Source organism: Clostridium fessum (assembly GCF_003024715.1).
Taxonomy (GTDB): Bacteria; Bacillota; Clostridia; order Lachnospirales; family Lachnospiraceae; genus Otoolea; species Otoolea fessa.
Genome location: NZ_PYLO01000003.1, coordinates 288,357 through 343,947, shown reverse-complemented (window position 1 = coordinate 343,947; position 55,591 = coordinate 288,357). Strand labels below are relative to the sequence as shown.

The following is a 55,591-nucleotide window of genomic DNA, read 5'->3' as shown; positions in this document are numbered from 1 at the left end:
GCAAATGGAACGGCGGTTTCGCTCCATATGGATACAAACTGGAAAATGGAAACCTTGTCATTGCAGAGGATGAAGTGGAAGTAATTCGTGTCATTTATGACCGCTACATTCACACTAATGAGGGTGTTGCAGGAGTTGCAAAATATCTGAACCGCAATGGTTATACTAAGAAACTAAGACAGAATAATACCATTCCGGGATTTTCAAGAGATTTTGTGAAAAATGTATTGTACAATCCTGTTTATATGGGAAAGATTGCTTACGGCAGACGAAGAACAGAAAAGAAACAGGGTACAAGAAACGAGATGCACGTGGTTGAGCAGTCGGAGTTCCCGGTTTATGAAGGACAACACGAAGCTATCATTTCCGAAGAGGATTGGTATCTGGCACAGGAAAAGCGCAAGATCAATTCTTTTAAGCGGGAAAAGGTTAACAATCCAGACCACGCACACATCCTGTCCGGTATCTTGAAATGCCCATGCTGCGGAAAGAGTATGTACGGCAATATCGCCAAGGCGCACAGCAAGGACAAGAAAACACGGTATTATTACTACTGCAAAAATACGGTAACACCTACCGGGCATGAGTGCAGTTTCCGTCTGAATATCGAGCAGACGGAAATCAACAAATTTGTGGCGAAGGTTATCTCCGCTATGGTCAACAATCCACGGTTTGTAGAAGCGATTCAGGCGAAAATCGGAACAGCAGTTGATACAGAAGATATGGAACGGCAGATTGCTGTCCTACAAGGGCGGCTAAAGCAAGCCTTTGGAACGAAAAGCCGCTTGGAGCGTCAGATGGATACCTTGGACATCAATGATGCCCACTATGACAGAAAGATTTTGGACTTGCAGCGCCGCTATGATGAGCAGTATGACACCATAGAGGAAATCGAAGTTCAGATTGGCGAATTGCAAAGTCAGATCCGCAGCATCCAGCAGGAGAAGATTTCCGGAGACAATATCTATCGCTTGTTGCTGGCATTTGATGAAGTCTACCATTCCGCAATGGAAGCGGAGCAGAAGGAGTTTATGAAGGCCTTTATCGAGCGAATTGAGATGTTCCCGGAGAAAAGGAAAGACGGAAGCTGGATAAAGAAGATCGTATTCAATTTTCCTGTGCCTGTTGATGGTGAGGAAGTGAAAGAACTTCCCTTGGAAACTGAAACAACTGTCGAGACGGTAGTATTGATGTCAAGGAAATAAAATCAAGTGCCAGAAAGCGGCGTATTTCCGGGCTTTTTCGGAAGTTTGGATTTGAAGCCAGACTTTTGAAAAAGCTCGGTTTTCTTATATGGAAACATATCCACTGCAAAATGTGTGTCAGGTTGTGACCTCGGATTAGATGTCACGATTTGAGGCAGTGGATTAGATGTCAGGCATTTTGGGCTGATTTTTGGAAAACGGAAAGGGCTGACAACCAATCCGGCAACTCGACCATTTGGGGTGGTTGCAAGCAGTGGAATAGATGTGAAGGAAAAATTCGGTAAATCGGTATTTGACATACTAAGTTAATCGTGCCATATGGCTTGATTATAAATACAAAGATAAAAACGCAATGTACATTCAGCAATGTACTAGAGCTGGTAGGTAGCCCAGCCGTCCTATGTAATAGGGTAAGTAACCTGCCCCTCCGGGTTGTCCATTCTTTGTTCAACAATTATTTTAGGAGGGATTCTTATGGACAAAGTAAGTGGAAAACTGACGGTGTATTTTGAAGAACCATTCTGGGTAGGCGTATTTGAGCGTTTCGAGGATGGTAAGTTATCTGTAACAAAGGTGACTTTTGGTGCAGAACCAAAAGATTATGAGGTGCAGGAATATATTCAAAAATATTATGCTAGTTTGAAATTCAGTCCAGCTGTTGATACTGTTGTAAAGGATATAAAAAGAAATCCAAAAAGGATGCAGCGTGAAGCAAAAAGGCAAATGCAGGAAACCGGTATTGGAACAAAATCGCAGCAGGCATTGAAATTACAACAGGAACAAAACAAACAGGAACGCAAGATCAGAAGCAGAGAGAAAAAAGAAGCAGAAGAACTGCGATTGTTTGAAATGAAACAGCAAAAGAAAAGAGAAAAGCATAAGGGGCATTAGCCCCTTGCTGGACTCGTTTAAATCAGGATTTTGGAGGTTATTATGGCTTTTGATTTTAAGAAAGAATTTAAAGAATTTTATATGCCTAAGAATAAACCAGTGATTGTAAATGTACCTAAGGCAAATTATATTGCAGTTAGGGGAAAAGGCAATCCAAATGAAGAAGGTGGGGCATATCAACACGCAATCAGTATTCTATATGCTGTTGCATACACATTAAAAATGAGTTACAAGACCGATTATAAAATTGCAGGGTTTTTTGAATATGTTGTTCCGCCATTGGAAGGTTTTTGGTGGCAGGATGATGTAGAGAGTGTAGATTATACAAATAAATCTGCTTTCAACTGGATTTCTGTTATCCGTTTGCCTGATTTCATTTCTAAAGCTGATTTTGACTGGGCGGTAGAAACAGCAACGAAAAAGAAGAAAATTGATTGTTCGTCAGCAGAGTATCTTACGATTGATGAGGGATTATGTGTTCAAATTATGCATATAGGTTCTTTTGATAATGAGCCAGCAACCGTTGCTCTTATGGATGCTTATTTAGAACAAAATGGGTATGTTAATGATATTAACAAAGATAGATTGCACCACGAGATTTATATGTCTGATGCAAGAAAGGTTGCCCCAGAGAAATGGAAAACTGTAATCAGACATCCGATTAAGAAAGCGTAAAATCCCAGTTTGATGAAATAAAGAAATGATTGGAGGCTAAATATGGTTGGAAGAATTTATCACGTTGGATTAACCGTTTCTGATTTGGATTGCTCGATTGCTTTCTACAGAGATATTCTTGGGCTTGCATTTCAGGGGGAAATCTTTATGGAAGGCGAAGAGACAGATAAAATGTTCCGTAAGGAAAATTGTAAAGCAAGGGTTGCATATTTGAATGGTTCGAAGGCTCTTGAAGCACCACCGGTTGAATTGATTCAGTTTGTAGACAGCAAAATCCATAAAGAACAATCAGATTTGTTTACGACATCTATCTCAGAAGTATGCTTTTACACGGATGACATTGATTCTGTCTACAAAACTCTTATCGAAAATCATGTGGAGTGCCTGTCTGAACCGCAGTATTTCGATTTCAGGGCAGATGGATTTGGGGAAAGCAGAGCGTTTTATTTCAGAGACCCGGATGGAATCATTCTTGAGATGATGCAACCTTTGTAAAATAACAAAAACACCCTCCCGGTCATCATGGTCGAGAGGGTTTCGTGCGTCTACGGGATTATCCTTTAATATCAATTTTCAGTCTGGACTTAAGCTTCACAGTGAAGTGGTCCTCCCAAACGATGATTCGCTCGAGCCAGTGCTTTACCAGGGCCTCATCGAAGGCTTCCAGGTGTGCGGGCTGCTGCTTGATGAAATCCTGCAGTTCATTGATGCGGGCAATCTGTGCGTCCCTGGCAGCAGTGTCAAACGTGCATTTTTCTCGCTGTTCCCGGAACTTGAAGATCTCGTCGGCAACCTCATCATAGGCTTCTTTGTTATTGGCTTTTTTGAGAAGCTCTTTCTGAAGCTCCTGCAGTTTTTCGTCAATGCCATCAGCGGTATTTTGCTGAGCGCTTCGGATCACCTTTGCAATGTTCTGTTGAAGCTGCGCCTGGTAGGTGGACTTATCGCCAAGGAGCGTGTTGATGGCCTGAACTACCACATTCTCCAATACCGGCTCATTGACGGTTCTTGCATGGCATTCCTGCCCGGTCGGCTCCAGCCTACTGATGCAGCGCCAGACGATGGACTTGCAGCCACGATTGTTCCAGTGGATTCTGCGGAACATTTCGCCACATTCGCCGCAAATGACAATCTGCGCAAAGCAGTGGTTGCAGCTGTAGGAACGTTTTTTGCCATTGGCGCTTGTCTTGACCACTCGTCTGCGTACTAGCTCCTCCTGCACCCGTAAAAAAATGTCCTTTGGAATAATTGCTTCATGGTTGCCTTCTACATAGTATTGTGGAACAATGCCATTGTTCTTCACTCTGGTCTTGTTCAGGAAGTCTGTGGTATAAGTTTTCTGAAGCAGGGCATCGCCGATGTATTTCTCGTTTCGGAGGATTTTGTTGATGGTGCTGGTCCACCATTTTGTTTTGCCAGCGCCGGTGAGGATGCCGTCTGCTTCCAGACCTTTTGCAATCCGGTCCATCGAGTAGCCCTCCAGGTATTCCCGATAGATGCGTTTTACCACCTCTGCCTGTTCCGGATCAATGATGAGATTTCCATCTGCATCCTTGGTGTAGCCGAGGAAGTGATTGTGATTTACCTGTACCTGGCCATTCTGGTATCGAAACTGGAGTCCCAGCTTTACATTCTGGCTGAGTGATTGTGATTCCTGCTGAGCCAGGGAAGCCATAATCGTAATTAGGACCTCACCCTTGGCATCCATTGTGTTGATGGATTCCTTTTCGAAGAAGACGGGAATGTTCTTATCCTTCAGCTGGCGGATGTATTTCAGGCAGTCCAGCGTGTTTCTGGCAAATCGGCTGATGGACTTGGTGATAATCATGTCGATGTTTCCGGCCTCGCAGTCGTCAATCATACGGTTAAAGTCCTCACGTTTTTTGGTGTTGGTGCCGGAAATACCATCATCGGCGTAGATACCGGCAAATTCCCATTCCGGGTTTTTTTGTATAAATTCTGTGTAATGCTCGACCTGAGCATCGTAGCTTGTAGCCTGCTCATCGCTGTCAGTACTGACTCTGCAATACGCTGCGACTCTAAGCTTTGGCTTTGCATTCTGTTGTCTGGCAGTGTTTCCGACCTGCCGTTTTGCAGGGATGACCATAACATTTCCCATTATTTGACCTCGCTTTCTATCAGGCTGTATAGGTATTCTGCCTGCCTGACCGGATTTTCATAATTCTCTGTAATGTCACCAAGTCGAAAGGCTGTCGGTGGCCTTTTTATGATTGGTGCAATACAGCGGTCATTCCGTCCGAGCTTTGTGGAGCGTTTGGTAAGCTCCGCACTGACGGCGTCGAAGGATGCCGGATCAATGATGGCCGGGTAGAAGTCATCTCCGAGGTAATGCCTGTTTAGCATCATGCGCTTGGCACCTGCATGGAGAAGGGCAAGCCCGGCTTCCTTCGCGGCATTGGTAAGGGATAGACCGCGTAAATAATTCTTGTAAAGGTTTCGAACCTGAGAGGCAGCAGCTTCGTCTATCACTGCTTTGCCATTCTCGATCCGATAACCGAAGGGTGTGTGTCCCATCAAATCATCTCCTTCAAAATAAGACCACAATGAAGTGCAAAGCCGATTTTCTGGCGGCTGTAAACCTCAATGTGATCCACGAATAGTTCAAATAATTCTTCACGGTATTCCAGCTGCATTTCCCCACGTTCGCAGAAGTGTAGCAGGCGCTCCGTCTCGTATACCTTTGTGGCATCCAGTGATTGGGAGCGATTTAGGAGCTCAATTTGGTTCCTATATTCGCCAGCCTGGGAGAGAAGGGCATTATTTTCCTGGGTATAAAGAATCTGGTCAATGTAGCCTTGTCCCATCAGCTTATGCAGGGTTTCTCGCTGTTCGGTGTTCTGCTCCAGCAGTATTTCTAATTGTTGGATACTCAGAAGCGATGCATCGCCGGTGTTTTCCTGTAACGCTTTCAAATAAGGCTTCAGGACCAGCTTGTGGCAGTAGATCAGCTTATTGATCATCGTGGTAAATGCCAGCTTCAAATCATCATCACGGATATAAAGCATAGAGCACCTGCTGTTGTCCTCCAGGTGAGTGTTGCACACCCATGCTGCGTATTTCCCGTAGGTGCTGGAATGGATTCTCCTACGGAAGGTATTCCCGCATTCGCCGCAGATAATCTTGCTGGAAAAGGCATAGCGCTGTTGATACTTAGCATTTCCCTTCTTGATGCCTTTCTCGCTTGCCCGCTGTTCAATCAAGGCTGCTGCAGCTTCAAAATCCTCATGGCTGATAATTGCTTCATGGTGATCTGGCACATAGTACTGATCGAGGTGACCGTCATTCTTGTGACGATTAAAATTGCTGTCGGTATAGGTCTTCTGGAAAATGCAGTCACCGGTGTATTTTTCATTCCTGATGATATCGCGAATACTGGTAGAGGTCCAGCGACCGCCCTTCTTGGTTGGAACCTGTTCCTGGTTCAGCTCCTTGGCAATGGCCTCCGTGCCTTTCCCGGAAAGAAGCTCTCGAAAGATGCGTTTTACAATTTCAGCCTGCGCAGGATCTACCAGGATTTCTCCATCCTTCCAGCGGTAGCCATAAGGCACATAGCCAAGCTTATAGCTTCCATCCAGGAAGCGTTTCTTAATGCTCCACTTGTTATTTTCGGAAATCGAAGCGGATTCGCCTTCGGCCATAGAGCTTAGGATGGAAAGAAAAAGCTCACTTTCCATCGAGCCGGTGTTGATATTTTCCTTTTCAAAATAGATCGGAATATCCAGTGACAGAAGCGTTCTTACTATATCCAAGCAGTCTGTAGTATTTCGGGAGAGGCGGCTGATGGACTTGGTGATTACAAAGTCGATTTTCTTTGCTTTACAATCTTCGATTAGTCGCAGGAGCATTGGCCTTTTATCAGCCTTGGTGCCGGTGATACCTTCGTCAAAGTAGAGCCCTGCAAAGGTCCAGTCATCACGGGAGGTGATGTAGTTTTTATAGTGCTCTTTCTGTGCATCCAGACTTTCGAGCTGTGCATCAGAATCCGTGGAAACGCGGCAGTAAGCAGCCACACGGAGCTTCTTTTTCGAAGTCTGTGAAGGTTGGATTTTATCAATTTTGGTTACCTTCTTCATGGTGATTCACCTCCTTTGTCAGTGTATATACATCACTCTAAAGGCCACATATATCAAGTGATTCTGGGCATAATCTCGACGAACATCGGAGAGAATGTATCGCGGTTTAGCTGCGTCAATTTGTTGAATTCCACCAAGGAAATAAGTCCAGAGGAGAGCAGCGCTTTGCTGGCTCTTTGGGCCATGAAGTAGTCGTAATCCTGTTGAATTTCGATTGATAATATCGGTACGGCCTTTAGATGAGAAGCGATATCCGTTGCCTGTAATACTGCTTTTGTTTCTTTCTGCATGAAAAGTACCTCCAGTTTCAGTTCTTCACTTTCCACTGGAGATTCGTGGTGGATTTGAGCGGATAAAAATGACAAGGTACATCAAGGTCTATGTATAAACTTCTTTATAGGCTATAAAAATAGGTCTATAGAAAAGTTAGGAAAGCACCATTGATACACCTTGCAGACAAAAAGAAAAAGGGCCTATATGGACGCAAATCCACATAGACCCTGATGGTTATCCCAGTAATTCATTTACTTTTGCCTGTACAGACGCATAATCATATCCGGCAGAAGTAAGGCGATTTCTTCTGTCAGCGCCATTACCCCAGTCACCACGGATGACCTCACGCGCGATTTCATCAATGGATTTGAGCGTTGAAACAGAGGCATCTGATTCTGTTGTGATGAAGGCATCAAAACCGGCAGCCTTGAGCTTTGCCATCATGTTGTCAGCATTGGATTTTTCACGGTAAGCACCAACCTGAATCTTATAGAGCCCTCCGATCTGTACCATATAGGTATCAAAGCCAGCGGCCTTTACGTGGGCAAGCTGTGCATCAGCATTGGCCTTGCTCTTATAAGCTCCGACTTGTACACGATAAAGGGTACCCTCAGTAGAAGAAGTGCTTCCACCAAGATTTGCAGTAACCTTTGCGGCCAGATCACCGAGACGGGCATAGAGCCAGTTGCCAGGGCAGGATTTGTTGGCAAACCATCTGTGGACAGTGATCACCATCTCATCGGACTTTGGTGCATAATTCAAGGCCTTGTTCTTATCCCCAAACCATAAAAGCTTCTTCTTGCCATTACGCTTGCAGATGTCGGTGCAGAGCGAGATAAGGGAAGCGTAGACCTTATCATTCATCGCATAAGGCTCCGACTTGTCAGAGGCACATTCGATGGTGATGGCTCTCTGGTCATTGGCATTAGAAGAGGAGCACCAGCTACGATTTTTCTCTTCAACACATAAGGAAATGCGTCCGTCAGTGCCGATGCCATAGTTGCAGGAAGCCTGACGAGAAGGACTGGTAAAGCATCCACAGATACTCTCACAGGAAAGCTGACCTACCACGCAGTGCGGCGTAATGCGGTCAATGCTATGGGTGCGCTGTCCAGAGTGATTCGGGCTGAGTTTGGTGTAAGACACCAGAGAGCTGTTTGTATAAGCCATTTTATTTTTCCTCACTTTCTGCTCTGTCATGGAGCTGTTCTAATACGATTTTGATTTTCTCCGGCACAGGCAGTCCGAGATGAGCTGCGTTCTCCAGAAGGCTCACACCTTCATTGGAAATGTAGAAGAAAATCACAGCGGTTCTCAGCACACTGCCGGTGCCAATGACCTGCACATCAAGGACGTTTGCAATTCCGACCAGCAGGAAGATGAGCACCTTTCGGCAGATGCCCCTGAAGCCGACCTCGCTGGAGAGGTTCTTGTCTGCAATGGCGCACATCACCCCGGTGATGTAGTCGATTACCACAAAGGCAAGCAGTGCGTAAAGCAGACCGTCACAGCCGCCGAGGAAGTAGCCAAGCCATCCGCCGATACCTGCAAATACAAATTGAATCGTGTTCCAGAATTCTTTCATGATGTTGTTCCTCCTTTGAATTTTGAGTATGAAAAAAGCATCTCATGATGAGATGCTTGATTCCGAAATGATACAGAGTTATTCCTCTGTTATGGTGTATGTGATTTTCATAGTCTTATCTGCGGTCTTGATGACCGGAGTGCCCAGGTTATTGATGGTGGCAAGGTAGGGAGTAATCAAGAACAGCTCCCGGTACAGATTGTAGACATTCGATTGAAATATCCATTCACGAAGCGCGTAGGTCTTATATCGAGTCATCTGGTTTCGTCCCCAGGATGCATAGCTCGCATCCGGTGTATCTCGTACATAGAGCTTTGGCTCGCCGTTCAGAAAATACCAGCCGTTGATTACGATGTCATCATCCACAATATAGGTCCACACGGTTGACGAAACATAGGTGATATTCGGCACCAGCTCAATGTTTGCCACATTGGTGGTATCAATGCGATACACCTGATTGCCGGTATAGCACATGAGCCATTTTCCGCTCATACCCAAGCTGTAGAATTCACTGATGTCGCTTGGCGCTACGATTTTTTGTGTAGTGCATTTATTGCCGTCAATACAGTCCATATACCACTCGTAATTCTGGTGAGTGTAGTAGTCCTTGTTGCCGCTGGTATAATTGTACTTTCGGTTTGCTCGTCGAACTAATCCATACCATTTTCCGTCAGCACCATGATACAGATAATTCCAGATTCCAGAATTATCGTTATATGGTTCCTCCGTTCCATCCTTCTGTCCTCCAATATAGTGGTAGTAGGAAGGGTAATGGTTCAGCTCGATTGTGGTTTCCTCATCTGCCTCCGTGGTCATTCTTGTCAGCGGTCGATCAACGAGCGCTGCATGAAGATAATCATCATGAATCTTTCGAAGCGTGGCCTGCGTAGAGTTATTGTAAGTGGTCATTTCCAGGCGATAACCTTCACCGATATAAACGCGCTTGTTCCCACGCATGCAGTAAGGCTTATATTTATCCTGAACATTTGCTGACCAGGTACCAATTCTGACCATGTAGTTACCGGCATATTGCGTTCCTTTTCCGGCCAGAGTGTTGGATAGGCAGATAGCAGAAATCGTTCCATTTGCCTGAGAAGTTGCAAAATCCCAGACAAAACGGTAACCGCCATCCACTTCCTTGCTCTCGGTGAGGTTCCGACTGCCTCGCCGGATATCCTCTGTGTTATTGGCATCATCCGAGGCATAGCCGATCAGCGGATTATTCAGTGGAGCATAGATATTGTCTGCACGCTCCTCAAGTGCATTCTGATATAAAAGGATGCCGCCCATGATATTTTTCTTAAGCGGCAGCATCCAATCATCTCCAGTGGAGCCATTAAATGTGGTGCTGTTATAAAGCATTCCTTTAATGTTGCAGTTCAGAACATCCATCGCGGCTTCCGTCACCAGGTTTGTGTCTTCGTAGTGCTCCTTTTTGCCGGTATGGACATCTGTAAGTTCAATTACTGTTTTTCCTTTCAGCATCATTATTCCTCCGTATTCAGATAGTCGGTTGTGATGGACTTTAGATATCCGTCTGCGCCGCTGACGATAAATCGATATTTTAGCTGTCCGGTAGTTGCTTTCTCCGCCCAGGAATCCACACTGATGGCTTCGAGAGCAGCCTTCGACATTCCGGATTTCTCCTCGGACAGCTTTGCCCACACTGCATTGATGCAGCTCCACCAGCTTGCTCCGTCATCAAATGAGACAGCAAACAGCACCTCGTCCGAGCAGTCAGCAGTTACCTTTTCAATGCCAAGAATTGTGGAATCTGACATATCGATGCTTTCGGAATAAAGCACCTGTGGAATTGGCACTCCTGTGTAGCTTACCTTCATGTCTGGGAATAGATTCTCGGAATCATGCCAATAAAGGATGGTCGGATCATGCAGCGTGATGAGAAGCTTTCCATCCGGGATATCCTGTACACCACGTGCTTCAAAAAGCGCTGCTGTAAGTTCTATTTCCTTAAGTTTCACAAGCGCATTCTCTTCCACGGTATACAGAGTGCTATCTGCATCTGAGATGAGATATCTTCGGTTATATGGATCAAGAAAAACAGGCGCATGATCCACATATTCAAAGCCATTCCCGGATTCGTCCTTTGGTTTAAAAGAGATGATCTTTCCAGTAAGGGCTGTAAAGGAAATCGTGCCATTCCCGGCAACCAGACTGGAATCTGCCAGGTAACTACTATTGGTTGGAATCGCGTCAAAGGAGACGCAGATTTCTCCGGTATCGAATAGAATTGCATCCCATACCATCTGAGTTGCTTCGTTTCGATTGCCGTGCACAGAGTAGCCTTCCCAGCGGATACGAAGGAACTTGTAGGTTCCCCAGATCGTGCCTTCCTCTCTTCGAAGTGTCATAAGATCGGTATCCCTGCGGACGATTTTCAGCTGCTCGGTATTCTCACCAAAGCCAATCCAGGATGTGCCATAATTCATGGTGACGAGTTCAGTTGCCTTGAATAACAGATGAACAGGGACACGATCAACTGGATTCGGATAAAACGAAAACAGGAGGTCGCTATGGAGAAATTGAAAAAGCATATCCATGATGACAGTAACGGTCTGGACTATGTTCTGGTCGGAGACTACTATATTCCAGACTTACAGCTGCCGGAGGAAAGCCGCCCAATCGGACGGTGGGGACGGATGCACAGGGAATATCTGCAAGAGTATTGTCCCGACCGGTACAATGAATTGCTTCTGTCTGGAAAGCTGTGGACATATCTTGCCGATCTGGATGAGCAGGCACAGAACCGTCTGGATTGTATCATTGCCCAGATAAAAGAAACAGAGGGAGTCACGGAGGAATTGAAAGCAAAAGACCAGCTTGCATGGGTCGGTCACATGAACAGCATACGCCACCGGGCAGAGGAAGTCATTCGGTCTGAGATGATTTTCGTCTGAGAAGGTGGAAAAACTGAGGCCATTCACTTTTATAGTGGATGGCCTTTTTGCTACCTGCGCTTTTTCTTTTTTGGCATATAATACGGCTGTGACTTGGCTTTTCCCCGCATATTGTTTGGGTTTTTAAGCAGTTTGGACAGGCTCAGTATCCGCAGAAAAGCCGAAAAGTCCTCGGATGAAATGTTTTCAAAAGGAATCTGCATTTTATCACAGAACTCATGGATCATAGCTTCTGTGTCGGTTCCCATCTGTATGGCCTGTTCAAAATTCTCTTTGACCTCATCCAGTGTTGGCTGTGGGTCGGCTGTGGTCTTGTCTTTCAAATGGGCTTCCCGTATATCCCGGACAATGCTGTCCAGATCATCATGAAGGATATGGCTGTAAAAATCGTTCTCCTGTACCTGACCCAATTCCAGCGTCCGCATATACAGATCATTTTCTCCCGGTGCGTGTTCTTTCAGAATGGTCTGCCGGGTAGCTTCCAGAATCAGATTCATCTGGTTCACTCGCATATCAGCGATCTGGTCAATAAAGATTTCCATATCAACCATCAGCCGCAAAAAATTTGGATGAGTCGCCAGTTCACAAAGCAGGCGGTTGTTGATCTTTCCGCTGCTCAAAAGTTCCACCATAGCGTCACTCAGATGCAGAGCTTGAAGCTCCGTGTTTGGGTGATTTTTATTTTCTGACACACCCATCAGATAATCAGTGGACACACCGTAAAACTTTGCCAGTGTCGCAATCGCAAATGGGCTGATGTCTTTGTAGTCATCGCTCTCATATTTTCCCAGTGCCGACTTAGACAGGCCGGTCTGTTCTGCCAGCTGTTCCAGCGTCAGGTGCTTATCCACCACCCGCAGGTCTTTGAGCCGTTCCGGGATCGACAGTTTTGTGTACATCAAAGCACCTCCTTGCCAACGGTTTTGTTTTCCATTATAGCACATTTCCGAGAGCGTGGAAATATGCGGTTTTCGTGTGATTTTCCTGCGTCTTGGACATACGGGAGAAGCCCTCTTTTTTCGGTAAACTGGTTCTTGTCAGGAGACATAGAACCTTGAAAAATGAATGACCGACTGCAAGGGGGATGACCTCCGGGGAAGTGACGCCACGATAAGAGCGCACCAAAGAGGACAATACGCTGGGAGAGAATCCGGGCAGGAATATTTTGCAGACAGACCGGCAGACAGAAAAATAAACGATGCGGGACATACCGCATCAAATGAATGGAGGTAGATCATTATGAAACTGAATATGAAGGAAAAGAAAATACTTTACGCTTACGCCTGCCCCAGCCATCACAACACAGTGACAAGGCTGAAATGGCTGACAGCATTGACTGTTGACCCGGAGGCGAAAAGCCAGATGCTTCATCTTGCTCGTAAAATTGAGACAGAGACAGAGGAAAGGTGGTACGAAGCCTTTTACCATCATCTGCGTATGGAGATGGACGAATACCGCCGGATTAGACGCAGTCTGCGTGCGCTGAAAGCAAACACTGATTATGAGGAGGAACTGTATGAGGAAGCTGTCTAAATATGAAAAAGAAACCATCATCAACTGGAATGAGGGCGAGACGATTGCCAGTATCTACACCTTCAATGCCAGCTTGAAACGCAGACTGGAGGATTTCAGCCGGAAGTACCCTCTGCTGTGCCGCTTGGAACGCAGTACGCCGGAAGGTAGCGTGACCTATGTACTGGACAAGTCCCGACTTTCGATCCGGCTGGTGCCGCCGTACAGCGAAGAACGGCTGGCAGCTGCAAGGGAGTACGCAAAAGAGCATGGCTTTCAGGTCATACAGACAGAAGAAAAAATCGCTTAAAATGAGGGCGATTTACGAAAAAATATCGGGTCTGCACCCGCTGTTTTGATTGGCAATTTCCGCAGGCGTATTCTGTATCCACTTCTCGCCTATGGGCGTAAATGTACGGATACGGAGCCGGTGAAACTGGCAAAAACCGCTTCTGCGGTGAAGGCCAGCTTCGCCGGTGCGGGAGTACAGAGGGCAGCCAGCCCTTTGTGCCGGGGTGCAGGGGCGGCAGCGCACTGCTGGGGTCAAGGGGCAACGCCCATTGGCGGGTTGAGGGCAGCCAGCCTCATCGGGTCAAGGGTGAAACGCCTTGCCCAGGGAAAGTTGATGCCTGCGTCAACTTGTACTGGGTATTACCTGACGCAAAACTTCGCAGGTCTGGCGGCTTTGCCGCCCTCCCCAGCCCAGAACATCTTTGCAGGAAGGAGGAAAAATGTTTGAAATTAACAAGACACAATGGACGATCTGGGAAGCATGGCACTTACAATCCCCGGCACAATGACCGTCGGTTCGATGTAGAAAATAGCGAACACATTGACGCTGAGCGTGCCAGACAAAATGTGTACTGGGACTGTTACCGGGGCTTTACCACCCACGACTTTCGGGAAAACCCAGAGCAGCCGGATTTCAGCTTTGAGGAAATTGAACGGATGTATTACTACGAGCATTATGCCGACCATGTCAATGCTCAGAACGCCCGGAACGAGAAAACCCGGCACATTGAGCGCAATCGCACTGTGGATGATCTTTTGAAAAATAACAAGACCTGTCCAGAAGAAAGCATCTACCAGATCGGCACTATGGAAGAATCCGTTCCGCCGGAGACTTTAGCGCTCATTGTCAGTGAATTTTATGAGGAATTTGAAAACCGTTTCGGTTCTCATATCCACATTTTAGACTGGGCGCTCCATCTGGATGAAGGGACTCCGCACATCCATGAGCGCCATGTATTTGACTGTGAAAATCGGTATGGAGAGCTGTGCCCCCAGCAGGAAAAGGCGTTGGAGGAACTGGGTATCCCTCTCCCTAAACCGGAACAGCCAAAAGGAAAGCACAATAACCGGAAACAGACTTTTGATGCAGTCTGTCGGACAATCTTATTTGACATTGCCAAACGGCATGGGCTGCATCTGGAACAGGAGCCGTCTTATGGTGGGCGTGACTATTTGGAAAAGCAGGATTATATCCTGATGAAGCAGAAGGAGCAGCTGGCGACACAGGAGCAAAAGCTGGAGGAACTGACGCTAAAAATTGAGGATGTAGAAACCTTACTGGAAGATGTTTCCGGTGCAGCCTATGACAAGGCGGTGGAGGTTGTGACCGACAAGGTTCGGGAACAAACCCAGCTTGAAGATATGGAAGTAATTGAGAAATATCGAAAGAGCGTGGTATCGCCCAATGCCAAAAATTCGCCAGAAGTTGTGAAGATAGCGAACACTCTGCTGAGTAGGGTGCGAGAAAAATTACAGCAGTCTGCTGAAAAAGTTCTCAAAAAGGTACAGGCGGTGCTGTTAAAACCGGAGGTCAAACAGGCTGGCAAAGAGCAGATCAAAAATAAAGCCAGAAAATCCATTAAGGAGAAGCTGGCACAAGGCAAACTGGACGCTGATCGGGAGAACCGGGAGCGCTGGGAGCGTGAAGGACGGATTGCTCCAACAAGAAAACAGGATATGGAATTGTGAGGCATCTGATTTTCTATGGAAACCGGATGCCTTTTGCATTGTTTGGAGGTGGAAGAAACGAATGTATTTGAAGCAGTAAAACAGTCTGTTACCACAAGGCAGGCTGCTTTGGTTTATGGAATTTCAGTAGGACGCAACGGGATGGCTTGTTGCCCGTTTCACGATGACAGGCATCCCAGCATGAAGGTGGACAGACGGTTCCATTGTTTTGCCTGTCAGGCAGATGGAGATGTGATTGATTTCACTTCCCGTCTTTTTGGACTAAGCAGTAAAGAAGCTGCCTTAAAGCTGGCAGAGGACTTCTCAATCAGCTTTGACCGCAAAGGCCACGATCCGCCACAAAAGAGAGTAATCAAAAGAAAAATCAGCGAGGAAATGCGATACCGGCAGGCAGAGCAGAAATGCTTTCGGGTGCTGTGCGACTACCTGCGTTTGCTGGAACGATGGAAAGAAGAATATGCGCCCAAACAACCGGAGGATGACTGGAATCCTTTGTTTGTGGAGGCTCTGCACAGGCAGCCATATATCGAATATCTGTTGGATCTTCTTCTGTCTGACAGCATAGAAGAACGAGCTTTTGTAGTTGCTGAGTATGGAAAAGAGGTGAGGAAAATTGAACAGCGAATATCAGAGTTTATCGCCAGCCACCCAGCAGGCTGTGATGAGCGCAGCCGAAGCCATAGCGCCGGAACCGAGCGTTGATGAGGTGCGGCAGAGCCTTTCTGTTACCGACAAGGGAAAAACAGCCAACACCATTGACAACTGCCGGATTGTGTTCTGCTGCGATCCACTCCTACGGGATGCCATCCGGCTTAATCTCCTGACTGACCGGGTAGACATTGTACAGGACTTGGGGTGGCGCAGGAATACCAGCGCTCTGACGGATACTGATGTGAAATATCTTCTCCTCTATTTTGAGAGAAACTATGAGCTGACCAGTGAGAAAAAGATCACGGCTGCCCTTTCTATCGTAGCAAACGAAAATTGTTACCATCCAATTCAGGATGTGCTGAACAGTCTTGTCTGGGACGGTACACCACGCATCCGATCCTGTCTGCACCATTTTCTTGGTGCTGATGAAAGTGACTATGTGGAAGAAATGCTGAAACATTTCCTGCTGGGTGCTATACGCCGGGTATTCCGTCCCGGTTCCAAATATGAGGAAATGCTTTGTTTGGTGGGCGGTCAGGGTGCCGGGAAGTCCACATTCTTCCGACTGCTGGCGATCCGGGACGAATGGTTCTCTGATGACCTGAAGAAGTTGGATGACGACCGGGTATTCCAAAAGCTACAAGGTCACTGGATCATTGAGATGTCAGAGATGCTTGCCACCAGCAGCGCAAAGAGCATTGAAGAAATCCGTTCCTTTATTAGCCGACAGAAGGAAACCTACCGGACACCTTATGAATCTCAGCCTAAAGACCGGCTTCGGCAGTGCGTGTTCGGTGGTTCCTCGAATACCCTGGACTTTCTGCCGCTGGATCGAGCCGGGAACCGGCGCTTTCTCCCAATCATGATTTACCCGGAGAAGGCAGAGGTTCACATTTTGGAGGACGAGGACGCTTCCAGAGCGTATCTGTTGCAGGTATGGGCAGAAGCTATGAGCATTTACCACAGCGGCAAGTATTCCATGAAATTCAGCAAGTCCATCCAGCGTCAACTGGTGGAGGTGCAGAAAGACTTCATGCCGGAGGACACCGAAGCTGGACAGATACAGGGATTTCTGGAACACTACACCGGAAACATGGTCTGCTCAAAACAGCTGTTCAAGGAGGCGCTGGGACATACCTTTGATGAGCCGAAGCGGTGGCAGCTCCACAATATCAATGAGATCATGAACACGGTCGTGACCGGTTGGAAGCCTTTTTCCAATCCCCGGATGTTTGCCGGATATGGCAGACAAAAGGGCTGGGAACGGGACACTTCCGGCAACGAACTACCCAGCAACGAAGGTGGATTTGTAGAACTGAGTGAAGAAGAATGCCGTCAGCTGGAACTTCCGCAGGAGTGGATCGCCTGACAAGGACGGTCTGTTGCCGGGATAGTTGCCAGTTGGTTGCCGGGTTCGTTGCTGATAAATTTATGGTTTTGATATGGAAAAAGCCCGTAAATAAAGGATTTTTATTATCTATCTATGTTTCCGGCAACGAAAGCAACGAGATTTTACAAGAAAATTTGAAAAGTAAGAAATCAGGGTCAGACGATAGTTTACAGGTTTTTTGATGTCCGTTGCCGAACTTCGTTGCCACAGCTACCGTCTGATCCCCTATTCTATGGAGGTAGCCTATGGAGAAAAACAAGAAGCAGAATAAAAAAGTCCAGTTTGTAGTGGTTCGTGAGTTTTCTGGGGACAAAACCATGCGGGAAGCCTTTGAGCAGCTGATCGAGCGTCAGACCTGCGAACACTTCGAGGAATGGTTAGAGCATCAGGAAATGGCACGAAAAGCGGCGTAAAGCAGTTGAATCATGGACAGGGGCATGGTATTATAATGGTATCGTGTCCCTGTTCATAGAAGGAGAACACTATGAGCAGGAAAAAACAAGTGAATCAGAAAATCACAGCCCTTTATTGCCGTATCTCTCTGGAGGATGGCGGCGATAATGAGAGCATGAGCATCAGCAACCAGAAACTTATGCTCCGGGACTTTGCCGAAAAAAACGGAATGTTCCAGTATGAGTATTATGTGGATGACGGTTATACAGGCCGCAATTTCAACCGCCCTTCTTTTCAGCGCATGATTGCCGATATTGAGGCGGGAAAGATCGGCTGCGTTATCACCAAAGACCTGTCCAGACTGGGCAGGAATTATATCGAAGCTGGCAGCTATATCGAAATCTTTTTCCCAAAACACAATGTACGCTATATCGCCATTACAGACGGAGTGGACAGCCTGACCCGTCAGGAAATGGACATTACGCCGTTTAAGAATATCCTGAACGATTGTACAGCCGGGATATTTCCAAAAAGGTGCTGGCAGGGCGTATGACCCGTTCCCGGCAGGGGAAGTTTTGTGGTGGGCAGCCGCCCCTCGGTTTGATGCGTGACCCGGAGGATAAGGGGCATTTGATCCGTGACCCTGAGACAGCACCGGTAATCCGAAAAATCTATGATATGGCGCTGGATGGCTGGGGATGCATGCGGATTGCAAAGCAGCTCATGGATGATAAAGTCCCGATCACCAGAGTAAAAAGCAACACAGAATGTGATGTAAATTACTATTCATGGGGAAGTGCAAGAATCAGCCATATTCTGCGGAATCCCTTTTATAAGGGCGCACATCTGGTCTGCCGGACACATCAGAAAGGGATTCGCTCCAACACCTATGACATTATCCCTCGTGAGGACTGGGAAATTATCGAGGATTGCCATGAAGCAATCATCTCCCCGGAAGAATGGGAGCAGGTACAGGAAATCATTGACCGCAGACCAACCATTATGAAGGGCAACTCCTGCCCCTTTTATAACCTGTTCCACGGTATCATTTATTGTGCGACTTGCGGAAAGTCCATGCAGGTGCGGTATGAAAAGGTTGGCAGAACCGGAAAGAACCGTTTTACCGGCGAACAGCGGGAACCGATTGATAAGGCGTATTATATCTGCCAGACCTATAACAGGCTGGGCAAGAACGCCTGTACCAGCCACAAGATCGAAGCCAGAGATTTATACAATCTTGTACTGAAAGATATTCAGGAGCTGGCAAAGACTGCGCTCAAAGATGCCGATGCTTTTTATCAGCGGCTGAGCAGCCGGATGGAGCGCCGGTATCTTCTGGACGCTTCCCAGACACAGAAGGAATGTCAACGACTGGAAAGCAGGAATTGTGAAATTGATGAGATGTTTCTGAGCCTATATACCGATAAGGCAAAAGGAATCTTGACTGAGCAGCGTTTTATGAAGCTGACAGCAACACTGGAGCAGGAGCAGGAAGCTAACCAGAAGCGCCTGCGAGACCTGCTGTTGATGATGCGCCACTCTGACGAACAGGAAAATGAAGTCCGCACCTTTATCAAAGAAATCCGGCGTTATGCAGCCATTGAAGAACTGGATGAAGCGGTGCTGAACCGGCTCATCAGCAAAATTTTGGTGGGCGAAGTCAAGAAGATTGACGGACAGAAGGTGCAGGAAGTCAGAATCGTCTATAACTTTGTCGGAGAAATCCCGGAGATTACAGCATAATCATTTCGCCTCATCTCTCAATCAGCGAGGGATGAGGCTTTTCTTTTTGTAAAATTGCGATAGATATATTCACAATTTTTTTACCATTAAATTCTTAGTCAGACAGTAGAAAAATGATGACGACTCCCCCTACAGATGCTATAATGTTCGCATATAGATATGGCAATTTGACAATTACTTTTTCTTATTGGTATCTGTCTTTTTCTTATTAACGGAGGTACTGAAATGACATTTTATGAACAGATGGTTCCTGCACTTTCCATATTGCTGGAAATAGGCGAGACCTTAAAAGCACCGATTTACGGCACACTATTGCAAAAAAAACGAAATTACACATTTGGATATTTAGGATTGAGCGAAAGTGCGCTATTGGTATCCCTACTTCAAGGTGATTCGAAAAAATTAAAGGGAAGCAGCCGTATCCCTTTCAGCAATATCCAGAAAACAAAAGTGCGAAAAAGTCTGTTTCCGCTTCAATATATTCTCAAAATCTATTTAACAGATGGAGATATGATAAAGTTCCGAATATCTAAAAAAGTCTATGGATTTACTACACAGGAAGAAAATCTGGACATCTTCCTGAACAAAATGAAAACTTATATATAACCAGAAACATTAACAGCAGAAATGCTGATTAAAATCTTAACCCCTTACTTGAAGGAGATTACCTATGTATCAAGAAAACGAACTTAAAAAATTGTATGAGCGTCTAAAAGCGCAATATCCTCAGTATCAGTTGGAACTTTCAGGAGACAGTCTGACTCTGAATCGGCTCTACTGCAAGATTGAGGTAAACCGATCTGGCGTAAAGCTGTATGTAAATGAAAAACTGTACGACCAATTTACTAGTGAAGATGTAAACGATACGGACGATCTGTATGAACTGATTGAGGCATTTTTACTGGATATTCAGCACGCAGGTATGAAGCAGGGAAACGAAACCTACATTTTTGCAACAAGGCAGGCCGCCAAGATGGGAAGCCGCTTTCTGATGGGAATGGCTATATGCTTTACTATTTTGATGATTGGTCTAATCACTGCGAACAGCCCTTGGCTATTCCTGCTGATTTTCCTTCTTCCGGCAGCGTCGCTCCTGATACTAAAACAAATGCAAAAAAAGATCTTCCAACGCTGCTGGTTCTGCCCTGCCTGCGGTCAGTCCTTGCCAATGGGCGGGAAAGGTCATAGTTGTGAGATGGAGTATGTATCCCAATGTCCTCACTGCGCCCATGTGCTGGAACAACCGCCGGAGTTAGAGGTCGTTCAGAGGGAATATGCTACTCAAAAGCCTCTGGAACCGCCCCATGACCTGCCTGTGCAGGGCAGTAAGCTGCCTTGCATTATTTGTGGTAGCTTTACGATTGCTTTTTCTCTGATTCTGCTGCCGCTGATTTTTGTTTCGGACGGGAATGAGCCTCTGGACATGGTGGGCGTGTGGACTGGTGTGGGGATGCTTCTGTACCTGCTTGGATTCGGTTTGGCGCTGCTGCTGTGCCGCCACGCTGAACGGGAAGAAACCCAGCAGCCGGTGGTAATCGTGCGAGAGCGGATGGTAGTCACGGTTCTTGGCGTAATTGTCTGGGTGCTTGGATTTGTTCTGACCATCATGGGTGTCATCGTGGCTGGGACGCCACCCTTTGCACCAGATGTCACCGCCTTTGTAGCCATTCCCGGTGTGTTACTCTTCCTGCTGGGCATATGGATGCTTTTGGCTGGACGCAACCGGTCTTTGTTTGTGTTCCAGGATAACTCTATTTTGTATATTAGCAGTTGGGGCAGGAAACGAAAATTTGCACCGGGACAGGTGGCTTCGGTACGGCTGACGGCCAACCGCTCCATCCATTTACTGAACAGTGAGGGAAAAAAATTAGCCTCTATCGAAACCAATATGTTGGGAATTCCACGGTTTGCAGAGTGGCTCGAAAGTACCAATCTTGCTGCGACATTGACTCCTACGATGGAAAAACAAACCAGACAAGAGGAACAGCAAGAGAACACCGTCCAATGGCGGGAGGAGTACCACACCCACTGGCATGACCATATCAAAAGTATCCGGATTGGATTGTGGGTTGTTATTGTATTGTTTGCCGTTGGCGTTCTTATTCCTATTCCACTATATCTTTTCGCTGACGCAAAGTTTACTACTGTTATGAAAATTGGTGCATTTGCTCCTATTCCATTTCTTTTATTTTGTTTGGTGTTTGCTCCAGTACTCTCCTTTGGAGACAAGCCTCAGAACGCCACCCCAGAGTGGAGAGCCATGCACATCCATGTCCCGCTGATTATTTGTTTGTTAATAGGATATACTTATTTCTGGCAAGTTAGTGACATTTGGGGCGATTTGGTGCTTCGGGAGGAAGATGGCAACTGGGGATGGCTAATTCGGATACTTTCCATCACCATAGTGTTGATTGTGCTGCAAGTTCTTCGTTCACCGAAGCGGAATCGGGTAGCCGCAGGGTTGTACATGGGAGTGGTTGGACTGTCCATTGCTTGTGGACTTCATTACTGTGTAAATGCAGCTCTTATTGGACCAGCCCAACATTATCCAGCTATTATTGTGGATAGCCATGCAGAAGATCCAGATGTAGATGATGATGATTACAAATTGACTATTGTGATGGATAACGGGGAAGAAACAGACCTTGTAGTTACTGAAAAAGTATATGAGATGGCTATGAATGGTGAACCACTGGAAATTTGTCATAGAGAAAGTCCTTTTGGCGTGGTTTTTCTGGGTATTCATATGCCGTCAACAGAATAAGGTAGTCCAGAATAATTGAATTTCATAAAAGATAGAATTATTTAAGGATGTATGACAAGCGTTCTAAATTAAAAGAACTTCACAGTTTTACTAAGCGGGAAATCTGAAAAGGTTTCCTGCTTTTTTTTGTCCCAAATTAAAGGTAATACCGTAAATAATATCAAAACAAAACAAGAAGGCAAGCGATATAAAAGATGGATTTCTTTTATGCCGCTTGCCTTTTGGGAATTCACCACTTGACTTTGTGGCAAAGAGTTGCCACTGACATAAAGGGTAGAGGCTATTTTTCCTTTGTACTGAAACCAGTCAACGCCTTTCACGGTATCGGTGCCATCATCCTGCAGAGAATTATTTCGAAGGATCTCCATGTGCTCTGTGCTCTTTAAAAGATCCTCGATAGTTCCATAATCAAACATTGCTTACCTCCAGTTCTGTTATTTCGGTCATGTTCTGAAGCCCAAGTGAAAATGCGGCAAGCCGTCCCCGGTCGATCTCCTGGTCCTGACCAGAAATACGTGTGCTGAAAGATTTCTTCAGCTTTACGGCACCATCGGTAAGCTCAGTAAAGCTATTCAGCGGGAGGTCAGCAGCAAACAAAATCTTCATATTGATAAAGGGAAGCGTATCAAAAGGTAGAATTGCAAGGTCAGTCAGACTATCAAAGTTTCCAGTCGGAATCACAAGCTTCAGCATCCGACCACGATCAAGGCGAACATTGCTATTTCCAGAGAGGACGTAGTCCTTACGCAGCTTGAATACCTCATCATCAAGGACATATTCTTTCTGGTAATGCATCTTCTTTTTATCCGCGGTTTCTACCACATCATGTACAATCGGTGCAAAGAGTCGAAGCGAATCCTTCACGGACCGCATCGGCATTCCGGTTAAGGAGATAGATGTCACGTGGTCATTTAATCCTGTCTTTTTCGGAGCAAGGAAATGTACCGTAACAGCGTCACGCAGCGTATGCGTTGGCATAGCGGAAAGAAGAATCTTCTTCAGGGTATCGTCTGCCGTGATCCGGCCGTCCCAGCGCTCCTGCACACCAAGTCCCTGGCCGGCGATGGTCGCCATGATATTTTGTGCCTCGATATGCCCGGTTCCATTTTTCATGGAGATCAGCACCTCGAAGGTATGGAGCTGATTTGCCGTAAGGCCGATGATCGGGTAATAGAGCGTCAGGATATGCTTGCCGCTGAGCCACGATTCCTTCGGGTGGAATTCCTCAACCTCATGACCATCCAGCACATAGAAAACGGAGAGTGCAGTTTTCCCGTCCTCGTTCCAGGAGAGTGGAAAGGAAATCACTTTCTTGTTTTCAACTTCGTTCCCCTCGTCATCTGTGGTTGTTCCAAGGTCAATGGTCGTTTCTGCAGTAAGTGTTCTCGTATCAGGATTGCTTTCCACTTCCATGATCGCCTGGGCATGAAATTCAGCATTAGTCTCGTCACCAGATGCAAACTCCATGTTGATGATGGACAGCTTTTCTTCTCCGGCATCCAGTGCCAAGGCATTGGTGAAGGTGTAGATGCTGAGCTTTGTTTCACCAATGGAGCTGATCAGGCCACTGATGTTTTTGTCGTTCTTACTTTTTGCTGCAGCAAGCCTTGGATTTTTGCCGACGCATTTCACAGTTTGCTTTCCATTGATTTTTGTGTAGATAGAAGTGATTGCAGACTGTTTGGTTTCATCTGCATGGCCGCCGGTAAAGCGGAGCACATCTCCTAGGTCCAGTGCAGGATTGCCGATGGTTTCTGAATCAAAGGGTACATACTCTACCGAAGAAACCACATCCAGTATGGCATTTATAATCCGCTTTCTGGTTTCTTCCAAGCCAAACTGCAGAAGCGGATTTACACCAAGATTCATAGTCAGCCCATCATCCGGATCCTTCGCATAGTATTCTGCCGTTTCCGTCTTTTTGTTGGTGGAGCTGACCGCTGTGTAGCGAGTAACAAAATCGGAAAAGCTGCTGCTGAACCGATGACGAATATCAATGGCCATGACTGGCGTGCTCCCGTAAGAGGTCAGACAGAGCTTTCCATAACGATCAATGATTGCAAAGCAGCTAAGCGTCTGGGCAAGGTAATAGAGAAAATCACGCCACGATTCGATGTCATTATCCTGATAGATACCAAGCAGCTCCGTGCCATTTGGCAAAGCCTCGATTTCTTCCTTTGTCTGCGCAAGCTCCACATGACAGGCCTTCGATAACAGAGAAAGAAATTCATAGGGAGCTGCACTGGAAAGGCCCTTGTTGAAAGATTTATCCAGGTTCAGCATTCCATCATAGGCTTTCAGCTCCAGTGTTTTGATACGGCGATTGGCTTCGGCCACATAGAACACACCCATCGGAATGCTCTCTGTACTGCCATCGTCAAGCAGCAGATGGAACCAGAGCTTGATTTCTGCGCCGTCCAGGGTGTATCGGTCGATATCACAGAACAGGCTGATGCCAAGCTCTGCGGCATACACTGAGCCAAGCTCAATTTCAGAGTTTCCGCAGCACTGCCTCGAAATATATCCGCTGCCTTTTACGATATCCTCATTTTCAAATTCATAGGTTTTCTTATCACTGGTGGTGATCGTGCCGGTCCAGTAATATTTTCTTGTGTTACTTTTGATTGCCTGCATAAAGGCATTCGATACTGGATACACAGCACCACCTCCATTAAAATTCGTTCAGGGTAAAGCTCACTGTCCACAGTCCCTTATAGGAGGTGTCTTTTTTGAGCTTCGCCTTAAACCCGCTGATATACATTTCTGCTTCTTTCTGTGATAAATCTTCGGTATCAAAATACTGAACCGTCAGCTTTGGCTGCTTGGAATAGGCTGTCAGCTGTTTCAGCCATTTCGGGGATACAGAGAAAGAGACGGATATCTTTACGACACCCGACCTTACGACATCCCGCTGCGTAGTACCTGCTTCAGTTTCACCACTGGAATCCGCCTCTACATCAGAAAGATCGAGGTCATAGGAATCCGGAAGTGGGAGGGCAGTACCATTGAAATTCAAATATTGTATAAATGCCATCGTTACCGACCTCCGCTTCTGAGATTTGCCCCCTGCTGGGCATTGACAATGACTTCATCTAACATCGTGCCGCCAAGGTATACCGGAATTACGATGTCTCCTGACTGACCAGTTACACCAGCGAGACCTTCACGGATTGCAGCAGTGATACCAGTGAGGGTATCAGCTGTTCCGGCAGATGTAGTGGCTGTGGCAGTTTCCATTTTTCCAATCTGCGGGTTGATCACCATGCTGGTTGCAACACCATTCATGGCCTTTGCCACAAGACTCTTGCTCTGCTCGATGCCTTTTGCAAGGCCAGCCATGAAGTCTGGCATCCAGGATTCATAATCCGTGAGTGGTCCTTCGTCCGGTACGGAGAAGTGCAGTACGGAACGAATCTTGTTTGCTACACCATTTACCGCATCGGTAACTGCGCCAACAGCCGACTTGATACCATTCACGATACCCATGATGAGGTCGCGTCCCCAGCTGAATGCCTGAGAAGCAAGACCTTTAACGTAGCTGACGGCACGTTCAAATCCAGAATGGATCACGTTATAAATCTGACCAATGATGCTGCCGACAGCCGACTTTACGCTATTCCAGATGGAAGAAACCGTGTTCTTAATGGTATTCATCACACCAGAGATATAGCCGCTGATGCTGTTCCAGATACTTGTCACCACACCCTTGATGGCATTTAGCACAGACGTTACTACCGATTTGATGGCATTCCAGACCGTCGTAAAGATGGACTGGATCGTGGTCAACACCGTAGTTACCACAGTCTGAATGGCCGTCCAGATTGTCTGGAAAAAGCTCTGCAATGCAGTGAGAAGCGGAGTCAGGAAGGCAACGATGGCATTCCAAATCTCCTGGATTTTTGTGCTGATTGCATCCATCGCCATGCCGATCAAGATTTGAATAGCCTGAAAGATGGTTTCAAACAGATACCGGAAGGCTTCTAGCAGCGGGCCGAAAACCGACACAAATCCGTTCCAGATATTCGTGATTGTATCGACAATGTTCTGTACAATACCACCGACGGTCGTGCTGATTGCAGCCCAGATGGAAGAAGCGGTTGTAGCAATGCTTGTCCAAATACCGGAAAGAAACGTTGCAATTCCTGAGACGATGATTCCAATCGTATCAGAGATTGCCTGCCACACCATACCAGCAAGTGTTTTGATGTTCTCCCACAGGCCAGAAAGGAAGGTTCCGATTTCCGTCCAGTGTTCTTTGATCACAATGACAAGATTTGCCACTGCAAAGACAATCGCGGCCACCACGCCTGCAACCAGTGCCGGAGCACCAAGAATAACCGCTCCAACAGCAGCAAGGGCAATGCCAACGCCCATCAGGATATCCTTTACTACGGAGAATCCGTTCTGGAACATATCGATGAAGTTTTTCACAGCGGTGATAGCACCACCGATCACAAGACCAATGCCGGAGAATACCTTCAGCACAGCGCTAATTCCGGATGTCGCTGCACCGATGCCCTTGATGGCTCCTGTGACCGTATTCACGGCACCTGCAATCTTCGGTGCCATCGTCATGATAGAGCCGACTGCACTCATGATTTTTCCAACAAAGATAAGTACAGGACCAAGAGCAGCGACCAGAAGTGCTACCACGAGGATAATCTGCTTTACTGGCTCCGGCAGTTTATTCAGGAAGTCCACCAAGCCCTGCAAAGCCGATACCAGAGAACGGATTGCAGGCATCATGAGATCTGCAAAGGAAATGGCGAGCTCCTGAAGCTGCGATTTTAGAATCGTAAGCTGACCACTTAAGTTGTCCTGCATGGTTTCTGCCATCTTCTCAGATGTGCCATCACAGTTCTTGATTGCACCTTCGAGCTTTGAAATATCTCCAGGTGCGGAGTTCATAAGAGCAAGGAAGCCGGACATGGCATTCTTACCGACGAGTGCCTCTGCATTCGATGCTTTCTCAGAATCCGAAAGCTGCCCGAAGGCGGACCGGCAGTCTGCAAGGATTGCCGTGAGACTTCGCATCGATCCATCGGCATTGGTGGTTGCAATCGTCACATCCCCGATGGATTTGCCGGAGAGCTTCACCTCGCCAGTAAGATTATTCATGATGGTGCGAAGAGCGGTACCGGCCTGTGAAGATTTGATGCCAGCATTCGCCATAAGGCCGATGGCTTCTGCGGTATCCTCTGCGGAAAAGCCAAGTGCACCTGCAATCGGTGCACAGTATTTGAAGGTTTCACCCATCATACTGACATTCGTATTTGCGTTAGAGCTTGCCGCTGCAAGGATGTCCGCGAAATGCCCAGAGTCCTTGGCGGTGAGCCCAAATGCAGTCAGTGCATCGGTTACGATATCTGATGTGGTGGCAAGGTCCTCACCAGATGCCGCAGCAAGGTTCATGATGCCTTCGATACCATCCAGCATGTCGGAGGTTTTCCATCCGGCCATCGCCATATAGTTCATGGCATCCGCAGCTTCAGATGCTGAGAACTTGGTTTTCGCACCCATCTCACGAGCCTTTGCGCGGAGCTTGTCGAAGTCCTCTCCGGTTGCACCAGACACGGCGGCTACCTGGCTCATAGAAGAATCGAAGTCGGAGGCTGTTTTTACAGCAGCAACGCCAAGAGCTGTAACTGCTGCAGAGGCAGGAAGGAGCTTTTCACCGGCGGAGGAAACCTTATCGCCTGCAGACTTCAGGCTTTCACCAGCAGTAGCAATCTTCTGCACAGCAGTGGCAGACTGATTTGCCTGAGCTTCCAGCTTTTTGAGATCTTCTTCCGTTTCGATGATCTCCCTCTGAAGAGCATCATACTGTTCTTTAGAAATGTCACCATTCGCAAGCGCCTGATTTGCCTGCTCTGCAGCAGTCTTGAGAGTAGCGAGCTTTTCCTTTGTTTCACTGACAGCGCTGGAAAGGAGCTTCTGCTTCTGGGCAAGCAGCTCGGTGTTGCCTGGATCCAGTTTCAGGAGCTTTTCGACATCCTTGAGCTGACTCTGTGTATTCTTGATTTCTGAATTGACACCCTTTAAGGCTGTCTGAAGTTTTGTGGTATCCCCGCCGATTTCAACAGTGATACCCTTGATTCTACTTCCCGCCATAGGCTCCTCCTTTCCTGAATTTGGGCATAAGAAAAGCACCTACCATTTCTGATAGATGCTTAAGGCCAGTTCGTTGAGATGTGATTGTTAAGCCATATAATTTCGGTCTATTTCTACAACAACCCCATTCTGAACCGTAATGCAAGCATTGTCTGGATAAAATCCAGTTAAATACAATGCATTATTACCTGCAAGTTCAGTGATAGAATATTGCTTCGACCCTAACTCCACATAATTTGCTTCATCCACAAAAACAGTATTTGAAGCAACTGGAAGCGTAACCTGATTTAATGTGTTCCATTCGTAATACCCCCCATCTTCATACGAAAGAGTATAAAGATCATTTGCCCCCTGAACTTTTGTGAACCAGCAAGGTTCACCAAAACCATCATTGACAGAGACAGAATCACTATCCCGCGATATGGTATTGACTTTAATTCCTTCTACAGTATCGCCAACCTTCAGTCCCATAACATATGCCTTTGAATATGTCTTTTCGCTATATATTGTAACCGTTATTGTATACTGCCCACCGTTTTGTTTGATGTCTGACTGGTTGAAAGATACACGGTAATACCCATCTGCAATGCTCGCTGTCGTATTGCTTCCCATAGAGGACGCTCCTACAGCCTTTGTCTGAATAATTCCATTTACAGTCCACGCGCCATCGGCATTTACAATATAGCCATCCGGAGTCGTTGTATTCGTAAGGCAGTAACCACTTGGGTTGAAATAATAGCTTTCTGCAATACCATCATTATTTCCATCGATCCACTGCCATGTGCTCGCTGGCCACGTGCCATTTCCATTGTCGTACCACCACCCCTGCGTGTTCTTAGCCCAAGAACCCGCATACACAGACATGCTCGTAAGACATGCGAGTGAAACAGCTGCCGCAACAATTCCAATTTTTTTCATTGATTGCCCCTCTCACATGCAAATCACTGTAATTTGGTCGCATTATCATACTGGAAAACAGAAGGAGTCAAAGCACCTACCAACTGATTCCTATAATTTTCCGCATTTGCTTTCGTCGTATTTACACCCTTAATGCGGAACTCATCATACTCTGTGGTGGTGCCATTACCAAGATCATCTCCAGTATTATAGTTTGTATAACATACCTCTTGGGCCATTGTTCCCTGCTGAAGATATAGCTCATCCCACTCATAACCCATATGGGCATCATCAGCCTCGAAATAGCCTGTACCAGGGTAGTAAGTAATTGAACCATAGCCACCGAATACATCTCCGCCGTTTGCCGTAATAGAATATACTTTTCCGTTTTGGTAGGTACATATCCGTACACCTTCTGCATGATAGTTTCCAGTTGAATAAATCAGCTCCGGAATGTTATCTCCATCGAGGTATACAAGTGAATAGCGAATCGGATTGTATTTGTCTGTGTTCTTCTTACGCATATAAGTCTGATATGCTTTCAGCACTTCTTCATAAGAAACATTGGACTGGTTTGCTTGCTGAAAAGCGGTTGTATTCGTTGTCATACCAACTGCTTTTGTCTGAACGATTCCATTTATGGTCCATGCACCATCGGCATTTACAATATAGCCATCCGGAGTCGTTGTATTCATAAGGCAGTAACCACTTGGGTTGAAATAATAGCTTTCTGCAATACCATCATTATTTCCATCGATCCACTGCCATGTGCTCGCTGGCCACGTGCCATTTCCATTGTCATACCACCACCCTTGTGCGTTCTTAGCCCAAGCTCCTGCATACGCAGACATGCTTGCCAATCCTGCTAAGGCAAGTGTTATCATTGTAATACTAATTTTTTTCATCATCGTCTCCCAATGATGCAGATAACAGTATGAAGCTGTTATCTGCATCGAGAATAATGCTTTATTTCAACTTGATGTTCTTCATCAGAGCATAATAATTTCCTAATCTTTCGCTAGACCAACGAATTGTCACATACTCCTGGCCGCTAACATTCACTTCAATGTTTTTAGATTTCTTTATATTATCCAAAAGGTTATACGATGCTAAAATTTCATCATTATCGCCTATAAATGATAAGGTGTATTCATCTCCAGCTTGAGCGAATGTCGAATTTATCCATCCCGCAATAGCAGTCATGCTTAATTTATTGTATTTTTTATCAAGTTTAAATTCAGCATGTCCATTGTCCACCAGGAGATAGCCATCATTCCATATTGATCCTGAAGCAGTTTCCTCCGAATCGAAATGGTTCCACGCCCATTCATGTACAAGCTCCACCTCACTTATATCCGCTTCTTTGACATTATTCTGTTGTATATTTGTTACCGTGTTCGTAGTTACTGCACCTACATTTTTTCTTTGAACTACTCCATTTATTGTCCAAGCACCATTAGCATCAACGGTATATCCGTCCGGAGCCACAGCATTCATCAGACAATACCCATATTGATCGAAATAATAACACTCGGCTACTCCATCCCCGTTTCCATCGATCCACTGCCATGTGCTCGCTGGCCACGTGCCATTTCCATTGTCGTACCACCACCCTTGTGCGTTCTTAGCCCAAGCTCCTGCATACGCGGACATGCTTGCCAATCCTGCTAAGGCAAGTGTTATCATTGCAATTTTTAGCTTCTTCATATCTGGTCTCCTTTCGATGAAGCCAACTGTTTCTGTCCGCTATTTTACATCGAAAAATACGAAACTTCAGTAGTTTTCAGATAATTTAACCTTTTTATTAAAATGCATCAAAATCTTCCTGTGTTGCGATCTGCGAATATCCCTTGTACTCATCATTGCTGCTTTCTGCGTACATATCGTTCACCATTCCGATTGTGAGAAGATCAAGGTCGCGGATGGAGATGCCGAGCTGCACGCAACGAAGCAGAAACAATGGTGTGGTCATCGGGCGGTCAGTTGCGTGAAGTTTTTTTTAGACTCCACATCCGTCTGGACATTCAGTCCCCACAGCTCGATAATCTTCGGAAGCACCTGGTAGATGGAGAAGGTGCTGAATTCATCCAGCCACTCCTCAGGGCTATCCGGGATGGAAGGATCTGCGTGCTTTGCCATAATGTAGGCGATGTTCTCGAACATCTCAAGGGAGAACATATCGAGGTGAGAGGAATCCTCATCACCGTTTCCGACTGCCTTTCCGAGCGCATCGAGATCCTTGTAGATATCCCGGTGGAACTTGATGCGGTAAATACGCGGAATGGCGGCAGATGCCTTGAAGGGCACCTGCTTTCCGTCAATCTCAATCATCTTTGTCATACCCATACGATCACTCCTTTACTGACTTTGCAGGCTTCGCTGCAGACTGCGTTGCGGCATCGTTCTCTGCCACAGGCACATATACCGCCTTGTACCAATCAGCATAGGTGGTAGCATCCGTGGTATTTCCGGTCTTTGCTTTCACCATACCATTAGTAAGCGGCACCGCCTTCAGAGAAAGCTTCTCCGTCTGTACCTCCTTGGAATCCTCATTCGTCTTTCCTTCGATGCCGGGACGGGAAGCGGAGCAGTTATACAACACATGACGGATGTGCTTCTGGTCGCCATCAAACTCAAAAAGAAGCGCAAATGCTGCAAGTTCCACCTCCGAGTTTTCAATCAGCACACCCTTGGAATCTAATGTTTCCTTCAGTACGTCCGTGCGGAAGGACTCTGGAATCAGAGCAAGCTCCAGATCACCGTCGTAGCCACAGTTATTATTTATCACGTAATACACACCGCCATCCGCGTAAAAGTTTTCCGGCTCGCCATTGGCATCCAGTGAGATCGATACGGAGCCCGGCATTGGAACCGGCGTTCCAAAGGTGGGTGTGCCACCCTCACCAATGGTAAGGAGCGCATAGTGCGTATTTTTCAGATTGAATTTCACCTTGTTTGCTTTTTCAGCCATCGTTAATTTACCTCCATTTCAAATGAATACAGGACTTCGTAAAGCTTCTCCGATTCGATCCAAGTCTCGGATTTTTCATAAAAAATACCATGCTGATCGAGCACGGCTTCTATACGATGTTCTGCCGACAAGTCCTTACAGTCGGTATACAGTTCGATATGAATCTCATTGACCTTATAGTAGACCTTCCCGTCCGCGGCGAAGTTGTCGCTGTTCGGGGAAAGATAACAAATAAACGGCGGATCCGGGCTTTCTCCCTCTGCAAAGTGGTCATAGGCAAAGGGAAGGCCTATTTTATTCATGATTTCGATTAACTTCTCCATGTGTTATCCTTTCAGGGCCTTTTCAATTTCACGCTCCAGTGTATCAATCGCTTTTTCTTCCGCTGGTGCGATATGGGGCCTTGCAGCGACACGGCCACCACCTCTCTTGGCATGACCAAATTCCAGAAGGTGGGCCAGCTGATAGCGGTTTTTAGAATGAACCACAAGATCCAGAGAATTGGATGTTTCCCTTTGCGTTTTCACGGCCCAGCTCTTTGCGTATTTTCCGGTGTCCTTGGGAGCAGTTGCAGCAATCTCATCCTTGACGGTTTTACCAGCCTTGCGGACCGATGCTTTTAGGTCATCTGTTGCAAGGTTGGCATATTCCTCCAGCCCATCCATAATCGCATCCGCCATCTGGCCAATGCTTACACGATCAGTTGCCATCGTTAGCGCCTCACTTTCTGACAGGAGAGTTTGATGCATTTTTTCTTGTAATTCATGTGGTCGATGGCTGTGATGTCATAAAGCGTATCGTTAAACTCCACACGATAATGCGTGGAATCTAAGGCGGCAGCCTTCTTGCACCACCGGGTAGTAAAATCGACCTTCGTATTGTCTACAATCATTCCAGCATCCGTATCCTCCTTGCCTGCTTCAGCACTTACCGTTGCATAGCAGCTGTAGTAGGGTACCCAGCTTGTTTTATGGTTTCCGATGGCATCCACAGTTACTTCATTTTTGGTAATGAAGATGCGGACATTTAAAAGTTCAATGTTCATCAGAAGACCTCCTTTCTGGCACCGAATAGCAGAGAGCGCAGTGTAAGCGTCAGTGCGTGATGATCTGCCTCCTCTCGGTGCTCGTACAGGTATGCAGTGGTATAAAAAATGGCAGCCTTGGCATTCTCACAAGCAGACAGCTCGTCAAGATTCTCTGTACGGAGAATATCCATGCAGATCCTTGTTGCAGCGGTGATTAGAGTTTCGATGAGAGCGTCGTCATCATCAAAATCCACTCGCAGATAGTTCTTCATTTCTTCCAGTGTAATGAGCATTTCTCATCGCCTCCATTCTTAAGGATATGGGAAGGGCAGCGCCATTCATCACAAATGACGCCACCTTTCACTCAGACTACCTTAGGCCTTGGCAGCTTTTGCACTACCGGTGATGGTAAGAATCTGTACCGCCTCCGGAAGGATGAGCTTACCATCCACACGTTCCTTGGCAACATAGCCGATCATGCCGTTTCCAGCAAAGAGCTCTGTGAGCTGCTTGAAGGAACGAGTACCACGATCTCCGATGTTGTAGTAGCTGTAATCACCGAAGGCAATCTTTCCAGCAGGGCAGAACGGAGAAGTGTAGACATCATAGCCCAGGAGCTTATCCGGCTCACCAGCCACCAGAGAAGGCTGCCACATATAGGCACCATTGTTGTCCTTGAGCTGGCGGATAGAAGCGATGGTCTGATCGTTCATGATGAATTTTGCGTTCTTACGGTAAGGACGCTTCAATGCATACACAAGCTTAATCACATCATCGGCGGTAAGAGAAGCCGTGGAAATAGCTGCCGTTCCACCACCGGTTGCAGCAAAAAGTCCCAGAGGCTGACCAACACCGGAACCATTCAGGAAGGCATCCTCCTCAGCATTAGCAAGAGCCTTACCGAACATGTCGATGATATAGCTCTCCAGATTAAAGGCATTGTCGTAAAGAAGCTCCTCAGTTACCTTGATTGCAACATGCAGCTTATGGGCATCCAGCAAAATCTGGTCGAAGGTTGCATCACCAAAGCTGAGTGCGCCACCCTCCTCGATCCAAGCAGCTGCAGGCTTAGTTGCTGCGATGTTGATCTTATGCTCACCGGATGTAGTAATCTTGTGACCAAGCTTACGCAGGATGTTCTCCTCAGTAAGGACATCCACCAGGCGATGGTCATACTCATCTGGCACCAGATAACCACCATCTGCGTCCACACCTTCCTGCAGCACGTTAGAAATCTGCTTGAAGTTAGAACGAAGGGCAGTGAGCATTCCGGCCTTATAGGCATCGGATGCACGTCCGGTCTTTGTGTTAGAGGAAGCGATAGAGGCAGGCTTAGAAGTAAGTGGAGTATTTACCGGCTTAGAAAGCTCGGCATCCAGTGCCTCCTGGCGCTCCAGACGAGCGATTTCCTTACCAAGGTCTGCGATATCCTGTTCCATCCTGGTATAGGTTGCATCGTCCTCTGCAGTGAGGGTACCCTTCTCGGTACGATGAGAATCCAGAAATGCCTTAGCAGCATTCCATGCGTTGTTACGCTTTTCGCGAAGTTCATTAATCGTCATAGTAGTATTACCTCCATTAAATGTGTTGTTTGATAAGGTTTAGGCGCTCCATGAGACTGTCTACAGAGCGCTCCGAAATAGCAGGTTCAGCAGGTCTTGTCGGGATATGACATTTGGCTGCCAGCTTCTCGATAAGAGAGTTGGTGACAGCTGCGCGAGAGAAAGAAGCAGAGGCTGCAGGAAGAGAAACAGCTTCATCCTGCGTATCACGCTTCATAATTTCATCTGCAAAGCCAAGCTCAATGGCCATATTGGCATTCATCCAGGTTTCGGCATCCATCAGACGAGAGATTTTTGCTCGACTCAGACCGGTCTTAATCTCATAGGCATTGATGATGGATTCCTTGACTTCCTCCAGCATGGCGATGGCCTTTTGCATCTCTGCTGAATCACCGAAGGCCATCGTGGCCGGGTTATGAATCATTAGCATGGATACAGGAGATACCATTATCTTGGTACCGGCCATTGCAATAACCGATGCAGCAGAGGCGGCAATACCATCAATCTTGACGGTAACGTTGCCTTTATAATCCATCAGCATGTTATAGATCTGGGCAGCAGCCACGCAGTCGCCACCTGGTGAATTGATCCAGACAGTAATATCGCCAGAGCCACTTAAGAGCTCCTCCTTAAAAAGGGCCGGTGTGATATCGTCATCAAACCAGCTTTCCTCGGCGATGGTTCCGTTCAGGAACAGTGTTCTTGTTGTCACTGTTTCCTGCGTCTCTTGATTCGTCTGTGTCTGATTTTTCCAGTTCCAGAATTTCTTCATTGGAATCGTTCTCCTTTCCAGCAGCAGAAGAGGCTGCAAATATTCCTGCATCTTCGAGCTTGGTCATGTTGCCGTTGATGAGATATAAGTCACCACCAAGCTCCGCTGGGATGCGGTCCAGGTTTTCAAGCTCACGGATATCATTTGCAGACATCCAGCCATTTTGACGGGCTGTAGCGTAGCCGTTCATACGACTTTGATAATCGCCGCGAAGCAGGCCATCTACATTGAACTTGACAAAATAAGCAGCCTTCTCGGAATCTGATAGAAGGGCACGGTTTAGCGCCTGCTCCCATCGAACAATCCAGGGCTCCAGGGTGTACTTCACATATTCCAGAGATTGCTGCTCAATATTAGAAAAGCTCGACTTCTCCAGGTCTCCTACCATATGAGGAGGAACTCTGAAGATTCGAGCGATTTCATCAATTTGAAATTTACGTGTTTCAAGAAACTGCGCTTCATTCGGGCTGATAGAGATTGGCGTGTAGTGCATGCCTTCCTCTAAAATGGCAATCTTATGAGAATTGTTGCCGGAGAAACCCTTGTTCCAGCTTTCGCGGATGGCATCTGGATTCTTGACGGTGCCAGGAAATTCCAGCAGGCCTCCGGGAGTAGCTCCATTTGCGAAAAACTTAGCGCCGTATTCCTCTGTGGCGATGGAAAGGCCGATGGCATTCTTAGCCATGGCAATCGGCGAGTAACCAACCAGTCCATCAAAGCCGAGGCCTGGTACATGAAGCACATCGGATGGCCTGAGCGTCACCGTTCCAGCTTTCATGGTTTGGGCATCCGACTCCTGCATCTGATATTGATAGTAGAGGTGCCCGTGCTCATCACGATCCACGGTCATGCGGTTAGGCATCAGCGGATAGAGCCCAATGACCTGACCTTTACCGTTGCGAATAATCTGTGCATAGGCATTGCCATACAGTAACAAGTGTGTCATCAGCGTTTCGCGAAAGACAAAGGAGGTCATTTCCGGGTTGGGCTCATCATGCAGGATTTTATACAGTGGATGAGAGAGGGCCTTTTCCTTGCTGCCGGAATCCTTATATTGGTAAAGATGTACCGGCAAGCATGCGATGGATTCCGATAGAATTCTTACGCAGGCATATACAGCAGTCATCTGCATGGCAGATCGTTCGTTGACGGCCTTGCCAGAGGTGGTGCCACCAAAGAAAAAACGATAGCCGGAGCCATTTAGGCTGTTTGTCGGCTTATCGCGGGATTTAAAAAGTCCACTAAGTATATTCATCAAAACCTCCAATTCCCTGATTGATGCCTTCACGCAGCACAATCAGCCCAAGCAATAGTAGAGTGATCATCGTTTTCCTCAGATAAACAAAATGCCTCTGTCATCGTAGACAGAAGCACCGGTGTCATTGCCGCAGCGAATCGCGCGGTCCAGTCCCATGATGGTGGCAATCGCACCATCAATCTTTTCTGTAGATTTTTCTTTGTCGGCCTTAATATTCCCGGCCGGGTCTGTACGTATATAGATGTTATCCATCATCCAGCGAAGCACTGGATGACCGCCATGCGCCAGACGTTCCTCCAGAGTTAGCTTCATGAGTTCCTTGGTAGGAGGGCTCATATCCTTAAAGCCCTGGCCGAAGGGAACCACCGTAAAGCCCATGCTCTCCAGGTTTTGTACCATTTGGACGGCTCCCCAGCGGTCGAAGGCAATCTCTCGGATGTTGTATTTCTCACCCAGGCGCTCGATGAATTTTTCGATGTAGCCGTAGTGGACGACGTTACCCTCCGTGGTTTGCAGGAAGCCCTGTCTCTCCCAGACATCGTATGGCACGTGATCACGGCGAACTCGCAGCTCCAGCGTATCTTCAGGCACCCAAAAGTATGGGAGAATGGCGTATTTGTCATCCTCATCCTGGGGGGGAAATACCAGCACAAAGGCGGTGATATCCGTAGTGGAAGAGAGGTCCAGACCACCATAGCAGACACGGCCTTCTAGCTCATCCGGGTAGACTGCATAGGAGCAGGCATCCCATTTCTCCATCGGCATCCAGCGGACCGCCTGCTTCACCCATTGATTTAAACGAAGCTGTCGGAAGGAGTTCTCTTCTCCAGGATTTTGCTTGGCTGACTCACAGGCGGCCTTCACCTTATCAATGCCGACTGTAATGCCGAGAGAGGGATTTGCTTTCTTCCAGACCTTCGGATCCGTCCAATCATCAGATTCGTCTGCACCATAAATCACTGGATAGAAGGTAGGATCAATCTTCCTGCCTTCCAGGATGTCCTTGGCTTTCTGATGGGTTTCATAACAGATGCTGTTGGTGTCTGTTCCAGCAGTGGTGATGAGAAAATACAGTGGCTGCATTCTGGCATCTCCGGAGCCTTTTGTCATAACATCAAAGAGCTTACGATTTGGCTGGGTATGCAACTCATCAAATACAACGCCGTGAATATTGAAGCCGTGCTTGGAGTAGGCCTCTGCGGATAGTACCTGATAGAAGCTGTTGGTTGGTGTGTAGATGATACGCTTCTGAGAGGCAAGAATCTTCACACGCTTATTGAGCGCCGGACACATACGTACCATATCTGCAGCAACATCAAAAACAATGGTTGCCTGTTGACGGTCAGCGGCACAGCCGTAAACCTCAGCACGCTCCTCACCATCACCGCAGGTAAGAAGCAGGGCCACGGCAGCTGCAAGCTCAGATTTCCCCATCTTTTTAGGAATTTCCACATAGGCAGTATTGAACTGGCGGTATCCATTTGGTTTCAGTGTGCCGAAGAGATCACGGATGATCTGCTCTTGCCAGTCAATCAGCTCGAAGGGCTTACCGGCCCAGGTGCCCTTGGTGTGGCAAAGACATTCGATAAAGCTCACAGCATAATCCGCAGCATCCACATCATAATGAGAGTCCTTTGCTTTGAATTTGGTCGGTTTATATTTCTTTAATTTACGCACATGCTTCACCTCCGGGCATAAAAATAAGTCGTTACCGTATTGGCACGACCATCATCAATAAATATCGTATAACGAGGAACACACCCTTGAGGGTGGTCCTTCGGGAATGTTCTTAGTTGTATTCCTTCATCAGAATGGCAAGTGCCATTTTGGTTTCTTCGTCGACCGGCTCGATGTCCTGGCCTCTGTCGTAGTTGTAGGCGATCTCACCGTTTCTCTTCAGCATGAGCTTTGAAATCCTACCGCCGTCAATGCCGTAGTCCTCGCTCGGCTCTTCATAATGCTTCACCCAGTAATGAAAAATGCTGTTTTCAATCTTGATGCTTCCTTCTGCCCACATGGTTTTGCCCTCCTTAGTTCAGCTTGAAAAGGTATCCGTGTGCCTTTTCATACTCATCGCTCATGAAGGCTTTGTGCTGGCTGTTGATCTCAATCAGGCCCGCCAAGGTGCATCCGGCTTTTTGGAAAAGCCATGCGGTTTCAACTGCGCTGCTCCAGGTGGAAGAGAAGGTGAAGGCTTCAATGCCGTATTTCTTCATGCAGGCCACCAGGCCTTCGACTTCGTCATCGCGGATGGTGTCGTTCAGGTCGATGTACTCGTTGCCACAGTCCTTGGCGGTTTCATAAGCGCTCCAGATACGCTGCTCTGTGTTGCTTAAGCCATCAAGCTTTGCGGTTGCCTGCTTGTAAATGGCTCTTGCTGCATCCTGCTCAGCCGTGTTAGTTGCTGTGGCGTAAGCCTTTTTTGCTTCCTGGATTCCTCTGTAAGCTTCTTCAAAAATGTTCATCATGGTGTGTGCCTCCTTGTTTTCTTTTGGTAGTACATATATCACTCTGAAGGCACATAATAGCAAGCTGATTACGGACAATATATGTACCAAAGATCGGCTGCTATATGGAGGAGAAAACTGTGTATATTACAGCTTTTTCACTCGGTCAATACCATAGATTACATTCAGTCCGGAGCCATTATCCCAGTCCACCAGGAGGCTGCCGGTATCATCCACACCGGTTACCGTTCCCTGGGTGCCAATGGGCGGTGCCTGAGCATCGTCCATCTCTACAAGCTCCACTCTGGTTACGATGGGATAGCGGAGGCGCAGGCGTTCAACCTGCGCTCTGTTAGCGAATAACATGGCCTTCACCTCCTGCGTAGGAGCTGTTGCCGCAAAGGTATCGGCAGAGGATCCTGCGGCTTTGCTTGTATTCGTCTCCGATGAAGCCGAGGCGAAGAAGAAAGCAGCGGAAGGCGTATTTTTCATTATCTATCGGCTTTGCCTTAGCTGTGATACGCTTCTGCTCCTTACTCATCTTGCAGAGGGCAGAAAGGAAAGCAGTGTAGGCGGTGATGGCATCGAAGTCCGGCATGCTAGGCCACCAAGGGAAGCTGACCTGATCATCGTGTTCCTCAATCGGGAAGGCTTCAACCTCCAGGGCCTTCTTGATGAGGTCTGATTTGCTCTCCAGAAGCTTTCGCAGATTTTCTAGGTTGACCTTGTCAGCCGGGAAGGAAATCACCAGGCCGATGTCCTTTGCAGCCGCTGAAATGCTTGCTTCTGTTGTGGCGGGTGCTTCTGGTATCTCAGTGGCCGGTGCTTCATCTAACTCTGCGGTAAAACCTGCAGTAGCAGTCTGTTCAAGGATTGCCTTGATGGTGTTTTCCTCTGTTCGCTCGTCGTAGCTTACGGTGCCATCCTTGCTGATGGTAATGTCTGCAACTTCGTAGGCGGCACTTGGCATTCCTTTATAAAATTGCTTGCATCCGGTTACCTGTGAAATAATCCCTACCAGCTCTTTTCTGGCGCTTCCTGTTACGTTAAATCTGATCTCCATAGTGGAATCCTCCTTTGTTTTGGTAGTACATATATCACTCTGAAGGCACATATTATCAAGCGATTCAGAGCGAATATATGTACCAAAGATCCGCTGGAGTGTTGCAGCAAATCGTGTGTATTATGCCTGCAGGGATTCTTCGGAGATAGCGACTTCATCGTATTGGTAAGTCAGACCATCACGGATAACAGAAACGCCATCGGAAGAGCCTACCTGTTCGATGTAGCGCTTCACGATGACGTCTGCGTATTTCTCGTCTAATTCAACTGTGTGGCAGATGCGACCGGTCTGTTCGCAGGCAATCAGCGTGCTGCCGGAGCCTCCGAAGGGATCAAGCACGATGCAGTTTGTAAGACTTGAATTCATGATCGGGTAGGCAATCAATGCCACCGGCTTCATAGTCGGATGATCTGCATTTTTCTTAGGCTTTTCAAATTCCCAGATCGTGGTTTCCTTGCGACCGGAGTACCATTGATGCTTGCCATTTTTCTTCCAGCCAAAGAGGCAAGGCTCATGCTGCCATTGATATGGTGAACGGCCCAGCACCAGGGAGGGCTTCTTCCAGATACAACAGCCGGAAAGATAGAAGCCTGCATCAGAGAAAGCTTTTCTAAAATTCAGGCCTTCTGTATCTGCATGGAACACATAGATGGATGCGTCATCGGCCATGACTGCTTCCATATTGGTGAAGGCATCCAGCAAGAACTGATAGAAGGAGTCATTATCCATATTGTCATTCTGGATCTTACCAGCGGAGCCTTCATAGTTTACATTGTAAGGCGGATCCGTGACCACCAGATTTGCCTTCTTGCCAGCCATCAAAAGCTCATAGCTTTCAGCCTTTGTGCTGTCGCCACAGAGAAGTCTGTGCGGACCAAGGCACCAGAGGTCACCGGACTTAGTTATGGTAGGCTTTGCAAGCTCAGCATCGACGTCAAAATCATCTTCCTTGATGCCATCCTTCACATCCTCCTTAAACAGGTCGTCAAGCTCAGCAGGCTCAAAACCGGTGAGAGAGACATCGAAGTCAGCACCTTGCAGGTCGGCGATTAACAGTGCTAATTTGTCGTTGTCCCATTCGCCGCTGATTTTATTGAGCGCAACATTCAGTGCCTTTTCGTGTTCCTCATCAAGCTCTACAACGACGCAGTCAACTTCCGTCATACCCATGTCCTGGAGAACCTTTAAGCGCTGATGCCCGCCAATCACGCGACCGGTAGTGGAATTCCAGATGACGGGTTCCACATATCCGAACTGCTCGATGGAGCGTTTCAACTTTTCATATTCTGGATCGCCAGGCCTTAAATCCTTACGAGGATTGTAATCAGCAGGAAGTAGCTCAGTGACATTTTTCTTTTCAATTAGCATGGTGCGTTCCTCCTGAGTATTTTCTGTAGGCCCTTGTAGGCGGCATCAATATCACCGGCCTTAGCTTGACCACGAAGTGTGCTGAACTGCTGAAAGCTCAGCTGCTTGCGATAGCTTTTCAGTAGATTCATAAATTCACGATAGTCCATATCAGTTTCCTTTCCTTGCACGGAGCAGGCGCTCCATCGCATCATCCATAGGCGTTTCGCCCTTGTACTCCGTCGCGCAATTTTCTTTTACGATTTGATAGATTTCCATCCAGAGCCGGTTTGTCTGGCTCATAAAATTCTGGCTCATGGCTACGTAGGGAGATTGCATGGCATTTCCCGTTGTAGGGTGCTTGGCGAGAAAACCGTAGTCTGTGATTGCTTCCTCACACTGAATCCACCTGGCAACACTCATGGCATAGCGTTCCAGAAGCTGGGGAGAAACAAGCGATGCACACCTGCGCTCTGCCAGCCATTCCCAGGTTGCCTTATATACTTCTTCAGCCACCAGTGGCTTGCCGTCTTTCTGTGTGGCGGATAAGAGCTTGGATGGTTTGGGCATTTGCTGACCTTCTAAATCTGCAGCTTGATCTTCAAACTCGATGACAGTCAGCTTTCGCTTGCCCGGATTACCCTCAGTGATTTTGTCAGCTAAGGGCTTTTTCTTGGCTCCGGCACCGATACGAGCGCCGCCACGGTTGGTTCCGTCCTTAGCCAAAATGATTCACCTCCTTGTCCGGGGCCTATTACCCCGTTTGAAAACGCGTTTTTGTGCGTGAGACCCCACGCCCGTTCCACGGCAGCTGCGCCGTAGAGATTCAGACCGCCCCTGGGGGAGTGATGCACAAAGAAAATGCATCCGCTTTATGCGTTGTGCCAGCGGTCACCGCGTTCTGCATGAATGCGTGCATGGCAGGCCTTGCACAAGGCTTTCAGGTTCTCACGGTCATGGGTTCCGCCCTGAGAGAGCGGAAGCATGTGATGAATCTCCTCGGTTGGTGTATAAACACCCTTCGCAAGGCACTCTTCACAAAGCGGATGAGCAGCGGCATAGCTGTCACGGATGCGTTTCCATGCACGACCGTAGCGACGCTTGGTGGCTGGGTCTCTATCATAATGTTCGTAGCGTCTGGCTTCCTCCTTGGCATGCTCCTCACAGAAGCGACCGTCCGTGAGATTAGGACAGCCTGGATAAGAACAGGGACGCTTCGGTTTTCTCGGCATCAGTTTCACCTCCTTGCGGCATAAGAAAAGCCCTGCAGGAAGTAGATCCTACAAGGCTTCTGTGATTATCTTTTTTGCTAGTCTAATACTATCAGAAGTTGATGGTGTCATTCTATGTCTTTTCGTGCCCATCTTCGGTTGGCTCAGGAATTTTTATTTCCTGCAGCGCACGGCTGTGGAGCTTGTGAATATAGCGAAGCTCGTAGTTCATATCCACGGCGATCTTTTCCCAGGATTCACAGCAGATGTAGCGCTTTGCCAGAAGATCCTGATATTCAGGATTGGAAACGGACTGGATTGCATGAGTGATTTCTTTCTTCAAATTCACCAGCTTTTCCATATCTTCTGTAATCTGTTCCTCCAGGTCGATGATCTTCATGACACATTCCTCCAGACGGGAGTTACCACGGTTTGGGCTCTTAGGCATATCCGAATAAGTAGCGGTGCAGCGGGTAGCCAGATCGTTTAAGGAGTCAATCATCTGGTTTTTTGTGATAATGCGCTGATCCAGGTTACGGGCCTGGGATAAATATTCTTTTGCATTCATAGCGTACCTCCGAATAATGAAATTCCCTCGGATTGACCTATGTTGTCGTAGATTGTCATAGATTTGCTTTTACCGCATCAATTAATGCGTTTTGTGTGACTTCCTTCAGGGACAGCGCCTTTAAGATACGTTCATCAATAGTGCCTTTGGTAATGATATGTTCTATCACCACGGTTCCGGAGGTCTGTCCCTGTCTCCAGAGACGAGCGTTGGTCTGCTGATATAATTCCAGTGACCAGGTCAGCCCAAACCAGATAAGGGTAGAACCGCCAGCCTGCAGGTTGAGTCCATGACCGGCGGATGCAGGATGAATGACAGCAACAGGAATATCGCCATTGTTCCAATCAGTGATATCCTTGCTGGATTTTATCTCACGGACATTAAAGCGCTTCTTGATTCGCTGCAGGTCGTGCTTGAACCAGTAAGCTACCAGGAGCGGTTTGCCATTGGCGGCTTCGATAAGATCCTCTAAGGCATCCAGCTTCCGATCATGGAACTCGATGATATTACCGGCATCATCATAAATGGCACCGTTGGCCAGCTGGGAGAGTTTACCGGTAAGAGAAGCCGCGTTGGCAGCAGTGATCTCTCCTTCTGGGAGCTCCAATATAAAGTCTGCCTTGAGTTCCTCGTATCGCTGAGTTTCTTCCTCAGACAGCTGCACTTCGTATTGCGATGTGATTAACTCCGGCATCTGCAGGTGATCGGTAGATTTCATGGAAATCGTAATATCCGATATTCTCCGGTAGATGGCATCCTCCGCATAAGGCATTGGTTTGTAGGAGTAGATGATTTCGCCATTTCGCTTGTCCGGGATAAAGTAGTTGTTACGGTAGTGGGTGATGAAGCGTCCTAAACGTTCTCCAAAATCCAGAAGCTTGAATTCGGCCCACAGATCCATAAGACCATTGGAAGAAGGTGTGCCGGTAAGACCGATGATTCGTTTTACTTTAGGTCTGACCTTCATCAGAGCTTGAAATCGCTTGGACTTGTGATTCTTGAAGGAAGAGAGCTCATCAATGATGACCATATCGTAATCAAAGTCAAAGCCACTGGAATCAATCAGCCAGCCAAGGTTCTCACGGTTAATGATGGTGATGTCGGCTCCGGACAAAAGCGCCATGTGTCGTTCCTTCGGTGTCCCCACGCAGACGGCGTAGGTCAGATGCTGCAGGTGCTCCCATTTTGCAATTTCCGCAGGCCAGGTATCACGGGCTACTCGAAGAGGAGCGACCACCAGGATACGATGTGCCTCAAAGCTGTCAAACAGCAGGTCTGCGATGGCAGTCAGGGAAATGACCGTTTTGCCAAGACCCATATCGAGGAGAACTGCAGCGATAGGATGCGTTTCGATATAGTTGATGGCATAGGACTGATAATTATGGGGTGAGAAGTTCATGAAGCATTCCTCCAATCTGTTCCACGCCATCAATCATATAGACCTGAAAGCCAAGTGAACGTAGCAGCCTGTGTCTGGCTAACTGAAGCGGGCGAGGCTTTTTCCCAGGAGCCTTCAGCTCTACGAAGGCGATGATCCCATCAGGTAATAAGACGAGACGGTCCGGCATTCCCGCAAAGCTCGGAGACACGAATTTTACAGCGATGCCTCCATGCTGCTTTACCATCCGGGTTAACTTGTTTTCTATCTGTTTTTCTAACATTGTCATTCTCCAATCAGTGAATAATTTTCTGATGTGCAAGGTGTATCAATGGTATTTACATAACTTTTCTATATATGATTTTTTATAGCCTATAGAAAAGTTTATACAGAGACATTGATACACATTGTCGTTAGGTTCAATCAGTCTAAAAATTCCTCATCAAAATCGTCCTCAGTCCGCAGGCGTAGTCCCTTAAAATAGCGCTTTCGACTCAAGGTGACACGCTCGTATCCGGCATTTTCCATAGCAAAGTAGAAGTCCGCTGTGGAGCGTACATACTCATTGCAATCGATGCAGTGATTGCGGTAGGCCTGATATAGGTTAGAGGAGTTTTCTTTATACGCATCACCTATGATGCACTTATCTTCTAAGAAATGCCCGAACCAGTCATTCTGGCTGCGGTAATCATCGATGGCATTCTGCACGCAGACCGGAACCGGGATGTGGTAGTCAGCATCGATAACCTTCTTGCTGCCTTCGATGATCCAGGAGAGGATCGCGCCGCCAGCATTGTCATAGAGATACTCACTGTAATTCTTGACGTCGCTGCTTCCGGTGATCTTGGCATTAAAAGGAATAACGATCAGTCGCCTCCAGATACCATCATCAGAGGCACTGACGCGAGGCAGGTGGTTGGTATACAGCACCAGTGTGTGGCAGGGCTTGAAGGAAAAAGGATCCTTGTACTTTTTCTCAGCAAAGACATCATCGGTAGAGCAGAGCTGCTTGACGGTAGAATCATTGAGCCTTGCACCTTCCTGCATCTCGGCAGCAATGAGAAGTCGCTTACCCTTGACCTCTGCCATTTCCGGTTTGATGTTTCTGCGACAACCTACGGTCAGGGTATCCGCAGAAATGTTCCCGGAGTAAAGGCCCAGCACGCGGGAGATGGCATTCCAGAAGGTAGACTTACCGTTGCGGCCATCACCATAGGCGATGATCAGCGCCTCCACGTAAACCTTACCGATTGCAGCAAGCCCACAGATCATCTGGACGTAATCGATGAGCTCCTGATTGTGCTGGAAGATGAGATTTAAGCTGTCCAGCCAAATCTGCATGCCTTTCTGGTTTGGTGAAACGCTGGTAATCTTGGTGATAAAGTCCTCCGGCGAATGCTCCCTGGCTCCGGACATACCCTGACGAAGATCAAAGGTTGCCTCTGGGGTACAGAGCGCAAAGCAGTCTGCGTCCAGGTCACGGGGAGAAATCTCCAGCATCGGATGGGATTCCTTCAAAGTAGAAGTCACATTCTTTGAATCACGGCGCTTGATGGCAAATGTTTGATAAGCCTTGGCCGCCAAAAGTTCACGATAGACCTCCAGTTGCTGATCGTTCATAAGCTGTTCTGCCTTGGCCTTTGATGTGCTGTCGAGGATATTTTGGGCACCGCAATTCTTCATCTTATCCAGTGATTCCATGAGGTCTCGATTTGCTTCCTTCAGCTGTCTGCGGGTAAGCTCATGAGCCACGGCCTGAGCCCCCGGCTCTGATTCCTGCCAGTAGTGGTCAGAGTAGCGGATAAAGTGGGTAGCAGGAGAATAGCGGAGCTCGTTTGAGAAGTACTTCGCCAATACTTCGGCCTGCCCTACATCGGAGTAATCCTCTGGTTTATAACAGGAAGGATCGTTGTAGAGCTCCGGTGCAACATAGCCCTCCTGCTGCTGAACACGTGCATAGAAGCGCTGGGCACTGTGCCAGATGGTGGCAAGTTCAGCGGCATCCAGTGGCGGATCGCATTTATCTGCTTCTTCCAGAAATGCCTGATAAGCCGTGTCACCGTCACCATATTTCTTGATGACCTTTCCGGCAAAACGAGACATGGTTGCATTACGACTGCCTTCGGGAATCGTTGCGCCATCATATTGACCTTCCGGCATATCCTCATCGAAAATATCCTCATTGAGATATTCAGTTAGATTCATGCGTCCCGGATATAAAGCAACCTCCGCAGCAGTAGTGCCAAAGAAGAAGCGAGCTGCATCCAGGGCCTTCGTATCGAAATAGGGAAAGATGGAATTGACTAGCTTTTTCATGTTGCTGTAAAAGGCAGCGTCTGTCACATAATCAATCGGAAAGAGAATGTGAAACTTGGGCCTTGCGGGCTTACCGTTTTTTACTCTGTTATTGAAGCGGCTGTAATGGACTGCGAAGGTCACACCTGGAAAGGCCTGCAAGACATCTTCTGGAGTGATCCAGTCTTCCGGATTCTCAGAATGATCATTATCACAGTCAACTGGAAGACAGTCACTGCCGATGAAGTTGTCGCCATTACGATAGCTGTTCTTATATTCTGCGCACACATAGTCATGACTGACGGCGGTCTTCAGGCTATCTTCATCCAGGATGATGTGTTTATGAGGGTAGGAGCAGTTACCGGGATTGCCGGTAACGTCCGCGCTGTAAATGGTAAACATCAGTCGTACACCTCCTGAGCTTCTTCCTCTAGAACCTTTGTGATGAATTTGAGCGCGCGGATCATGGTTTCAAGCTCACAATCACCACCCAGCATGACCTCGAAGCCTTCTGCATCACCAAAGCGATCTCGCATAACATGGACATCCATATCGGTGCAGGCCGCATCCTTGATGCGAAAATAGGTGCGTCCGCCGTGACCAGTGTCGCCACCCCTATAGCCTGTGGTACCAGCTTCCACTTCAAGAATGTTGCAGCTCACAACATCACGGGTGTAGGTAGAGATTTCTGTTCCATCCTTCAATCTGCGTCTGTTTTCTTTGATTTCATACATAGCTTTAAGCCTCCTGACATTCTTCTGTATTCAGGCAGATGCTAAGAAAGCGTCCACCTCTAGTTTTCACTGGAGATGAACGCCTGAGTTGAGCGGATCTTTTTAATCTTTTTTGTAAAAAGGGGTAGCATAGCCATCTGCACGAAGGAGAAGTCCCTTCGCCCATGAAGGTGTGCGGCCCATCTGTTCACAGACGGCATCCAAGGACATGCGGGGATCCGCTTCGATGACTACTTCATCATGGATATGCATAACGATGGAGCAGTTGCGGAGGGTTCTCATGGCATAGAGGAGAATATCACGGGAGGTGGCCTGGACAATATTTTCCACAAACTTTGGTCCGTAGGAATCAAGACGTTCCCATTTCTTGGTTGGGCCGATGCCTTCATAGGTGATGCAGGTGCCGCCGAACTTGTTCGTACCGAGCTTCGGCTTCACATAGGCCAGGTTTCTGCCGGAAGGAAGCGTGATAAAAAGCATGCCACTGCGGCAGGAGAAGGTAAGACCGTATCCGGTTGTCGTGTGCTTATATTTCACGGCTTCTGTGACAGCATGATCTACAGCCCACCAGAATCGCACAATGTGTGGGTTTGACTGACGCCAGGCATCTACAAGGGTAGGAAGTTCATCTTCAGTTAGACCCATATCGATAGCACCCATCGCCTTCAGCGCACCGATGGAGCCGCCATAGCCAAGCGCCAGCTCTGCGATTTTACCCTTTTGACGCAAATGTCCATTGATGCCGTGTTTTTCCACAGGGACCTTGAACATCTGGCTGGCAGAAGCACAGTAGATATCCCCACCCTTAGCAAATACCTTCTGTCGCCATTCTTCCCCAGCAAACCAGGCGATGACGCGGGCTTCGATGGCGGAAAAGTCTGCAACCAGAAACTGTGTGCCCTCACGTGGAATGAATGCAGTTCGGATCAGCTGCGATAGGGCATCCGGCACATCTTCATACAAAAGAGAGACTGCATCAAAGTCTCCGGAGCGTACCAATGCGCGAGCATCAGCAAGGTCTGGTAGATGATTCTGAGGGAGATTTTGTAATTGAATGTTTCGACCGGAAAAGCGACCGGTACGATTGGCTCCATAAAACTGAAACATGCCACGGGCTCGGCCATCGGCACAAACCGTCTTTTCCATCGCCTGATATTTACGTACTGAGGATTTGGCAAGCTGCTGACGAAGAATGAGAACAGAGGCAAGCTTGTCAGGAGCGTTCTTTAGGAGCTTGGCCACCGCTTTTTTATCAAGGCTGTCGGTTTCTACACCATTGGCAGAGAGCCACTGCTTCATCTGCAGCACAGAGTTCGGGTTTTCCAGCTTCGTGATGTCCTTGATGGCAGCAGTCAGCTCTTCACGGGAGCGAGCATCCATTGCGATGGCCTGCTGTACAAGCTCCATATCCAAACGGACACCACGATCATTGATTTCCTGGTCAATGTGATACTCCTCCCAGACTGATTCAGGTACAGGGAATTTGCGAAGCTTATGCTGGATGCCCATTTCGGTTTCCACATCACGGATGTTATAGCGCTTGAAGGCTTCCCATTTCTCTGGCGCATGAAAAGGGCGATTTCTCGTCCTGCCACCATTGGATTTTGTAGCAGCACAGGGCTGGCAGAAATATTTGATGAGGTCCTTGCCTTCTGTGAGTTTCTGCTTCTCCAGTCCCAGCACGGTACCGACGCCTTCCAGGGAAAGCGGTAAGCCCATGGTTGCTGCCCAGATCATGGAGCAGCGCCAGCTTTCCGGATCAAGATATTCACCAGTTGGATAGCCTAGGAACCGGGAAAGACAGATACGTTCGAAGGATGCATTGAAGGCCCATTTGATGACAGATTCATCTTCAAGTGCAACAATAATCTCCGCTGGTATCTTCTCGCCACACGCAAGGTCCACCACCTGAACAGGGCCGGAGTCGACACTATAGCCAAAGAGCAATATTTCAAAATCAGGAGACTCGCAGTATCGATACACGCCGGTTTTCGGAAGCGGCACATCGCTGTAGGTCTCAATATCAATCGATAAGGTTTTCATAGATTGTCCTTTCTACCAAAAAGGTGGTGAGATTGCTCCCACCACCACCTCGGATTTATTTTGATGAGCTTAATCCAGGAAATCGTCCTCTTCATCAGATGCGAAATCAGACTCAGCAGATGCCTTGCCACCAAGAGGCTCACCGTCACGAATCTTCTGCAGATTGTTAAGTCCACAGGCGATACCCTTGTTACCGGAGCTGTTGAATGCATAGAAGCTGATGCTGGCGCGACCATACACACCGGAGTAAACCTCGGAGCGAGTAAGAATTGGATTGCGATCTGCATCCACGATGCCAGGAGCAGAGGTTGCATTGGCATTTACGAAATAAGCATTGGCGTAGGCCGGATCGTCCGGACGCTCCATGTCGCCATCACGAAGCGGCGTCTTGATGACAGAGAGGGCAGGTACAGACTTGCCGTTGCCTTTGAGCTTGGCCTCGCCCTCCTTGTAAGCGGCCTCGATAGCAGCTTCAATCTTGGCGATGGTCTTGGTATCAGACTTCGGGATGATCAGAGACACGCTGTACTTCGGAGTACCTCCATTGATGGATTTCGGCTCCCAGACGTTCGCATAAGACCAACGAGTGTCAGGACCAGTGATTACCTTCATAGGATTGTTGATTTTTACATTCTTGTTCATTTAATTTTCCTCCATAAAATCAGTTCTTGCATTGTTCATTGCCGGACGTTTATCGCTCTCCGGCACGAGCGTCGGTTTACCTTGGGGCTTTTCGATATAGGCGGTAAGCAGCTCATCGAATCTGGATTTGCCAAGACGCTTCTGCATGGCCGTGATGCCAAGGAGCTTCTTTTCATATGGATCAAATCCGGCATCCGTAACTGCCTGGATGACCGCTTCCTCATTGGAATACTTGCGGTTGGATCTTCCTTCGACTAACTTCCAGCCGTTCCATTCCTTACCGCTGATGGCTTGCTGCAGAGCATATTCCTTGATATCGGATGCCCAGGCAACCAGCTCATCTGCGCGGGAGAGGATATATTCAATCTCCGAATCTTCTAAAAGAGGTGGAAGCTTGAAATCGTACTGAGCCAGTGTGAGATTGGCCTCGGCTCTGGCACGGCATTCGTGCTTGGCCTTGCAGAAACCACACCATTCGCCGCAGAGGAAGTTCCCATCTCCTGCAAAGGCAAGATCAGCGGTCGGCTTCAACACCTCATCTGCCCACTTGTACAGCTCGTCCTTGGAAATCTCAAAGGTGGAGATGTTCTGACGCCTTGGCTGGTAGATGGTCATGCTGACATTATCAATGTCGTAGATGTCATCAAAGAGCTCCAGGGCCCCGAGCGCGTAGCACTTCATTTGCGGATTATCGGTCGCATCTACGAGGACTCCAAGACCGTGCTTGTAATCGCATATTCTCAAGGTGCCATCTGCAATGATGATGCAGTCGGCGGTTCCGAAGCCCTGTTCTACCCAGCGAGAGAAATCTACACGCTGTTCAATCAGTACCTTCGGGTCAGCGCAGCTTTCCTTGGCGGCCTCTACCATTTCAAGGATGTAGGCGGCATAGCCATTGGCACAGTCCTCCATTTCCTCGTTGTACCAGGTGAGGTTTTCTGTTGGATCACTGGCATCCATCCCCAGGGCCCTCTTTAGCTTGTACTCACAAAGTTCGTGGGCATCGGTGCCTTCCGCAGCATAATCGCTACCTTTATCTTCGTAGGTCTCGCAGAGCCTTGCAGAAGGCGGGCAATGGAGCCAGCGGTCCGAAGAGGAAGCGGATAAGATAGCATGTCCTTTAGGTGGCATCGTCAAGTACCTCCGCATCCTTTAACAAGGCTTCATAGTGCTTCGGATCAACAGCAGATAGCTTGGAAGCACCATACTTCTGAAGTAATGTACGGATAGCAGCGGTATGCCCGGCACGGGACTTTTCTGCTAAGACAGCTCGTACATCCTCAAGCTTCAGATCCGGTTTCTTTTCTTCCTTGGCAGCAGGCTCTTTGGCAGGTGCTTCATCAGCAGTGCCACCAAACTGTGCTGCTAACCAGTTGGCTGCTTCGTTAATAGCAGCGGCTGCACTGCGCAGCTCTTCGATGGTCATAGCCATATCGCTCATTTTGCTCATAGCGACGATCTCCTTTCTCTGATTGTCTTTGCTGTGCGAGGATTGTCATGTTTCTCGCCATTCTTGCGGATACGTGGGAGATTGCATTCAGTACTGCAATCAGCTCCGTGTCGTTACCGCCGGAATCGAAGTAGGACTTCTTCATGTGCTTCACCTCCGTTTCTGTGATGGTTAAGGCTTGTTGTTTCGTGCCTTACACCTTCCACTGGAGATGAGTGGCGGATTTGAGCGGAGAAAAGTTGAAAAAATATAAAAACCCTCTGGGCATCGGTTGATGGATGCCAGAGGGATGAATTGCTACATATGATATGTAGGATTAATAGCCACGGATTTTACGGAGCTCCGTGCGGATCTTCTTCATCTGATCAGCGAAGGTACGCTGAGGACGACCGAGCTTCTCGGCGATTGCACGATCTGAGATCTTGTAATCATCAAGCCAGCACTGAATGATGGTATCAGCATCCGGATCGAGCTCACGCAGTCTGGCAAAAAGCTGCTCCAACAGCATACGGTCGGAGATGATTTCTTCCATAGACTTGCTACGGTCGGGCATATAGTCACCGAGGGTGCCATTGCCATCTGAGAGAGGCTGATCCAGAGAGGTGAGGTCTCCAGCTGCGTGATATTCACAGTCAAGGCAGTCGCCATCGCATCTCCATATGAAGCGATATGGGCACATGCACCTGCCGTGGTTCTGCTCCTTGTGGCGAATGCGGTCGGCTTCCTTATAGAAGGAGTCGTGCTGTTCCTTTGTGACAGAGATCTTTTCTCCTGTAGAGCGAAGATAGATGAATGGTGTACTGAGATTTTCATGATTTGCCATAAATTTTCCTCCTATGATTGGCTTGTATTTGCGACAGTCACAGGACGGAAAAGAAAAGCCCTTGTGACTGATCACAAGAGCTATCCAAACGTTTGCAACGGTGTACAAAGGGAACATAATAAAAAACTTAATAATGGACTGCCAATCTTACACAAAGTACCGCCCAAACGAGACTACGGGCGGTATTTTTGTATCATGGCGGAGAAAGGAGGAACTTCCCACGGGGGCTTGACTGAAAAGTTGAGCCCCTTTTTTCATGCCAAAAAACAGGAGGTAAATGCTTATGGCAGATGATAAAACCACAAAAACGCCGGAACAGCCGGTAACGGATAGCGGGCCGGGCAAGGAAACACCGCCTAATCCCCCAAAAGAGTCGGAGAAGGTTTCCGTTTCCCCGGAGCCGGAAAAAAAGACGGAACCAGAGGTAAAGACCCCACAGGTTTCTGTCTATAACTTCGCTGAAATTATGAAGGAAAAGAAAGCCGAGGAACGAGCGGCAGCTCCCGGCGTGGAAAAGCCTGACCCGGCAAAAGCGGAGAAACCGGAAAAGCAGCCGGAGGCTCCGAAAAAAGCAGAGGAAAAACCCAAAGAGCCGGAACAGCCGAAGCGCCGGGGCCGTCCCCCGAAAGCAGATAAGGACAAGGACGCAGCCTCGAAATCCAAAGCTCCCGCACAGAAAACGGAAAAGGCGGTCAAAAAGGAACCGGAGAAAAAAACGGCTCCAACGGTACAGGCCGCTCCCGCTCCGAAGGAACCCGAAAAACCGAAGGATGCTCCACGCCGGGGCAAGGAGCAGATCGTCTATATCAAGCTGAACGAACTCCACGCCTTCAAGAACCATCCCTTTGAAGTCCGGGACGATGAAGAAATGCGGGCTATGGTGTCCAGCGTTAAGGACAAGGGCGTGACCCAGCCCGCTATCGTCCGTCCCCGTGAGGATGGCGGCTATGAGATCGTGTCCGGCCACCGCCGCCAGAAAGCCAGCGAGCTTGCCGGATATGCGGATATGCCCTGTATCGTCCGAAACCTGACAGACGATGAAGCCATCACGCAGATGGTCGAGGATAATCTCAACCAGCGTGAAGAAATCCTCCCCAGTGAGCGGGCCAAAGCCTTGAAAATGCAGCTTGAGGCTATCAAGCACCAGGGCTCCCGCACTTCGGGCCAGATTGACCCGAAGGACGCAGGAAAACGCTCCAACGAAATTGTGGCCGAGCGTAATAAGATGGCGGTCAAACAGGTGCAGCGGTATATCCGGCTCAATGAGCTGGTTCCCGACTTGATGAAGCTGATGGATGAAAAAAAACTGGGCTTTACTACGGCGGTGGAGCTTTCCTATATCGGCAAGAAGAACCAGAACTATATCGCCGTTGCCATTGACAGCCAGCAGTCCTCGCCTTCACAGGCGCAGGCAAAGCGTATGCGGGAACTGGACGAAAAGAAGCTGCTCAACGGGGATGTGATCGACGGCATTATGATGGAGGACAAAAAGGAGGTAGACAAAGTGATTTTGACAGGTGCGGAACTGAGCAAGTATTTCGGCAAGGAAACTACGCCGAGGGAAATGAAGGACCAGATCATCAAGCTGCTGGACGACTGGAAGGGTCAGCAGAAGGAACACGAAAAACCGGAGAAGAAAACCGAACAGGAAAAGTAAGCTAAAACTTCGGGTCAGCATGGCCCGAGGATTGCGGGGCTCTGCCCCGCGCCCCGAAGCTCTGGAGATATAAATGATTCCCCGTCGCCAGTTATTCCGTAGCATAGCCGGGAAAATCAGTCAAGGGCAGCGCCGCCGCAGGCGGTGCCAGAGGCACCCTTGACGGATTTCTCCCGGTTATGCTTTTTCCCGGTCAAGCGACGGGGATATAAATTCTCCAGAGCCGTTCCCCTTCCCGGGGGAAGGGGCGGAGGGATTGGGCGAACTCTTGCTTTTCCCTAAACCAAAACAGAAATGGAGGCTCAACCAATGAAACGACCTTTAGCGTACCTGACCGCCGCATGGAGCGGCGAGCCGGATGTTGATATGGAGCTGGCGGCTCACTACTGCCGCCTTGCTTATGAGGCGGGCTTTTCCCCGATCTGCCCGCTCTTGTACCTGCCGCTGTTTTTGAATGACAGCGTTCCCGAGGAACATAAGGCCGGGATTGATATGCGCCGGGATATGCTGCGGCGTTCTCATACCCTGATCGTCTGCGGCAGCGTTGTGGACGAGGATGTGAAAAACGATATTGCGGTTGCCGGACGGCTGGGCATTGCGGCGACAACGCTGGAAGGGGTGCTTGCCGTGAAGGGACACGGCACCCCGGGCCATGCCGGACATTAAGCTGGGGAGCCTTTTCGACGGGATCGGCGTGTTCCCTCTGGCTGCTTCCCGGTGCGGTATCCGTCCGGTCTGGGCCAGCGAGATTGAAAAAGCGCCCATCTCCATAACCAAAAGGCACTTTCCCGATATGGCGCATTTGGGAGATATTACGAAGGTGGACGGCGGGAAAATCCCGCCGGTCCATGTGATAACCTTCGGTTCCCCCTGTCAGAACCTTTCTCTGATCGGCAACCGCTCCGGCCTTGCCGGGGCAAAATCAAGCCTGTTCTATCAGGCGTTTCGTATCATACAGGAAATGAGGGATGCTACTGATAACCTATATCCAGCTATCGCTGTTTGGGAAAACGTCATGGGAGCGTTTTCTACAAATGACCGGATGGACTTTAGAGCCGTCCTATCCGCCTTCTCGGACACCGAAGTTCCAATGCCTCCTTCGGGAAGATGGGGAAATGCCGGAATGGTGCGAGGGGGAACGCCTGATGTGTGCTGGCGGCTCATGGACGCCCAGTATTGGGCAGGCACCCGAAGGCTGGCACGAAGGCAGCGGATTTTCGTCGTGGCGGATTTTGGAGGCAGACGTGCCGCAGACATACTA

At 47.9% G+C, this 55,591-nt stretch carries 64 protein-coding genes and 1 pseudogene (2 of these 65 only partly in view); 19 read left to right on the top strand and 46 right to left on the bottom strand.

The window, feature by feature from the left end; translation table 11 throughout:
* From C7U56_RS10905 to C7U56_RS10890, 4 genes are all read left to right on the top strand, one after another.
* On the top strand, positions 1-1,205 hold the 3' portion of the coding sequence (locus C7U56_RS10905; protein WP_420867024.1) for a recombinase family protein. The gene continues 475 nt to the left of window position 1, outside the view; only the last 1,205 of its 1,680 coding nucleotides appear in the window; the start codon falls outside the window, past its left edge; the stop codon is at positions 1,203-1,205.
* A 474-nt stretch (positions 1,206-1,679) separates the two neighbouring features.
* Entirely contained in the window at positions 1,680-2,096 is a 417-nt protein-coding gene (locus C7U56_RS10900; protein WP_107001227.1) for a YjdF family protein, read from the top strand.
* A 42-nt stretch (positions 2,097-2,138) separates the two neighbouring features.
* A complete protein-coding gene (locus tag C7U56_RS10895; protein WP_107001226.1) occupies positions 2,139-2,771 on the top strand; it encodes a GyrI-like domain-containing protein in 633 nt (210 codons plus the stop codon).
* A 42-nt stretch (positions 2,772-2,813) separates the two neighbouring features.
* Positions 2,814-3,266, top strand: a complete 453-nt coding sequence (locus C7U56_RS10890) for a VOC family protein (protein WP_107001225.1) — start codon at positions 2,814-2,816, stop codon at positions 3,264-3,266.
* Positions 3,267-3,324: 58 nt separating this feature from the next.
* Here C7U56_RS10890 and C7U56_RS10885 read toward each other — a convergent pair whose 3' ends face one another.
* The 8 genes from C7U56_RS10885 to C7U56_RS10850 form a co-directional block, all read right to left on the bottom strand.
* Positions 3,325-4,890 carry a recombinase family protein gene (locus tag C7U56_RS10885; protein ID WP_107001224.1) on the bottom strand — a complete coding sequence of 522 codons (1,566 nt, stop codon included), beginning with the start codon at positions 4,888-4,890 and terminating at the stop codon, positions 3,325-3,327.
* A complete protein-coding gene (locus tag C7U56_RS10880) occupies positions 4,890-5,306 on the bottom strand; it encodes an integrase (RefSeq protein WP_107001223.1) in 417 nt (138 codons plus the stop codon). The genes C7U56_RS10885 and C7U56_RS10880 overlap by 1 nt, the downstream gene beginning before the upstream one ends.
* Entirely contained in the window at positions 5,306-6,865 is a 1,560-nt protein-coding gene (locus C7U56_RS10875; protein WP_107001222.1) for a recombinase family protein, read from the bottom strand. The genes C7U56_RS10880 and C7U56_RS10875 overlap by 1 nt, the downstream gene beginning before the upstream one ends.
* Positions 6,866-6,918: 53 nt before the next feature.
* Positions 6,919-7,155, bottom strand: a complete 237-nt coding sequence (locus C7U56_RS10870; protein WP_233430250.1) for an SHOCT domain-containing protein — start codon at positions 7,153-7,155, stop codon at positions 6,919-6,921.
* 217 nt (positions 7,156-7,372) lie between these two features.
* A complete protein-coding gene (locus tag C7U56_RS10865) occupies positions 7,373-8,308 on the bottom strand; it encodes an SPOR domain-containing protein (RefSeq protein ID WP_107001221.1) in 936 nt (311 codons plus the stop codon).
* Between the two features lies 1 nt (position 8,309).
* Positions 8,310-8,723: a phage holin family protein gene (locus tag C7U56_RS10860; protein ID WP_107001220.1), complete on the bottom strand. Its 414-nt coding sequence runs from the start codon at positions 8,721-8,723 to the stop codon at positions 8,310-8,312.
* A gap of 78 nt (positions 8,724-8,801) precedes the next feature.
* A complete protein-coding gene (locus C7U56_RS10855; RefSeq protein ID WP_233430249.1) occupies positions 8,802-10,211 on the bottom strand; it encodes a hypothetical protein in 1,410 nt (469 codons plus the stop codon).
* Complete coding sequence (locus C7U56_RS10850) at positions 10,211-11,173, bottom strand: hypothetical protein (protein WP_107001218.1); 963 nt, start codon at positions 11,171-11,173, stop codon at positions 10,211-10,213. Before C7U56_RS10850 ends, C7U56_RS10855 begins: the two co-directional genes overlap by 1 nt.
* 84 nt (positions 11,174-11,257) lie before the next feature.
* On the opposite strand from C7U56_RS10850, the gene C7U56_RS10845 reads away from it, so the two are divergent.
* Positions 11,258-11,641, top strand: a complete 384-nt coding sequence (locus tag C7U56_RS10845) for a TnpV protein (protein WP_002593334.1) — start codon at positions 11,258-11,260, stop codon at positions 11,639-11,641.
* A gap of 50 nt (positions 11,642-11,691) precedes the next feature.
* On the opposite strand, the gene C7U56_RS10840 is transcribed toward C7U56_RS10845, so the two are convergent.
* On the bottom strand, positions 11,692-12,540 hold the full coding sequence (locus tag C7U56_RS10840; RefSeq protein ID WP_107001217.1) for a helix-turn-helix domain-containing protein: 849 nt from the start codon (positions 12,538-12,540) through the stop codon (positions 11,692-11,694).
* A gap of 340 nt (positions 12,541-12,880) precedes the next feature.
* On the opposite strand from C7U56_RS10840, the gene C7U56_RS10835 reads away from it, so the two are divergent.
* The 10 genes from C7U56_RS10835 to C7U56_RS10795 all read left to right on the top strand — a co-directional run bounded on the left by C7U56_RS10835 (position 12,881) and on the right by C7U56_RS10795 (position 22,074).
* Entirely contained in the window at positions 12,881-13,174 is a 294-nt protein-coding gene (locus tag C7U56_RS10835; protein ID WP_002594258.1) for a hypothetical protein, read from the top strand.
* On the top strand, positions 13,158-13,463 hold the full coding sequence (locus C7U56_RS10830; protein WP_004612788.1) for a hypothetical protein: 306 nt from the start codon (positions 13,158-13,160) through the stop codon (positions 13,461-13,463). The genes C7U56_RS10835 and C7U56_RS10830 overlap by 17 nt, the downstream gene beginning before the upstream one ends.
* Positions 13,464-13,888: 425 nt before the next feature.
* Positions 13,889-15,133: a plasmid recombination protein gene (locus C7U56_RS10820; RefSeq protein ID WP_025489029.1), complete on the top strand. Its 1,245-nt coding sequence runs from the start codon at positions 13,889-13,891 to the stop codon at positions 15,131-15,133.
* Between the two features lie 15 nt (positions 15,134-15,148).
* Positions 15,149-15,835, top strand: coding sequence for a CHC2 zinc finger domain-containing protein (locus C7U56_RS10815; protein WP_004612786.1), 687 nt, complete (start codon positions 15,149-15,151; stop codon positions 15,833-15,835).
* Positions 15,795-17,153 (top strand): virulence-associated E family protein, encoded by a 1,359-nt coding sequence (locus tag C7U56_RS10810; RefSeq protein ID WP_004612785.1) that lies wholly within the window; start codon positions 15,795-15,797, stop codon positions 17,151-17,153. The genes C7U56_RS10815 and C7U56_RS10810 overlap by 41 nt, the downstream gene beginning before the upstream one ends.
* A gap of 266 nt (positions 17,154-17,419) precedes the next feature.
* Entirely contained in the window at positions 17,420-17,587 is a 168-nt protein-coding gene (locus C7U56_RS15700; RefSeq protein ID WP_004612784.1) for a hypothetical protein, read from the top strand.
* A gap of 71 nt (positions 17,588-17,658) precedes the next feature.
* Positions 17,659-18,120, top strand: a complete 462-nt coding sequence (locus tag C7U56_RS16400; protein ID WP_477100009.1) for a recombinase family protein — start codon at positions 17,659-17,661, stop codon at positions 18,118-18,120.
* Entirely contained in the window at positions 18,117-19,310 is a 1,194-nt protein-coding gene (locus C7U56_RS10805) for a recombinase family protein (RefSeq protein WP_477100008.1), read from the top strand. Before C7U56_RS16400 ends, C7U56_RS10805 begins: the two co-directional genes overlap by 4 nt.
* A 225-nt stretch (positions 19,311-19,535) precedes the next feature.
* The gene (locus C7U56_RS10800) at positions 19,536-19,916 is read left to right on the top strand and encodes a hypothetical protein (protein WP_004612782.1); all 381 of its coding nucleotides are present in this window, start codon (positions 19,536-19,538) and stop codon (positions 19,914-19,916) included.
* 64 nt (positions 19,917-19,980) lie between these two features.
* Positions 19,981-22,074: a hypothetical protein gene (locus C7U56_RS10795; protein WP_004612781.1), complete on the top strand. Its 2,094-nt coding sequence runs from the start codon at positions 19,981-19,983 to the stop codon at positions 22,072-22,074.
* A gap of 68 nt (positions 22,075-22,142) precedes the next feature.
* Here C7U56_RS10795 and C7U56_RS10790 read toward each other — a convergent pair whose 3' ends face one another.
* From C7U56_RS10790 to C7U56_RS10625, 37 genes are all read right to left on the bottom strand, one after another.
* Positions 22,143-22,490 carry a hypothetical protein gene (locus C7U56_RS10790; protein ID WP_107001216.1) on the bottom strand — a complete coding sequence of 116 codons (348 nt, stop codon included), beginning with the start codon at positions 22,488-22,490 and terminating at the stop codon, positions 22,143-22,145.
* Entirely contained in the window at positions 22,483-24,732 is a 2,250-nt protein-coding gene (locus C7U56_RS10785) for a hypothetical protein (protein WP_107001215.1), read from the bottom strand. The genes C7U56_RS10790 and C7U56_RS10785 overlap by 8 nt, the downstream gene beginning before the upstream one ends.
* A 13-nt stretch (positions 24,733-24,745) precedes the next feature.
* Positions 24,746-25,108, bottom strand: coding sequence for a hypothetical protein (locus tag C7U56_RS10780; protein ID WP_107001214.1), 363 nt, complete (start codon positions 25,106-25,108; stop codon positions 24,746-24,748).
* A 2-nt stretch (positions 25,109-25,110) separates the two neighbouring features.
* Positions 25,111-28,185, bottom strand: coding sequence for a phage tail tape measure protein (locus tag C7U56_RS10775; RefSeq protein ID WP_107001213.1), 3,075 nt, complete (start codon positions 28,183-28,185; stop codon positions 25,111-25,113).
* Between the two features lie 87 nt (positions 28,186-28,272).
* Positions 28,273-29,103 carry a hypothetical protein gene (locus C7U56_RS10770; protein ID WP_107001212.1) on the bottom strand — a complete coding sequence of 277 codons (831 nt, stop codon included), beginning with the start codon at positions 29,101-29,103 and terminating at the stop codon, positions 28,273-28,275.
* A gap of 23 nt (positions 29,104-29,126) precedes the next feature.
* Positions 29,127-29,987: a hypothetical protein gene (locus C7U56_RS16040; RefSeq protein ID WP_233430248.1), complete on the bottom strand. Its 861-nt coding sequence runs from the start codon at positions 29,985-29,987 to the stop codon at positions 29,127-29,129.
* 61 nt (positions 29,988-30,048) lie between these two features.
* A complete protein-coding gene (locus tag C7U56_RS16035) occupies positions 30,049-30,789 on the bottom strand; it encodes a hypothetical protein (protein WP_233430247.1) in 741 nt (246 codons plus the stop codon).
* Between the two features lie 97 nt (positions 30,790-30,886).
* On the bottom strand, positions 30,887-31,054 hold the full coding sequence (locus C7U56_RS15695; RefSeq protein WP_181357228.1) for a hypothetical protein: 168 nt from the start codon (positions 31,052-31,054) through the stop codon (positions 30,887-30,889).
* Positions 31,051-31,428, bottom strand: coding sequence for a hypothetical protein (locus C7U56_RS10755; protein WP_107001211.1), 378 nt, complete (start codon positions 31,426-31,428; stop codon positions 31,051-31,053). Before C7U56_RS10755 ends, C7U56_RS15695 begins: the two co-directional genes overlap by 4 nt.
* Before the next feature lie 4 nt (positions 31,429-31,432).
* A complete protein-coding gene (locus C7U56_RS10750; protein ID WP_107001210.1) occupies positions 31,433-32,053 on the bottom strand; it encodes a major tail protein in 621 nt (206 codons plus the stop codon).
* A gap of 2 nt (positions 32,054-32,055) precedes the next feature.
* Entirely contained in the window at positions 32,056-32,355 is a 300-nt protein-coding gene (locus C7U56_RS10745; protein ID WP_477100007.1) for a hypothetical protein, read from the bottom strand.
* A gap of 24 nt (positions 32,356-32,379) precedes the next feature.
* Positions 32,380-32,763 carry an HK97 gp10 family phage protein gene (locus C7U56_RS10740; RefSeq protein ID WP_107001208.1) on the bottom strand — a complete coding sequence of 128 codons (384 nt, stop codon included), beginning with the start codon at positions 32,761-32,763 and terminating at the stop codon, positions 32,380-32,382.
* Positions 32,764-32,765: 2 nt separating this feature from the next.
* Positions 32,766-33,098, bottom strand: a complete 333-nt coding sequence (locus C7U56_RS10735; protein WP_107001207.1) for a phage head closure protein — start codon at positions 33,096-33,098, stop codon at positions 32,766-32,768.
* Positions 33,098-33,373 carry a head-tail connector protein gene (locus tag C7U56_RS10730; RefSeq protein ID WP_107001206.1) on the bottom strand — a complete coding sequence of 92 codons (276 nt, stop codon included), beginning with the start codon at positions 33,371-33,373 and terminating at the stop codon, positions 33,098-33,100. Before C7U56_RS10730 ends, C7U56_RS10735 begins: the two co-directional genes overlap by 1 nt.
* An 81-nt stretch (positions 33,374-33,454) precedes the next feature.
* Positions 33,455-34,642 (bottom strand): phage major capsid protein, encoded by a 1,188-nt coding sequence (locus C7U56_RS10725; protein WP_107001205.1) that lies wholly within the window; start codon positions 34,640-34,642, stop codon positions 33,455-33,457.
* 16 nt (positions 34,643-34,658) lie between these two features.
* On the bottom strand, positions 34,659-35,414 hold the full coding sequence (locus C7U56_RS10720; protein ID WP_146143924.1) for a head maturation protease, ClpP-related: 756 nt from the start codon (positions 35,412-35,414) through the stop codon (positions 34,659-34,661).
* A complete protein-coding gene (locus tag C7U56_RS10715; RefSeq protein ID WP_107001204.1) occupies positions 35,299-36,669 on the bottom strand; it encodes a phage portal protein in 1,371 nt (456 codons plus the stop codon). The genes C7U56_RS10720 and C7U56_RS10715 overlap by 116 nt, the downstream gene beginning before the upstream one ends.
* 78 nt (positions 36,670-36,747) lie before the next feature.
* Positions 36,748-38,349: a terminase large subunit gene (locus C7U56_RS10710; RefSeq protein ID WP_107001203.1), complete on the bottom strand. Its 1,602-nt coding sequence runs from the start codon at positions 38,347-38,349 to the stop codon at positions 36,748-36,750.
* A gap of 112 nt (positions 38,350-38,461) precedes the next feature.
* A complete protein-coding gene (locus C7U56_RS10705) occupies positions 38,462-38,689 on the bottom strand; it encodes a DUF7678 domain-containing protein (RefSeq protein WP_107001202.1) in 228 nt (75 codons plus the stop codon).
* A 13-nt stretch (positions 38,690-38,702) separates the two neighbouring features.
* Positions 38,703-39,140: a DUF7698 family protein gene (locus C7U56_RS10700; RefSeq protein WP_207655662.1), complete on the bottom strand. Its 438-nt coding sequence runs from the start codon at positions 39,138-39,140 to the stop codon at positions 38,703-38,705.
* Positions 39,141-39,266: 126 nt separating this feature from the next.
* On the bottom strand, positions 39,267-39,485 hold the full coding sequence (locus C7U56_RS10695) for a DUF4314 domain-containing protein (protein WP_107001201.1): 219 nt from the start codon (positions 39,483-39,485) through the stop codon (positions 39,267-39,269).
* Complete coding sequence (locus C7U56_RS10690) at positions 39,472-40,182, bottom strand: virulence protein (RefSeq protein ID WP_107001200.1); 711 nt, start codon at positions 40,180-40,182, stop codon at positions 39,472-39,474. The genes C7U56_RS10695 and C7U56_RS10690 overlap by 14 nt, the downstream gene beginning before the upstream one ends.
* Before the next feature lie 120 nt (positions 40,183-40,302).
* Entirely contained in the window at positions 40,303-41,550 is a 1,248-nt protein-coding gene (locus C7U56_RS10685; RefSeq protein WP_107001199.1) for a site-specific DNA-methyltransferase, read from the bottom strand.
* The gene (locus C7U56_RS15690; protein ID WP_181357227.1) at positions 41,544-41,699 is read right to left on the bottom strand and encodes a hypothetical protein; all 156 of its coding nucleotides are present in this window, start codon (positions 41,697-41,699) and stop codon (positions 41,544-41,546) included. The genes C7U56_RS10685 and C7U56_RS15690 overlap by 7 nt, the downstream gene beginning before the upstream one ends.
* Position 41,700: 1 nt before the next feature.
* Positions 41,701-42,255: a P27 family phage terminase small subunit gene (locus C7U56_RS10680; protein WP_107001198.1), complete on the bottom strand. Its 555-nt coding sequence runs from the start codon at positions 42,253-42,255 to the stop codon at positions 41,701-41,703.
* A 146-nt stretch (positions 42,256-42,401) separates the two neighbouring features.
* On the bottom strand, positions 42,402-42,761 hold the full coding sequence (locus C7U56_RS10675; RefSeq protein WP_107001197.1) for an HNH endonuclease: 360 nt from the start codon (positions 42,759-42,761) through the stop codon (positions 42,402-42,404).
* 112 nt (positions 42,762-42,873) lie between these two features.
* Positions 42,874-43,308, bottom strand: coding sequence for a hypothetical protein (locus tag C7U56_RS10670; RefSeq protein ID WP_107001196.1), 435 nt, complete (start codon positions 43,306-43,308; stop codon positions 42,874-42,876).
* 55 nt (positions 43,309-43,363) lie between these two features.
* The gene (locus tag C7U56_RS10665) at positions 43,364-44,707 is read right to left on the bottom strand and encodes a DEAD/DEAH box helicase (RefSeq protein WP_107001195.1); all 1,344 of its coding nucleotides are present in this window, start codon (positions 44,705-44,707) and stop codon (positions 43,364-43,366) included.
* Positions 44,688-44,969 (bottom strand): VRR-NUC domain-containing protein, encoded by a 282-nt coding sequence (locus C7U56_RS10660; RefSeq protein ID WP_107001194.1) that lies wholly within the window; start codon positions 44,967-44,969, stop codon positions 44,688-44,690. The genes C7U56_RS10665 and C7U56_RS10660 overlap by 20 nt, the downstream gene beginning before the upstream one ends.
* A gap of 140 nt (positions 44,970-45,109) precedes the next feature.
* A complete protein-coding gene (locus C7U56_RS10655; RefSeq protein ID WP_107001193.1) occupies positions 45,110-47,383 on the bottom strand; it encodes a phage/plasmid primase, P4 family in 2,274 nt (757 codons plus the stop codon).
* Positions 47,383-47,715 (bottom strand): hypothetical protein, encoded by a 333-nt coding sequence (locus tag C7U56_RS10650; RefSeq protein ID WP_107001192.1) that lies wholly within the window; start codon positions 47,713-47,715, stop codon positions 47,383-47,385. The genes C7U56_RS10655 and C7U56_RS10650 overlap by 1 nt, the downstream gene beginning before the upstream one ends.
* A gap of 102 nt (positions 47,716-47,817) precedes the next feature.
* Complete coding sequence (locus C7U56_RS10645; protein WP_107001191.1) at positions 47,818-49,758, bottom strand: DNA polymerase; 1,941 nt, start codon at positions 49,756-49,758, stop codon at positions 47,818-47,820.
* 69 nt (positions 49,759-49,827) lie between these two features.
* Positions 49,828-50,400 (bottom strand): DUF2815 family protein, encoded by a 573-nt coding sequence (locus C7U56_RS10640; RefSeq protein ID WP_107001190.1) that lies wholly within the window; start codon positions 50,398-50,400, stop codon positions 49,828-49,830.
* The gene (locus C7U56_RS10635) at positions 50,401-51,531 is read right to left on the bottom strand and encodes a DUF2800 domain-containing protein (RefSeq protein ID WP_107001189.1); all 1,131 of its coding nucleotides are present in this window, start codon (positions 51,529-51,531) and stop codon (positions 50,401-50,403) included.
* Complete coding sequence (locus tag C7U56_RS10630; protein ID WP_107001188.1) at positions 51,521-51,850, bottom strand: DNA ligase; 330 nt, start codon at positions 51,848-51,850, stop codon at positions 51,521-51,523. The genes C7U56_RS10635 and C7U56_RS10630 overlap by 11 nt, the downstream gene beginning before the upstream one ends.
* The gene (locus C7U56_RS15465; RefSeq protein WP_146143923.1) at positions 51,786-51,995 is read right to left on the bottom strand and encodes a hypothetical protein; all 210 of its coding nucleotides are present in this window, start codon (positions 51,993-51,995) and stop codon (positions 51,786-51,788) included. The genes C7U56_RS10630 and C7U56_RS15465 overlap by 65 nt, the downstream gene beginning before the upstream one ends.
* Before the next feature lie 171 nt (positions 51,996-52,166).
* Positions 52,167-52,673, bottom strand: a complete 507-nt coding sequence (locus tag C7U56_RS10625; RefSeq protein WP_107001187.1) for a sigma-70 family RNA polymerase sigma factor — start codon at positions 52,671-52,673, stop codon at positions 52,167-52,169.
* Positions 52,674-52,950: 277 nt separating this feature from the next.
* On the opposite strand from C7U56_RS10625, the gene C7U56_RS10615 reads away from it, so the two are divergent.
* The 4 genes and pseudogenes from C7U56_RS10615 to C7U56_RS16335 all read left to right on the top strand — a co-directional run.
* A complete protein-coding gene (locus C7U56_RS10615) occupies positions 52,951-54,330 on the top strand; it encodes a ParB/RepB/Spo0J family partition protein (RefSeq protein ID WP_107001186.1) in 1,380 nt (459 codons plus the stop codon).
* A gap of 309 nt (positions 54,331-54,639) precedes the next feature.
* Positions 54,640-54,996, top strand: coding sequence for a DUF7768 domain-containing protein (locus tag C7U56_RS10610; protein WP_009901612.1), 357 nt, complete (start codon positions 54,640-54,642; stop codon positions 54,994-54,996).
* Positions 54,983-55,348, top strand: a pseudogene (locus C7U56_RS16340) (DNA cytosine methyltransferase); the annotation flags it as partial. The gene C7U56_RS10610 and the pseudogene C7U56_RS16340, both read left to right, overlap by 14 nt.
* A 16-nt stretch (positions 55,349-55,364) precedes the next feature.
* A protein-coding gene (locus C7U56_RS16335) for a hypothetical protein (protein WP_182434588.1) crosses the window boundary here: on the top strand, positions 55,365-55,591 show its 5' portion. Its footprint extends 220 nt past the window's final position; 227 of the gene's 447 nt are visible here — the first part of the coding sequence; its start codon is at positions 55,365-55,367; the stop codon falls past the right edge of the window.

What these genes read in the sequence shown, in the direction of transcription:
- C7U56_RS10780 (WP_107001214.1), bottom strand. Translation starts at nt 25,108, where the DNA reads ATGGCATTTATACAATATTTGAATTTCAATGGTACTGCCCTCCCACTT.
- C7U56_RS10695 (WP_107001201.1), bottom strand. Translation starts at nt 39,485, where the DNA reads ATGTTATTCGCTAACAGAGCGCAGGTTGAACGCCTGCGCCTCCGCTAT.
- C7U56_RS10675 (WP_107001197.1), bottom strand. Translation starts at nt 42,761, where the DNA reads ATGCCGAGAAAACCGAAGCGTCCCTGTTCTTATCCAGGCTGTCCTAAT.
- C7U56_RS10750 (WP_107001210.1), bottom strand. Translation starts at nt 32,053, where the DNA reads ATGGCTGAAAAAGCAAACAAGGTGAAATTCAATCTGAAAAATACGCAC.
- C7U56_RS10835 (WP_002594258.1), top strand. Translation starts at nt 12,881, where the DNA reads ATGAAACTGAATATGAAGGAAAAGAAAATACTTTACGCTTACGCCTGC.
- C7U56_RS10625 (WP_107001187.1), bottom strand. Translation starts at nt 52,673, where the DNA reads ATGGCAAATCATGAAAATCTCAGTACACCATTCATCTATCTTCGCTCT.
- C7U56_RS15465 (WP_146143923.1), bottom strand. Translation starts at nt 51,995, where the DNA reads ATGAAGAAGTCCTACTTCGATTCCGGCGGTAACGACACGGAGCTGATT.
- C7U56_RS10730 (WP_107001206.1), bottom strand. Translation starts at nt 33,373, where the DNA reads ATGCTCATTACACTGGAAGAAATGAAGAACTATCTGCGAGTGGATTTT.
- C7U56_RS10715 (WP_107001204.1), bottom strand. Translation starts at nt 36,669, where the DNA reads ATGAATATACTTAGTGGACTTTTTAAATCCCGCGATAAGCCGACAAAC.
- C7U56_RS10690 (WP_107001200.1), bottom strand. Translation starts at nt 40,182, where the DNA reads ATGGAGATCAGATTTAACGTAACAGGAAGCGCCAGAAAAGAGCTGGTA.
- C7U56_RS10670 (WP_107001196.1), bottom strand. Translation starts at nt 43,308, where the DNA reads ATGAATGCAAAAGAATATTTATCCCAGGCCCGTAACCTGGATCAGCGC.
- C7U56_RS10795 (WP_004612781.1), top strand. Translation starts at nt 19,981, where the DNA reads ATGTATCAAGAAAACGAACTTAAAAAATTGTATGAGCGTCTAAAAGCG.
- C7U56_RS10855 (WP_233430249.1), bottom strand. Translation starts at nt 10,211, where the DNA reads ATGATGCTGAAAGGAAAAACAGTAATTGAACTTACAGATGTCCATACC.
- C7U56_RS10865 (WP_107001221.1), bottom strand. Translation starts at nt 8,308, where the DNA reads ATGGCTTATACAAACAGCTCTCTGGTGTCTTACACCAAACTCAGCCCG.
- C7U56_RS10660 (WP_107001194.1), bottom strand. Translation starts at nt 44,969, where the DNA reads ATGTTAGAAAAACAGATAGAAAACAAGTTAACCCGGATGGTAAAGCAG.
- C7U56_RS10895 (WP_107001226.1), top strand. Translation starts at nt 2,139, where the DNA reads ATGGCTTTTGATTTTAAGAAAGAATTTAAAGAATTTTATATGCCTAAG.
- C7U56_RS10870 (WP_233430250.1), bottom strand. Translation starts at nt 7,155, where the DNA reads ATGCAGAAAGAAACAAAAGCAGTATTACAGGCAACGGATATCGCTTCT.
- C7U56_RS10790 (WP_107001216.1), bottom strand. Translation starts at nt 22,490, where the DNA reads ATGTTTGATTATGGAACTATCGAGGATCTTTTAAAGAGCACAGAGCAC.
- C7U56_RS10755 (WP_107001211.1), bottom strand. Translation starts at nt 31,428, where the DNA reads ATGGGTATGACAAAGATGATTGAGATTGACGGAAAGCAGGTGCCCTTC.
- C7U56_RS10650 (WP_107001192.1), bottom strand. Translation starts at nt 47,715, where the DNA reads ATGTATGAAATCAAAGAAAACAGACGCAGATTGAAGGATGGAACAGAA.
- C7U56_RS16040 (WP_233430248.1), bottom strand. Translation starts at nt 29,987, where the DNA reads ATGAAAAAAATTAGTATTACAATGATAACACTTGCCTTAGCAGGATTG.
- C7U56_RS10735 (WP_107001207.1), bottom strand. Translation starts at nt 33,098, where the DNA reads ATGAACATTGAACTTTTAAATGTCCGCATCTTCATTACCAAAAATGAA.
- C7U56_RS10700 (WP_207655662.1), bottom strand. Translation starts at nt 39,140, where the DNA reads ATGATGAACATTTTTGAAGAAGCTTACAGAGGAATCCAGGAAGCAAAA.
- C7U56_RS10860 (WP_107001220.1), bottom strand. Translation starts at nt 8,723, where the DNA reads ATGAAAGAATTCTGGAACACGATTCAATTTGTATTTGCAGGTATCGGC.
- C7U56_RS10850 (WP_107001218.1), bottom strand. Translation starts at nt 11,173, where the DNA reads ATGAATTATGGCACATCCTGGATTGGCTTTGGTGAGAATACCGAGCAG.
- C7U56_RS10615 (WP_107001186.1), top strand. Translation starts at nt 52,951, where the DNA reads ATGCTTATGGCAGATGATAAAACCACAAAAACGCCGGAACAGCCGGTA.
- C7U56_RS10685 (WP_107001199.1), bottom strand. Translation starts at nt 41,550, where the DNA reads ATGCTAATTGAAAAGAAAAATGTCACTGAGCTACTTCCTGCTGATTAC.
- C7U56_RS10805 (WP_477100008.1), top strand. Translation starts at nt 18,117, where the DNA reads ATGACCCGTTCCCGGCAGGGGAAGTTTTGTGGTGGGCAGCCGCCCCTC.
- C7U56_RS15695 (WP_181357228.1), bottom strand. Translation starts at nt 31,054, where the DNA reads ATGACCACACCATTGTTTCTGCTTCGTTGCGTGCAGCTCGGCATCTCC.
- C7U56_RS10830 (WP_004612788.1), top strand. Translation starts at nt 13,158, where the DNA reads ATGAGGAAGCTGTCTAAATATGAAAAAGAAACCATCATCAACTGGAAT.
- C7U56_RS10725 (WP_107001205.1), bottom strand. Translation starts at nt 34,642, where the DNA reads ATGACGATTAATGAACTTCGCGAAAAGCGTAACAACGCATGGAATGCT.
- C7U56_RS10630 (WP_107001188.1), bottom strand. Translation starts at nt 51,850, where the DNA reads ATGAGCAAAATGAGCGATATGGCTATGACCATCGAAGAGCTGCGCAGT.
- C7U56_RS10890 (WP_107001225.1), top strand. Translation starts at nt 2,814, where the DNA reads ATGGTTGGAAGAATTTATCACGTTGGATTAACCGTTTCTGATTTGGAT.
- C7U56_RS10815 (WP_004612786.1), top strand. Translation starts at nt 15,149, where the DNA reads ATGGAAACCGGATGCCTTTTGCATTGTTTGGAGGTGGAAGAAACGAAT.
- C7U56_RS10705 (WP_107001202.1), bottom strand. Translation starts at nt 38,689, where the DNA reads ATGTGGGCAGAAGGAAGCATCAAGATTGAAAACAGCATTTTTCATTAC.
- C7U56_RS10720 (WP_146143924.1), bottom strand. Translation starts at nt 35,414, where the DNA reads ATGAAGAAATTCTGGAACTGGAAAAATCAGACACAGACGAATCAAGAG.
- C7U56_RS10770 (WP_107001212.1), bottom strand. Translation starts at nt 29,103, where the DNA reads ATGAAAAAAATTGGAATTGTTGCGGCAGCTGTTTCACTCGCATGTCTT.
- C7U56_RS16035 (WP_233430247.1), bottom strand. Translation starts at nt 30,789, where the DNA reads ATGAAGAAGCTAAAAATTGCAATGATAACACTTGCCTTAGCAGGATTG.
- C7U56_RS10645 (WP_107001191.1), bottom strand. Translation starts at nt 49,758, where the DNA reads ATGAAAACCTTATCGATTGATATTGAGACCTACAGCGATGTGCCGCTT.
- C7U56_RS10775 (WP_107001213.1), bottom strand. Translation starts at nt 28,185, where the DNA reads ATGGCGGGAAGTAGAATCAAGGGTATCACTGTTGAAATCGGCGGGGAT.
- C7U56_RS10880 (WP_107001223.1), bottom strand. Translation starts at nt 5,306, where the DNA reads ATGGGACACACACCCTTCGGTTATCGGATCGAGAATGGCAAAGCAGTG.
- C7U56_RS10745 (WP_477100007.1), bottom strand. Translation starts at nt 32,355, where the DNA reads ATGAATAAAATAGGCCTTCCCTTTGCCTATGACCACTTTGCAGAGGGA.
- C7U56_RS10665 (WP_107001195.1), bottom strand. Translation starts at nt 44,707, where the DNA reads ATGAACTTCTCACCCCATAATTATCAGTCCTATGCCATCAACTATATC.
- C7U56_RS10635 (WP_107001189.1), bottom strand. Translation starts at nt 51,531, where the DNA reads ATGCCACCTAAAGGACATGCTATCTTATCCGCTTCCTCTTCGGACCGC.
- C7U56_RS10900 (WP_107001227.1), top strand. Translation starts at nt 1,680, where the DNA reads ATGGACAAAGTAAGTGGAAAACTGACGGTGTATTTTGAAGAACCATTC.
- C7U56_RS10640 (WP_107001190.1), bottom strand. Translation starts at nt 50,400, where the DNA reads ATGAACAAGAATGTAAAAATCAACAATCCTATGAAGGTAATCACTGGT.
- C7U56_RS15690 (WP_181357227.1), bottom strand. Translation starts at nt 41,699, where the DNA reads ATGGACTATCGTGAATTTATGAATCTACTGAAAAGCTATCGCAAGCAG.
- C7U56_RS10885 (WP_107001224.1), bottom strand. Translation starts at nt 4,890, where the DNA reads ATGGGAAATGTTATGGTCATCCCTGCAAAACGGCAGGTCGGAAACACT.
- C7U56_RS10655 (WP_107001193.1), bottom strand. Translation starts at nt 47,383, where the DNA reads ATGTTTACCATTTACAGCGCGGACGTTACCGGCAATCCCGGTAACTGC.
- C7U56_RS10845 (WP_002593334.1), top strand. Translation starts at nt 11,258, where the DNA reads ATGGAGAAATTGAAAAAGCATATCCATGATGACAGTAACGGTCTGGAC.
- C7U56_RS16400 (WP_477100009.1), top strand. Translation starts at nt 17,659, where the DNA reads ATGAGCAGGAAAAAACAAGTGAATCAGAAAATCACAGCCCTTTATTGC.
- C7U56_RS10875 (WP_107001222.1), bottom strand. Translation starts at nt 6,865, where the DNA reads ATGAAGAAGGTAACCAAAATTGATAAAATCCAACCTTCACAGACTTCG.
- C7U56_RS10840 (WP_107001217.1), bottom strand. Translation starts at nt 12,540, where the DNA reads ATGTACACAAAACTGTCGATCCCGGAACGGCTCAAAGACCTGCGGGTG.
- C7U56_RS10800 (WP_004612782.1), top strand. Translation starts at nt 19,536, where the DNA reads ATGACATTTTATGAACAGATGGTTCCTGCACTTTCCATATTGCTGGAA.
- C7U56_RS10740 (WP_107001208.1), bottom strand. Translation starts at nt 32,763, where the DNA reads ATGGCAACTGATCGTGTAAGCATTGGCCAGATGGCGGATGCGATTATG.
- C7U56_RS15700 (WP_004612784.1), top strand. Translation starts at nt 17,420, where the DNA reads ATGGAGAAAAACAAGAAGCAGAATAAAAAAGTCCAGTTTGTAGTGGTT.
- C7U56_RS10610 (WP_009901612.1), top strand. Translation starts at nt 54,640, where the DNA reads ATGAAACGACCTTTAGCGTACCTGACCGCCGCATGGAGCGGCGAGCCG.
- C7U56_RS10810 (WP_004612785.1), top strand. Translation starts at nt 15,795, where the DNA reads ATGAGCGCAGCCGAAGCCATAGCGCCGGAACCGAGCGTTGATGAGGTG.